44 protein-coding genes are annotated in these 57,248 nt (G+C 65.1%); 11 read left to right on the top strand and 33 right to left on the bottom strand.

Features of this window, described 5'->3' with window-relative positions:
• Nucleotides 1-1,303: MFS transporter (locus C1876_RS13720; protein WP_244910157.1), on the top strand; the 1,303-nt coding region annotated here is incomplete at its 5' end.
• Nucleotides 1,304-1,396: 93 nt separating this feature from the next.
• A complete protein-coding gene (locus C1876_RS13715; RefSeq protein WP_114547290.1) occupies nt 1,397-2,299 on the top strand; it encodes an NAD(P)/FAD-dependent oxidoreductase in 903 nt (300 codons plus the stop codon).
• A 59-nt stretch (nt 2,300-2,358) separates the two neighbouring features.
• Here C1876_RS13715 and C1876_RS13710 read toward each other — a convergent pair whose 3' ends face one another.
• From C1876_RS13710 to C1876_RS13695, 4 genes are all read right to left on the bottom strand, one after another.
• Nucleotides 2,359-2,772: a type II toxin-antitoxin system MqsA family antitoxin gene (locus tag C1876_RS13710; protein ID WP_114547289.1), complete on the bottom strand. Its 414-nt coding sequence runs from the start codon at nt 2,770-2,772 to the stop codon at nt 2,359-2,361.
• A gap of 1 nt (nt 2,773) precedes the next feature.
• The gene (locus C1876_RS13705; protein WP_114547288.1) at nt 2,774-3,109 is read right to left on the bottom strand and encodes a type II toxin-antitoxin system MqsR family toxin; all 336 of its coding nucleotides are present in this window, start codon (nt 3,107-3,109) and stop codon (nt 2,774-2,776) included.
• A gap of 194 nt (nt 3,110-3,303) precedes the next feature.
• The gene (gene feoB / locus C1876_RS13700; protein WP_114547287.1) at nt 3,304-5,847 is read right to left on the bottom strand and encodes a ferrous iron transport protein B; all 2,544 of its coding nucleotides are present in this window, start codon (nt 5,845-5,847) and stop codon (nt 3,304-3,306) included.
• 123 nt (nt 5,848-5,970) lie between these two features.
• Nucleotides 5,971-7,491: a helix-turn-helix transcriptional regulator gene (locus C1876_RS13695; protein WP_158544697.1), complete on the bottom strand. Its 1,521-nt coding sequence runs from the start codon at nt 7,489-7,491 to the stop codon at nt 5,971-5,973.
• A gap of 208 nt (nt 7,492-7,699) precedes the next feature.
• On the opposite strand from C1876_RS13695, the gene C1876_RS13690 reads away from it, so the two are divergent.
• Nucleotides 7,700-9,994, top strand: a complete 2,295-nt coding sequence (locus C1876_RS13690) for an FAD-dependent oxidoreductase (protein ID WP_114547285.1) — start codon at nt 7,700-7,702, stop codon at nt 9,992-9,994.
• Between the two features lie 450 nt (nt 9,995-10,444).
• The gene (locus C1876_RS13685) at nt 10,445-10,672 is read left to right on the top strand and encodes a hypothetical protein (protein WP_114547284.1); all 228 of its coding nucleotides are present in this window, start codon (nt 10,445-10,447) and stop codon (nt 10,670-10,672) included.
• 10 nt (nt 10,673-10,682) lie between these two features.
• Here C1876_RS13685 and C1876_RS13680 read toward each other — a convergent pair whose 3' ends face one another.
• The 19 genes from C1876_RS13680 to C1876_RS13590 form a co-directional block, all read right to left on the bottom strand.
• Entirely contained in the window at nt 10,683-12,089 is a 1,407-nt protein-coding gene (locus tag C1876_RS13680; RefSeq protein ID WP_114547283.1) for a uracil-xanthine permease family protein, read from the bottom strand.
• A gap of 106 nt (nt 12,090-12,195) precedes the next feature.
• The gene (locus tag C1876_RS13675; protein WP_114547282.1) at nt 12,196-14,223 is read right to left on the bottom strand and encodes a YgiQ family radical SAM protein; all 2,028 of its coding nucleotides are present in this window, start codon (nt 14,221-14,223) and stop codon (nt 12,196-12,198) included.
• Between the two features lie 116 nt (nt 14,224-14,339).
• On the bottom strand, nt 14,340-15,248 hold the full coding sequence (locus tag C1876_RS13670) for a DUF4013 domain-containing protein (RefSeq protein WP_114547281.1): 909 nt from the start codon (nt 15,246-15,248) through the stop codon (nt 14,340-14,342).
• A gap of 178 nt (nt 15,249-15,426) precedes the next feature.
• Nucleotides 15,427-15,801 (bottom strand): 50S ribosomal protein L7/L12, encoded by a 375-nt coding sequence (gene rplL / locus C1876_RS13665; protein WP_114547280.1) that lies wholly within the window; start codon nt 15,799-15,801, stop codon nt 15,427-15,429.
• Nucleotides 15,802-15,889: 88 nt separating this feature from the next.
• Nucleotides 15,890-16,411, bottom strand: a complete 522-nt coding sequence (gene rplJ / locus C1876_RS13660; protein ID WP_114547279.1) for a 50S ribosomal protein L10 — start codon at nt 16,409-16,411, stop codon at nt 15,890-15,892.
• A 518-nt stretch (nt 16,412-16,929) separates the two neighbouring features.
• The gene (locus tag C1876_RS13655) at nt 16,930-18,870 is read right to left on the bottom strand and encodes a Tat pathway signal sequence (RefSeq protein ID WP_114547278.1); all 1,941 of its coding nucleotides are present in this window, start codon (nt 18,868-18,870) and stop codon (nt 16,930-16,932) included.
• A gap of 162 nt (nt 18,871-19,032) precedes the next feature.
• Nucleotides 19,033-21,696, bottom strand: coding sequence for an aconitate hydratase AcnA (acnA, locus tag C1876_RS13650; protein ID WP_114547277.1), 2,664 nt, complete (start codon nt 21,694-21,696; stop codon nt 19,033-19,035).
• 9 nt (nt 21,697-21,705) lie between these two features.
• The gene (locus tag C1876_RS13645) at nt 21,706-22,803 is read right to left on the bottom strand and encodes an isocitrate/isopropylmalate dehydrogenase family protein (protein ID WP_114547276.1); all 1,098 of its coding nucleotides are present in this window, start codon (nt 22,801-22,803) and stop codon (nt 21,706-21,708) included.
• A 4-nt stretch (nt 22,804-22,807) separates the two neighbouring features.
• Nucleotides 22,808-23,413 carry a hypothetical protein gene (locus C1876_RS13640; protein ID WP_114547275.1) on the bottom strand — a complete coding sequence of 202 codons (606 nt, stop codon included), beginning with the start codon at nt 23,411-23,413 and terminating at the stop codon, nt 22,808-22,810.
• Between the two features lie 202 nt (nt 23,414-23,615).
• On the bottom strand, nt 23,616-24,122 hold the full coding sequence (locus tag C1876_RS13635; RefSeq protein ID WP_114547274.1) for a hypothetical protein: 507 nt from the start codon (nt 24,120-24,122) through the stop codon (nt 23,616-23,618).
• Nucleotides 24,123-24,182: 60 nt separating this feature from the next.
• Complete coding sequence (locus tag C1876_RS13630; protein WP_244910156.1) at nt 24,183-26,429, bottom strand: transglycosylase domain-containing protein; 2,247 nt, start codon at nt 26,427-26,429, stop codon at nt 24,183-24,185.
• A gap of 259 nt (nt 26,430-26,688) precedes the next feature.
• On the bottom strand, nt 26,689-28,083 hold the full coding sequence (gene argH, locus C1876_RS13625; protein WP_114547272.1) for an argininosuccinate lyase: 1,395 nt from the start codon (nt 28,081-28,083) through the stop codon (nt 26,689-26,691).
• A 12-nt stretch (nt 28,084-28,095) separates the two neighbouring features.
• The gene (locus C1876_RS13620) at nt 28,096-29,445 is read right to left on the bottom strand and encodes an argininosuccinate synthase (RefSeq protein ID WP_114547271.1); all 1,350 of its coding nucleotides are present in this window, start codon (nt 29,443-29,445) and stop codon (nt 28,096-28,098) included.
• Between the two features lie 259 nt (nt 29,446-29,704).
• Nucleotides 29,705-30,133 (bottom strand): arginine repressor, encoded by a 429-nt coding sequence (locus C1876_RS13615; RefSeq protein ID WP_009305040.1) that lies wholly within the window; start codon nt 30,131-30,133, stop codon nt 29,705-29,707.
• 254 nt (nt 30,134-30,387) lie between these two features.
• Nucleotides 30,388-31,662: an aminotransferase class III-fold pyridoxal phosphate-dependent enzyme gene (locus C1876_RS13610; protein ID WP_114547270.1), complete on the bottom strand. Its 1,275-nt coding sequence runs from the start codon at nt 31,660-31,662 to the stop codon at nt 30,388-30,390.
• Between the two features lie 16 nt (nt 31,663-31,678).
• Entirely contained in the window at nt 31,679-32,671 is a 993-nt protein-coding gene (gene argB / locus C1876_RS13605) for an acetylglutamate kinase (RefSeq protein ID WP_114547269.1), read from the bottom strand.
• The gene (gene argJ / locus C1876_RS13600) at nt 32,668-33,930 is read right to left on the bottom strand and encodes a bifunctional glutamate N-acetyltransferase/amino-acid acetyltransferase ArgJ (RefSeq protein WP_114547268.1); all 1,263 of its coding nucleotides are present in this window, start codon (nt 33,928-33,930) and stop codon (nt 32,668-32,670) included. The genes argB and argJ overlap by 4 nt, the downstream gene beginning before the upstream one ends.
• Nucleotides 33,931-33,968: 38 nt before the next feature.
• The gene (gene argC / locus C1876_RS13595) at nt 33,969-35,033 is read right to left on the bottom strand and encodes an N-acetyl-gamma-glutamyl-phosphate reductase (RefSeq protein ID WP_114547267.1); all 1,065 of its coding nucleotides are present in this window, start codon (nt 35,031-35,033) and stop codon (nt 33,969-33,971) included.
• A gap of 198 nt (nt 35,034-35,231) precedes the next feature.
• Nucleotides 35,232-37,079, bottom strand: coding sequence for a polysaccharide biosynthesis protein (locus C1876_RS13590; RefSeq protein WP_114547266.1), 1,848 nt, complete (start codon nt 37,077-37,079; stop codon nt 35,232-35,234).
• A 128-nt stretch (nt 37,080-37,207) separates the two neighbouring features.
• Here C1876_RS13590 and C1876_RS13585 point away from each other — a divergent pair, with 128 nt between their 5' ends.
• The 3 genes from C1876_RS13585 (at nt 37,208) to C1876_RS13575 (ending at nt 39,543) form a co-directional block, all read left to right on the top strand.
• Entirely contained in the window at nt 37,208-38,515 is a 1,308-nt protein-coding gene (locus C1876_RS13585) for a glutamate-cysteine ligase family protein (RefSeq protein ID WP_114547265.1), read from the top strand.
• Complete coding sequence (locus C1876_RS13580) at nt 38,512-38,946, top strand: FKBP-type peptidyl-prolyl cis-trans isomerase (RefSeq protein ID WP_114547264.1); 435 nt, start codon at nt 38,512-38,514, stop codon at nt 38,944-38,946. The genes C1876_RS13585 and C1876_RS13580 overlap by 4 nt, the downstream gene beginning before the upstream one ends.
• Before the next feature lie 168 nt (nt 38,947-39,114).
• Nucleotides 39,115-39,543, top strand: coding sequence for an FKBP-type peptidyl-prolyl cis-trans isomerase (locus tag C1876_RS13575; RefSeq protein ID WP_114547263.1), 429 nt, complete (start codon nt 39,115-39,117; stop codon nt 39,541-39,543).
• Between the two features lie 109 nt (nt 39,544-39,652).
• Here C1876_RS13575 and C1876_RS13570 read toward each other — a convergent pair whose 3' ends face one another.
• The 3 genes from C1876_RS13570 to C1876_RS13560 form a co-directional block, all read right to left on the bottom strand.
• On the bottom strand, nt 39,653-40,507 hold the full coding sequence (locus C1876_RS13570) for a hypothetical protein (RefSeq protein WP_114547262.1): 855 nt from the start codon (nt 40,505-40,507) through the stop codon (nt 39,653-39,655).
• On the bottom strand, nt 40,494-40,739 hold the full coding sequence (locus tag C1876_RS13565) for a hypothetical protein (RefSeq protein ID WP_114547261.1): 246 nt from the start codon (nt 40,737-40,739) through the stop codon (nt 40,494-40,496). Before C1876_RS13565 ends, C1876_RS13570 begins: the two co-directional genes overlap by 14 nt.
• Before the next feature lie 192 nt (nt 40,740-40,931).
• Complete coding sequence (locus tag C1876_RS13560; RefSeq protein ID WP_244910155.1) at nt 40,932-42,458, bottom strand: helix-turn-helix transcriptional regulator; 1,527 nt, start codon at nt 42,456-42,458, stop codon at nt 40,932-40,934.
• Nucleotides 42,459-42,752: 294 nt separating this feature from the next.
• On the opposite strand from C1876_RS13560, the gene C1876_RS13555 reads away from it, so the two are divergent.
• The 3 genes from C1876_RS13555 to C1876_RS13550 all read left to right on the top strand — a co-directional run bounded on the left by C1876_RS13555 (nt 42,753) and on the right by C1876_RS13550 (nt 46,119).
• Entirely contained in the window at nt 42,753-44,411 is a 1,659-nt protein-coding gene (locus tag C1876_RS13555; protein WP_114547259.1) for an FAD-dependent oxidoreductase, read from the top strand.
• A gap of 101 nt (nt 44,412-44,512) precedes the next feature.
• Nucleotides 44,513-44,962: an SIR2 family protein gene (locus tag C1876_RS18015; RefSeq protein WP_244910154.1), complete on the top strand. Its 450-nt coding sequence runs from the start codon at nt 44,513-44,515 to the stop codon at nt 44,960-44,962.
• A gap of 23 nt (nt 44,963-44,985) precedes the next feature.
• Nucleotides 44,986-46,119 carry an SIR2 family protein gene (locus C1876_RS13550; protein ID WP_244910153.1) on the top strand — a complete coding sequence of 378 codons (1,134 nt, stop codon included), beginning with the start codon at nt 44,986-44,988 and terminating at the stop codon, nt 46,117-46,119.
• Nucleotides 46,120-46,291: 172 nt separating this feature from the next.
• Here the strand turns inward: C1876_RS13550 and C1876_RS13545 are convergent, their stop codons facing one another.
• From C1876_RS13545 to C1876_RS13520, 5 genes are all read right to left on the bottom strand, one after another.
• Nucleotides 46,292-47,176 (bottom strand): methionyl aminopeptidase, encoded by an 885-nt coding sequence (locus C1876_RS13545; RefSeq protein ID WP_114547258.1) that lies wholly within the window; start codon nt 47,174-47,176, stop codon nt 46,292-46,294.
• Between the two features lie 63 nt (nt 47,177-47,239).
• Nucleotides 47,240-47,938, bottom strand: coding sequence for a TVP38/TMEM64 family protein (locus C1876_RS13540; protein WP_114547257.1), 699 nt, complete (start codon nt 47,936-47,938; stop codon nt 47,240-47,242).
• A 186-nt stretch (nt 47,939-48,124) separates the two neighbouring features.
• Nucleotides 48,125-50,563: a phenylalanine--tRNA ligase subunit beta gene (gene pheT, locus C1876_RS13535; protein ID WP_114547256.1), complete on the bottom strand. Its 2,439-nt coding sequence runs from the start codon at nt 50,561-50,563 to the stop codon at nt 48,125-48,127.
• Nucleotides 50,564-50,771: 208 nt separating this feature from the next.
• Nucleotides 50,772-51,833: a phenylalanine--tRNA ligase subunit alpha gene (gene pheS, locus C1876_RS13525; RefSeq protein WP_114547255.1), complete on the bottom strand. Its 1,062-nt coding sequence runs from the start codon at nt 51,831-51,833 to the stop codon at nt 50,772-50,774.
• Between the two features lie 520 nt (nt 51,834-52,353).
• Entirely contained in the window at nt 52,354-54,207 is a 1,854-nt protein-coding gene (locus tag C1876_RS13520) for an FAD-binding protein (protein WP_114547254.1), read from the bottom strand.
• Between the two features lie 222 nt (nt 54,208-54,429).
• On the opposite strand from C1876_RS13520, the gene C1876_RS13515 reads away from it, so the two are divergent.
• Entirely contained in the window at nt 54,430-55,872 is a 1,443-nt protein-coding gene (locus C1876_RS13515; protein ID WP_114547253.1) for a helix-turn-helix transcriptional regulator, read from the top strand.
• 68 nt (nt 55,873-55,940) lie between these two features.
• Here the strand turns inward: C1876_RS13515 and C1876_RS13510 are convergent, their stop codons facing one another.
• Nucleotides 55,941-56,669, bottom strand: a complete 729-nt coding sequence (locus C1876_RS13510; protein ID WP_114547252.1) for an SH3 domain-containing protein — start codon at nt 56,667-56,669, stop codon at nt 55,941-55,943.
• A gap of 188 nt (nt 56,670-56,857) precedes the next feature.
• Nucleotides 56,858-57,248: septal ring lytic transglycosylase RlpA family protein (locus C1876_RS13505; protein WP_244910152.1), on the bottom strand; the 391-nt coding region annotated here is incomplete at its 5' end.

Raw genomic sequence — 57,248 nt, 5'->3', positions numbered from 1 at the left:
CCCCCGTACCCGCCCCCGTCTCGCACGAAGGATCGCCCGTCCCATGAAGAAAAGCCTCATCGCCCTCGCCACCGGATCGTTCGCGCTCGGATTCGCCGAGTTCGTGATGATGGGCATCCTGCCCGTCACGGCCGCGGGCCTGCACGTGAGCGTGCCCGACGCGGGCACCTTCATCTCCGCGTACGCCCTCGGCGTGTGCGTGGGCACGCTGTTCCTCGTGTTCGGACGCCGCGTACCGCCGAAGCGGCTGCTGCTCGGATTCGTGGCGCTCATCGTGGCGGGCAACGCCGCGGCGTCCCTCGCGCCGAACGCCGACGTGCTTGTGGCCGCGCGCTTCGTGTCGGGCCTGCCGCACGGCGCGTTCTTCGGCACCGCCACCATCGTGGCGAAGGAGTTGGCCGACCCCGGCCGCGAGGGTCGGGCCGTCTCCATCATGGTGCTGGGGCAGACCGTGGCGAACATGCTGGGCGTGCCCGGCGGCACGCTGCTCGCAAGCCTCGTGTCGTGGCGCGCGGCGTTCTTGTTCGTGGCGGTATGGGCCGTCGCGTCGTTTCTGCTCATCGTGCGCTTCGTGCCGCGCATCGCACCCATCCCCGACGCCGGGCTGGCCGGGCAGTTTCGCTTCCTGAAGAAGCCGGGGCCTTGGTTCGTCATCGGCGCCGTGCTGCTGGGCAACACGGGCGTGTTCTGCTGGTGGAGCTACGTGTCGCCCTGGCTCACGAGCGTCGGCGGCTTTTCCGCCGCAAGTCTGCCGCTGCTGCTCGTGCTGGCGGGCTTCGGCATGGTGGCCGGTTCGCTCGTGGGCGGGCGCCTGTCCGACCGCACCACGCCGGGCCGCATGTCCGCCGCCGGCCAGGCCATCGGCTGCGTCACCCTCACGCTCATCTTCTGGTTCTCGGGCTCGCAGGCAACGGCGGCGGGGCTCATGCTGCTGTGCTCGTTCGGCATGTTCTTCGTAGCCAGCCCGCAGCAGCTGCTCATGGTGAAGGTGGGGCGCGGCGGCGGTGAGATGATCGGATCGGCCTGCGTGCAGGTGGCGTTCAATCTGGGCAACGCCTTCGGCGCGATGATCGGCCAGGCCGTGCTCAACACGGGCGCGTCCTACGCCTGGCCGAGCCTCGCAGGCGTGCCCTTCTCGCTGGCGGCCGTCATGCTGCTCGTCGTGTTCGCCGTGCGCTACGAGCGCGCCTACCGCGCCGCGCCGGCCGGATGCGAAGCCGCGAGCGACCCCGATGTCGCCTACGCTGCGGGCTCGTCACTTCCCGCCCCCGCTTCCCTTCCCGAGCCTGCCCTCCAGCAATAAACCCTCCTTATGGATCAATAACAAACCGTTATTTTCTCTTTGCCGCGTAACGGGACTACAATACCCAGAAAGCCGCAAGCGAAAAGGAGCGTCATGTACGACATCATCATCGTAGGGGCCGGTCCCGCCGGCATCAGCGCGGGCATCTACGCCGTCAGCCGCGGGTGCCGCACGCTCGTGCTCGAGCAGAAGGCCGTCGGCGGCATCATCGGCGGCGTGTCCACCGTCACGCACTACGCCGGCATCATCGAGGGCGAAACCGGCGCCACGTTCGCCCAGCGCATGAAGGACCAGGCGCTCGAGGCCGGCGTCGACATCGTGTTCGAGCAGGTGACCAGCGCCTCGCTGAGCGGCGCGGTCAAAACCATCGTCACCGACCAGGGCACCTACGAGGCGGCGAACGTCATCCTCGCGAACGGCAGCACGCCGCGCACGCTCGGCATCCCCGGCGAAGCGGAGCTTGCCGGCAAGGGCTGCGGGCTCAACGCCGCGCGCGACGGCGAAGCCTATCGCGGCAAGAACCTCTACGTCATCGGCGGCGCGGACGGTGCGGTGAAGGAAGCGCTGCACCTCGCCCCGCTCGCGAACCGCCTCACCCTCGTGTGCGTGGAAGACGAGCTTGCCTGCATCGACGAATTCCGATGCAAGGTGGCGCACACGCCCACCATCGAGGTGCGCCCCGCTGCGCGTCTTGGCGCACTGCGCGGCACCGACCAGGTGGAGGAGCTCGACCTCGTCTCGCTCAAGGACGGCAGCGTGGAAACCATCGTCGATCCCGGCTGCGGCGTGTTCATCTACGCGGGCGCCACGCCGAACACGGCACTGTACGCCGACGAGCTCGCGCTGGAAAACGGCTACATCCCCGTCAACGAGCGCATGGAAACCGCCCTGCCCGGCGTGTACGCCGCGGGCGACATCCGCGTGAAGCAGGTGCGCCAGGTGGCCACCGCCGTCTCCGACGGCGCCATAGCCGCCATCAACGCCGCCGCCCGATAGGCACGCGCGCAGGTGCGCACGCATTGACGAGCGCGTGTAGCGCGCATCACCGATTCACGCTACACGCGCTCCACCCCATCCATGAGCTCAACGGCGATATCGGGATGGGCGCGCAACACGCGCATGAGCGTATCGGCCGTTCGATTCTGGAACACGCTGCCGTTCTCCCACCTGACCACCGTTTTCGGTCCAGCGCCGATCAGCTGCTCGAACTTCGCTTGCGATAATCCGAGCGACGTCCTGATCTCTCGCACTTCTTGGCCTGAAAGCAGACCGTGTTTGCTTTTGTACGCATCAACCGCCCAGCGATGAACCGAACGCGACGCCCCATCGGCGAAATACACCTCGCCACACGCTTCGCACATGCCGTGTTCGACATCGGGCACCGTGATGGACTCGCCCTTGACATCCCATTCGACCGGACCGCGCATATGCTCGATCGGCCCTCCGCATTCAACACATGTGCTCAGCATGTCACCACCCGTATCCCCATTCTTTACACGACAGCAGTACCAGTACGGCCGATTCTTCCTCCAACACGAACTTAAGGTAAAAGTCGCCCGAAAGCTCAGCGTCCTCATATGAGCAGCAGTACACGTCGGCCCACGAGCCTCCGGGCTTCAAGGGCGGCAGCGATTCTGCGAACTCTCCCGCTTCGAGCGAAAGGAGCATGTCCTTCGCTTTGCCAGGATCAAACCCATGACTGCGCAGCCAGCTCGTGCTTTTTTTCGTCTCGAAATAGCGGCCCTGCCCGACAAGGAGCTTCGCTATGGCAAGATCGTACGTCGGCGCGTTCTTCTTCATCATCATGGTAGCATCACGCTACCATTTACAGTGTAGGGGATTTTCATGGCTTCGTAAAGACCTAAGCCCACAACAGTCACCTCCGTACAGGATCGCGGCTGTCCTCCTCTAGGAGTTAGGGCTTCCAACCATATATAATAGAACTTTTGTTCGTCTAGTATAGCAAGGAAAAGGCCCTTGGGCAAGGGCCTTTCCAACGATTATCGTCCGCGCCTTGACAGCTCTTCGCGCGCGACGGCTTCTTCCAGGTCGGGGAGCGAACAGCCCTCGCATCCCTCGCACGACGAGCCGCATCCCGCCGGCTGCCCCCGGCGTCTCCGCATGCGCCGCAGCGCCAACACCACGAGCACGACCACCGCCGCACCCACCGCGAGCGTCCACGCATCGGCCGCGCCGCCTTCCAGCGCCAAGCCCACGCCGCGCACGACGAACGCCGCCACCCACGCCACGCCCAGCTGCCCGAACACCATGCCCAGCGCCCAGCGGCCGCCCAGCTCGCGCTTCACCGACGCGATGGCCGCCACGCACGGCGTGTACAGCAGGCAGAACACCAGCAGGCCGAGCGCCGCGAGCGGCGTGATGGCCGCCACGAGCGTCGCCGTCGACCCGAACAGCACCGACAGCGTGCTCACCACGCTCTCCTTCGCCATGAAACCCGTAACGAGCGCCGTCGAAATGCGCCAATCGCCGAACCCGAGCGGCGCGAACACCGGCGCGATCCACCCCGCCACCACGGCCAGGATGCTGTCATGCGAGTCGGCCACCACGTTCAGCCCGAAGTCGAACGTCTGCAAGAACCAGATGACGATGGTGGCGATGAAGATGATGGTGAACGCGCGCTCGAGGAAGTCCTTCGCCTTCTCCCACAGCATCTGCGCCACGTTGCGCGCGCTCGGCATGCGGTAGTTCGGCAGCTCCATGACGAACGGAACGGCCTCGCCCGAGAACATCGTCGAACGCATGAGCAGGGCCACGAGCACGCCCACCGCAATGCCACCGAAGTACAGCCCCACCATGACCGCGGCGCCGTTCGTCGGGAAGAAGGCGGCCGTGAAGAACGCGTAGATGGGCAGCTTCGCCGAACAGCTCATGAACGGCGTGAGCATGATGGTCATCTTGCGGTCGCGCTCGGACGGCAGCGTACGGCTGGCCATGACGGCCGGCACCGTGCAGCCGAAGCCCACGAGCATCGGCACGATGGACCGCCCCGACAGCCCGATGCGCCGCAGCAGCTTGTCCATGACGAACGCCACGCGCGCCATGTAGCCCGAGTCCTCCAACAGCGACAGGAAGAAGAACAGCGTGACGATGGTGGGCAGGAAGCTGAGCACGCTGCCCACGCCGTTGAACACGCCGTCGATGACGAGCGATTGCAACACCTCGTTCACCTGCGCGGCCGCAAGCCCCGACGCCACCACGTCGGTGAGCGCGGAGATGCCCGCGTCGAGCATCTCCGACAGCCACGCCCCCACCACGTTGAAGGTGAGCCAGAACACGAGCGCCATGATGGCGATGAACGCCGGGATGGCCGTGAACGGCCCGGTGAGCAGCTTGTCGATGCGCATGCTGCGCGCATGCTCGCGGCTCTCCTGCGGCTTCACCACCGTGGCTTCGCACACGCGGCCGATGAAGCTGAACCGCATGTCGGCGATGGCCGCCGAGCGGTCGAGCCCGCGTTCGGCCTCCATCTGCGCGATGATGTGCTCGAGCGCGTCCTTCTCGTTCTGATCGAGCTCGAGGCGCTCGAGCACCAGCTCGTCGCCCTCGGCCAGCTTGCTCGCGGCGAAGCGCGGCGGGATGCCCGCGCGCTCGGCATGATCTTCGATGAGCGCCATGATGCTGTGCAGGCACCGGTGCACGGCACCGCCGTGCTCGTCGGGCGCGCAGAAGTCCTGGCGCACGGGCGGTTCCTGGAAGCGCGCGACGTGCAGCGCGTGGTCCACCAGCTCGCCGATGCCCTCGTTTTTCGATGCCGAGATGGGCACGACGGGGATGCCCAGCAGCTTCTCCATCTCGTTCACGTGGATGGTGCCGCCGTTGCCTTCCACCTCGTCCATCATATTGAGGGCCAGCACCATGGGCATGCCCAGCTCCATGAGCTGCATCGTGAGGTACAGGTTGCGCTGGACGTTCGTGGCATCCACGATGTTGATGATGCCGCGCGGCTGCTCGTCGAGCAGGAAGCGGCGCGTCACCACCTCCTCGCTCGAGTACGGCGACATGGAGTAGATGCCCGGCAGGTCGGTGACCAGCGCCTCGGAATGCCCCTTGATGCAGCCGTCCTTGCGGTCCACCGTGACGCCGGGGAAGTTGCCCACGTGCTGGTTCGAGCCCGTCAGCTGGTTGAACAGCGTCGTCTTGCCGCAGTTCTGGTTGCCCACGAGCGCGAACGTGAGCGGCGTGCCGTCGGGCAGCGGATGCTCGCCGGTGCGGTCGTGGAACTTGCCGCCCTCGCCGAGGCCCGGGTGCGGCACGGGCTTGCTCACCGCAGGGACCTCGGGGGCGTCCGACGCGTTGCGCACGTCGGTGATGTCGATTTTCCGGGCGTCGTCGCGCCGCAGCGTCAGCTCGTAGCCGTGAATGCGCACCTCAAGCGGGTCGCCCATCGGCGCATGCTTCACCATGGTCACGTCGGCCAGCGGAATGATGCCCATATCCAGAAAGTGCTGCCGAAGCGACCCCTCGCCGCCCACGGCAGCCACCGTGGCCGTGCTGCCGATCGGCAGATCGTTTAGCGTTGTCAACGCGTCTCTCCTCGCGCCGGCAGGACGACCCCTTCGCCCCACCGCAGTTGCTCGTCTAGTGTTCGAGAACCATGGTACCGCGAAACGCCCCGTTCCGCACGCAAAAGTTTTCCATGGTGAACGTCAGGAGCGATCCCCGTCCACGAGGTCGATGAGATCTTGACGGCTGTGCACGTCCATCTTCTTGTACACGCTGCGCAGATGGCTCTGCGTCGTGTTGAGCGACACGTAATGGAGCTCGGCGATGCGCTTGGCGCTGTAACCCTTGAAAAACAGGTACGCCGTCTCGCGCTCGCGCTTCGTCAAGTCGAAGCGCGCCGCGATCTCGTCGAAACGAAGCTCGTCGTCCGTCTCATCGGCCTCGCCTTCGGTACCCTCCGCCACTTCGTCGCGCACGCCCTCGTTCAGTCCCTTCAACGCAAGCGAGCTCATGATCAAAAACGTCGACACGGCGATGGTGGCACCGGCAGCAAGCGCAAGCACGCCGATCCAGCTTTCGGCAGAAGCGCTCACCGCGAGAAACGCCGCGGGCAGCACACCGTATCCCACCAGGTAGGAAACCGTTTCGGGCACCACGAGCAACAGCAGGATGGCCCGCCCCGCATCGTCGCGGCGCGTGCAGGCCACCACGATGAACATGAACAGCTCGAGACACGTTTTCGCCGCGGCAATCGTGCCCAGCCCGAACTGAAACGCCGAGGGAGAATCGGGGAACAGGAACAGGATGACGAGCCCCGACACCACGCCGCCCACCAACACCGCCCAGCCCAGGAACGCGAAGCGGCTCATACCCGCGGCGAACAGGCACACCGACATGATGACCGCCAACTCGGCAACCGTGATGAAGTGCTTGACGTACAGCGTGGAGCCGTCGCTTCCCACGTACAGCAGATCGCTCACGCCCTTGATGCATACGATAAGGGCAAGCAGCAGCACAAGCACGGCCACCACGCTTCTCGGCACCTGCGCTGCGACGCTCCCCTGCTCGTTCGCGGGTGCGCCCGGCACGGACGACGCAGCCTCAGGGTCAGCCTCGCGCACGCGCGGTGCGAACAGCAGGCAGAGCGCCGAGCACGCCGGCGAGATGACCACGAGCGCTTCGAACCGGGGGATCTGCAGGGAAAACGCCAGCGACACGACGAAGCTCGCCAGCGAGGAAAGGCACAGCACGTACACGAGCCGCTTCGGGTCCTGTCGGGCCACGAGGCGGCACACGCGCACCCAGGCAACGCTTTGCAGCACGAAAGCGAACGACAGCACCACCAGCGTCAGGCCGTCGAGACCGATATGAACCGGCGTGAGGGGCGCATCCGCGCCCTTGAGAACCACCATCGCACACGACAGCAACGACGAGAGCAAACCAACGCCCACCACGAACGGCGTCCGCGCCGCACGTGCACCGCGGGCTCCCGCAATCAGCAAGAGCAATCCGAACACAAGCGTCACCGCGTAGAACAGCGTGACGGGAGACACCGTCGACGCGGCGTCGAACGGCACGAGCGCCGAAGCGTACGAGGGCAGCATGTTCGCAAGGTTGGTGTAGCGAAACAGCTGCCAGAAAAACGCCATACCCAAGCCCACCGCGACGAGCGCGCGACGATCCTGCGCCGTCGGCCGCGCGGCGCCTTGATGCTCCCCTGCCATCGTCCGCCCCCTTTCGCATCCTCCGTCTTGCAGTATAGCGAAAGTCCCTCCGCACGGCAGCACGCATGCGGCACCGAAACGGCCCGTCACACCCGAATTCATCACTCAGTGATGAGGCCCCGCACGCGATCCATCACTCAGCGAGGAAGACGAGCGGAGCCTCGGCAACGACAATCGTCTCAGAGTTCAACACCCGAAGGAGGAAACCATGAACGATCAAGAAGCCATCCCGAGCGAGGGGAACGCATTCAGCAGGAGGAGCTTCGTGCAGGGCGTCGCCAGCATCGCCGGGCTCGGCATCCTGGGAGCGGGCGGCGTCTTCTCGCTCGCCGGCTGCACGCCGGGCAAGGCCGAGGCCAAGGGCGCGGTCAGCTTCACGCCGGGCACCTACACCGCCGCAGGCGCGGGCAAGCACGGCGACGTGACCATCGAGGCCACGTTCAGCGAAACGAGGATCGAAGCCATCAAGGTGGTCTCCCATGCCGAGACCGACGACATCAGCTACGTTCCGCTCAATGTTTTACCGCAGGTCATCATCGAATCCCAAAGCGTTTCGGTGGATACGGTATCGGGCGCAACCCTCTCGTCGCAGGCAATCATCACCGCCGTGTCGGACGCCGTCAAGCAGGCGGGCGCTTCGCCGAAAGACCTTCCCGATTTCGACGCTTCCGCATTCGAGCAGCACATGACAGCGGGCACCTACACCGGCGAAGCGTACGGCAAGTGGAAAGCGGGCAGCATCGAGGGCGAGCGCTTCGGCTGCCCGGCCGTCATCGAGCCGCTGACCGTGGACGTGACCGTCGACGAAACCAGCATCAAGAGCGTCGAGGTAACCTCGTGCTCCGATACCCCGGGCTTCTTCGAGCCGGCGGTGGAACGTATGCCGCACGACATCGTGGAACGCCAATCGCTGCTCGTCGACACCGTCACCGGCGCCACGCTCACCGCCGCGGCCATTTCCGCCGCATGTGCGAAAGCGCTCGAGCAAGCCGGCGCCACCATGGCGGGCTTCGCGAAAGCCACGCCCCGCGTCGAGAACGAGGAGGCGTACGATGCCGACCTCTGCATCGTCGGCGCCGGTGCAGCCGGATCGACGGCCGCGCTCAAGGCCGTCGAAGAAGGACTCTCGGTCGTCATCCTGGAAAAGACCGCGCGCATCTCAGGCGAGGGCTCGTGCGCCACGGGCGCGCTCGCCGTGGGAAGCAAGCTCGACGAGGCCGTAGGCAACCACGTGACGGTGGACGAGGTGTTCACGTCCATGATGGACTACTATTATTGGCGCACCGACGCGAGCCTCACGTACAACGTGTTGTCCCACTCCGGCGAGATGATCGACTGGCTGCAAGACCATTGGGAGCAAACCGGCCAGAAGGGTTTCTCGGCGCCGAAGGCCACCAGCGGCACGAGCATCGCGCACGACTACGGGAAGGGTCGCGAGAAGTTCCAGGTGCTCTGGGACACGTTCATCACTCCCGCCGGGGCCACCCTGCTCATGAGCACGAAAGCCGAGGAGCTCATCGTCGAGGACGGCGCCGTCGCCGGCGTGAGAGCCACCAAGCAGGACGGCACTGCCGTGACCGTGCATGCTCGCAGCGTTCTCGTATGCACCGGAGGGTTCGGCGGCAACCCCAGCATGCAGCGCGAGATACTGGGGACGTCCGACTTCTACCTGAACGGCGTTGCCAGCAACACCGGCGACGGCATTGCCATGTGCCGCCAGGAAGGCGCCGTGCTGTCCAACGACGTCTCGCCGCACCTTGCGGAGTTCTGCAGCAACGACGTGCTCGACTTCTACGCCGGCTACATGAAGTTCCTCAACCAAGCCGGGTTCCTCATGCTCGACCCCTCGGGCAACCGCTACATGAACGAGACGTTCTGCATCACGCACGCGCTGGCACGCGGCGCCTCGGGCATGCGACGCGTCGGGTCGAGCTACATCATCTTCACCCAAGCCGATTTCGACAAGCTGCTCACGAGCGGCGTGCACGACGTGCTCGGCGAGGATATCATCGCCGAGTACAAGATGCGCGAACGCATCCTCGTGCCGTCGTACTACACGCTGCAAGACGAGATGGACGCCGCCATCGCGCACGGGCAGGCGTGGAAGGCCGACACGCTCGAGGAGCTTGGCGAACAGGCCGGGTTCGATCCCACGACGTACGAGCGTACCCTGTCCGACTACCAGGCGGTCATCGCTTCGGGAACCGACACCCTGTTCGGCAAGCGATCCGAGCTGCTGCACCCGCTCGACGAGGGCCCCTTCTACGCCGTGCGCGTGGTCTCGCCCATCGACGGCACGTACAACGGCATCAAGGTGAACGACCATCTGCAAGCCATCGGCAAGGACAACGTGCCGTCCCCGGCCGGCCTGTTCGTGGCCGGACAGGACAGCGGCGGATACTTCTCCTACCCCTATACCGACTACGTGGGAGCCACGTGCGGCTACGCCTTGACCAGCGGCATGATGGCGATCGAGTACATCAAGGAATATTTGGGAAAGTAGCGCATGGCTCCCCTCATCGCGAACAAATGTTTCACGTGAAACATCGTGCGGAAGGCGCCCGGGCATAGAAAAAGCGGAGGGAATAGGGGGGATTCCCTCCGCTTGCAAGCGCGACGGATAGCCAGACGAGAGGAGCTTCCGCCGCCGGGTAAGCATTTCGGCAGTCGATCGCGGTGCGCGCTGCGCTTCGTGGTCCGCGCTTGGTGCGTGGAACCTGGTGCTTGCGTCGCGCCCATCGCCCGGTTCGGTTGCCCTCCCCGTCCGCTTTGCGTTTCGCTCGCTCCGCTTTCGATGAAAGTTATACTAAGCTAACACCTCACGGCATGCAACCGAAGTTAACCTAGGCATACAATTTCTTCACAATCGGCATCGTACACGTGCCGAGCCTTTAAGGAATCTTTGAAAACGCTCCGTATTCTGTATCCATCGACCAGAACAGGAGCTCCCCCCATGACCATCATCACCCGCACGCTCGCCACCCTGCTCGCTACCGTCGTCATCGCCTTCGGCAGCCTGGCCGGCTGCACGGCGCAGGGCGACAACCTGATGCCCTGCGCCCTCGATCCCTCAAACGCCGCACGCTTCTACGGAGAAGTCCGCGCCCTCGCGGACACGGACTTCTCTCAAGCCATCGCCGTCGAAGTGGACGGCGTATTCTATCAAGCGTTTGCCCGCTAGGCCGCCGGCCCTACCCGTTCTGGGCGCGCAGCCCCTCGAGGTCGCCTTCGAGCGGCAGGGGGCCGTCGAGCTCCACCTCGTCCGCGTCGTCGGCGCCGAAGGCGTCCTCATGCCCCGGCAGGATCATGTTCAGCACGATGCCCACGATGGAGCCCACCGCCAAGCCGGACAGCGAGATGGTGACCTCGCCCACGGGCACGACGATGGCACCGGCGGTGCTGTACGCAATGCCGAGCGACAGCACGAGGATGAGCGCCGCGATCAACACGTTGCGGCTCTTCATGAAGTCGACGTGGTTCTCCACGAGGTTGCGGATGCCCACGGCGGAAATCATACCGTACAGCACGAGCGACACGCCGCCGATGACGCAAGCCGGCATGGCCGCGATGACCGCCGCGAACTTCGGGCAGAACGAGAACGCGATGGCGAACAGCGCCGCAATGCGGATGACGCGCGGGTCGAACACCTTCGTGAGCGCGAGCACGCCCGTGTTCTCGCCGTACGTGGTGTTCGCCGGCGCGCCGAACAGCGACGCGAAGATGGTGGCCAGGCCGTCGCCGAGCAGCGTGCGGTGCAGGCCGGGCTCGGCGATGTAGTTGCGGTTGCAGGTGGAGCTGATGGCGGACACGTCGCCGATGTGCTCGATCATCGTGGCGAACGCGAGCGGCATGATGGTGATGATGGCCGTGATGGCCAGACCGGTGTCGAAGTTCGCCCCGAAAATGGAGAACACCGTATCGTTCCACGTGAACGGCATGCCGATCCAGGCGGCCTCGGCAACGCCCGTGAAGTCGACGGCGCCCGCGGCGGAGGCCACGACGTAGGAGCCCACCACGCCCAGCAGGATGGGGATGATCTTGATCATGCCCTTGCCCCAGATGTTCGCGATGACGATGATGGCGATGGCCACAAGCGCGATGGGCCAGTTCGTCGACGCGTTCGTGATGGCCGAGCTGGCCAGGATGAGGCCGATGGAGATGACGATGGGCCCGGTGACCACGGGCGGGAAGAAGCGCATGACGCGCGTCGGGCCGAACACCTTGAACAGCGCCGACAGCACGAGGTACAGCAGGCCCGCGCAGGCCACGCCCAGGCAGGCGTAGGGCAGCAGGTCGGCCTCGCCGTTCGGCGCGATGGCCGCGTAGCCCGCGATGAACGCGAACGACGAGCCGAGGAACGCGGGCACCTTCCCCTTCGAGATGAAGTGGAACAGCAGCGTGCCCAGGCCGGCGAACAGCAGCGTTGCCGAAACGGACAGGCCGGTCAGCGTCGGCACCAGGATGGTGGCGCCGAACATGGCGAACATGTGCTGCAGCCCGAACAACGCCATTTTCGGCTTGCCGAGCGTGCGTGCATCGTAGATTGCTTCCGGGCTGTCTTGAGCCCCCATCGTCGGCGTCGCTTTGCTCTCGCTCACGTGATACCCCTTGTCTTGTCGAGCCTTCGCCTGATCGGCCGCCCGACCCCAGGAGCACCCGGGCTAACCGGTAGTATTTTGCCACAAGACGGGGCGCCGTGCGGCATCAATGCCGACGAGACGCCTTACTTTTCGCCCGGGAACCCCCGCCGGACGGCCCGCCCGCCGTCGGGCGCCCCTTCCCCGCCGGCTTCGAGCCCGGCTTGCCCGCGGGTTTGCCCGGCTTCGCACCCGGCTTCCCCGCCTTCGGCGCGGGCTTGCTCGGACGGGCGTTCTTCCCGCTCGACGCGGGCTTCCGCCCACCGGCTCCCTTGCCGCCGGGAGCGCCCTGCCCCTGCGGGCGCAGCAGGCACTTCGGGCCGAATCCCACCAGATCCATGCGTCCCGCACGCCGCAGCGCCTCCAACACGAGCTCGCGGTTCTTCGGATCGCGGTACTGGATGAGCGCGCGCTGCAGCGCCTTCTCGTGCGGGCTCTTCGGCACGTACACGGGTTGCATGGTGCGCGGATCGACGCCCGTGAAGTACATAGCTGTGGACATGGTGGAGGGCGTGGGGTAGAAGTCCTGCACCTGCTCGGGCATGTAGCCCAAGTCGCGGCAGTATTCCGCCAGCTCGATGGCCTCGTCGAGGGTCGAACCCGGGTGCGACGACATAAGGTACGGCACGAGGTACTGCTTCATATCCAGCTGCTCGTTGATGCGCGCGTAGCGCTCGGAGAAGCGCTGGTACACGAGGTTGCGCGGCTTGCCCATCACCGACAACACGGCGTCGGACACGTGCTCGGGCGCCACTTTCAGCTGGCCGCTCACGTGGTGGGCACACAGCTCCCGCAGAAACGTCTCGCCGTTCTCGCGATCGGCCAGCGCGTAATCGAAGCGGATGCCCGAACGCACGAACACCTTCTTCACGCCCGGCAGCTTGCGCAACCGACGCAGCAAGCCCAGGTAGTCGCTGTGATCGGCGTTCATCTGCTTGCAGGGCTCGGGGTACAGGCAGCGCTTGTTCGGGCACGCGCCGTGGGTGAGCTGCTTGGCGCAGGCGGGCGCGCGGAAGTTCGCGGTCGGGCCGCCCACGTCGTGGATGTAGCCCTTGAAATCGGGCTCGTCGATGATGAGCCGCGCCTCGTCCACGAGCGAGTCGTGGCTGCGCGTCTGCACGATGCGCCCCTGATGGAAGGTGAGCGCGCAGAACGAGCATTCGCCGAAACACCCGCGGTTGCTCGTCAGGCTGAACTTCACTTCCTTGATAGCCGGAATGCCGCCGGCGGCCTCGTACATCGGGTGGTAGGTGCGCGCGTACGGCAGGCGGTACACCGCGTCCATCTCGGCCTGCGTGAGCGGCGCGGCCGGCGGGTTCTGCACGACGAACTCGTGGTCGGAGTACGGCTCGACCAGGCGCTTGCCGGTGAACGGATCGCTGTTGCGATACTGCACGGCGAAGCTGCGCGCGTACTCCAGCTTGTCGTCCTGCATGGCGGCGAACGACGGCAGCGTCTCGGCGTCGTAGACGTGCTCGAGCGACGCGGCACGAAACACCGTGCCGTCGATGAACGTGAGGTCTTCAACCGCGAGCCCGGCGTTGAGCGCATCGGCGATCTCGACGACGGAATGCTCGCCCATGCCGTACGACACGAGGTCGGCGCCCGCATCCAACAGGATGGAGCGCTTGAGCTTGTCGGACCAGTAGTCGTAATGCGCGAGGCGCCGCAGGCTCGCCTCGATGCCGCCCAGGATGATGGGGGTCTTCTTGTACGTGCGCCTGATGAGGTTGCCGTACACGACGGCCGCATGGTTCGGGCGCTTCCCCGCCTCGCCGCCGGGCGAGTACGCGTCCGTGCGGCGGCGCTTCTTCGCCACCGAGTAGTGGTTCACCATGGAGTCCATGTTGCCGCTCGACACGAAGAACCCCAGCCGGGGCTCGCCGAACACGGTGACCGACGCAGTGTCGTTCCAGTCGGGTTGCGCGATGACGCCCACCTTGTAGCCGTTCGCCTCGAGCAACCGCGTGATGATGGCCATGCCGAAGGACGGATGATCGACGTACGCGTCGCCCGACACGAACACGAAATCGACCTGCTCCCAGCCGCGCTCAAGCATCTCCTCGCGCGTCACCGGCAAAAACGCCGCGTCCATGGCACCCACCTTCCCGTCTTGGTTGTCGCTTCGAGTCTACCTTAACGCAGCAAGGCCTCCGCAGCACAATGCCGCGGAGGCCCAAAATCGCACAACAACCAGCGGTACGAACGCGCTCAGCCCTGCATCGGCGGCTGCCCGTACGGCGGCTGCTGCGTGGGCGGTTGCGCGAACTCGAACGGCATCGGGTCGTCCTGCCCGCGCCACGACGGCACGTCGAACTGACGCGTCCAGTAGCCGAGCGCACGCACGAGCATCATCTCGACGAACACGCTCATGACCATAGCAAGCACGCAGTAGAGCGCCACCAGCACCAGCACCACGCCGCTCGTTGCGGCAATGACGCCCCACACGGCGGCGTCGGGATGCGACGCCTGTAGGTTCATGTTGCCGCCCGTCATCATAAAGCCCACGAACAGCCCGATCAGGATGATGAAGAACATGAGGATGGACGCGATGATGCCGATGCCGATGCTCAGCAGGATCACCATGCCCAAGATGCGCACGAGCCCGCCGAAGTCGTGGCGCATCATGGCCCAGATCTTGTTGAACTGGAAACCGGCGCCCAAGCGGCCGTACACGCTCATGCGCATGGAACCCACCCACGAGAACAGCGTCGCGAAGAACGCGGCCGCCATGATGACGAGGGAGAAGATCGTGGTCGACAATCCCACGGCCAGGAAGATGCCCCCATGGGAGCGCCCCGACCAGGCCGTGCCCACGCCCGTGACGACGCCCCACACCACTTCGAGCACCCACGGTGCCAGCATGCAGACGAAGCCGATGACCAGCACGAAGAACCCGCGGCTGTACAGCTTGCCGTCTTCGTTGCCGAAGATGTGCTTCGGCAGGGGCGAATGCACGTTCCAGGCGATGTCGCGCGCCCACCCGTACAGGTAGCCCGCGACCACGATCCATCCGAAGATGGGAATAAGGCTGATCAGCGACAACAGGACAAGTTTGCCGAACCAACCGGGAGAATTCTTGATGTCGTGCCAAGCGGCGCTGAAGTAACCGGTTTGCATAGTGACCTTCTTCTCGTTCGTGTTTGGCACTTACTATAAGCGCGGCCCTGCGCCAGCGTACGTTTCGTTGCCATTCCGTCAGTAAGGTGCAATAGACCTGAACAGAGAGAGACCCCCAGCATCTGGGGGTCTCTCGGAATCAAGCAGATTCGATAGTCGTCAGACCAGCGAAACCAAGTTACTTGATGGTGACGGCAGCGCCGGCTTCCTCGAGCTTGGCCTTGACTTCCTCGGCCTTGTCCTTGTTCACGCCCTCCTGGATGGCCTTCGGAGCGCTCTCGACCAGTTCCTTGGCCTCCTTCAGGCCCAGGCTCGTGATCTCGCGGACAACCTTGATGACAGCGATCTTGTTGTCGCCAAAGCCCTCGAGCACGACGTCGAACTCGGTCTGCTCTTCAGCAGCAGCGGCCTCGCCGGCCGGAGCGGCAGCCATCGCCACGGGGGCGGCGGCGGAAACGCCAAACGTCTCCTCGATGTCCTTCACCAGTTCAGAAGCCTCGAGCAGGGACATCTCCTTGAGGGCCTCAATGATCTCTTCGCGAGTAACAGCCATGTTCGTTTCCTTTCAAAGTGGTCGGGCCTTCCCGACCGGTATATTCATTCGTTATGCGGCAGCGCTCGTCACGCCGCCGTTGCTGCATTTACGCAGCGTCCTTCTGATCGGCCACAGCCTTCGTGACCTGTGCCAGACCGCGCGGCACGCCGTTGAGCGCGACAGCGAGGCCACGGGCGACACCGGAAATAGCGCCGGCGATCTGAGCAAGCAGCTCTTCGCGAGACGGCAGCGAAGCGATAGCCTCCACCTGTGCGGCAGAAACCTCTTCACCTTCCATCAAGCCACCCTTGATCTCCAGGTTCTGGTTGGTCTTGGCGAACGTCTTCACGGCCTTCGCGGCAGCAGCCACGTCGGTACCGGCGAACACGAATGCGCTCGGACCCTCCAGCATCGTGTCGAGCGTGGGCAGGTTCGACTCTTCCAGTGCGATGTGCATGAGGGTGTTCTTGTACACCTTCAAGGTCGCGCCAGATTCGCGGACGGCCGCGCGCAACGCCTGGATGTCTTTCACCGTCAGGCCGCAGTAGTCCACGACCCACACAGCGGAAACGCCCTCCAGATCTTCCTTGATCTTGGTAAGCATCTCTTGATTCTTTGCGTTGGGCATGTAGTACACCTCCTTCTTCTCAAACTCGGGTTCCGCCCCTTGCGGGTGGGATCGTCGCTTGAGAACAAGAAACGACCCCCGCCGTCTCTCAACAGCAGGGGTCGTCAAAGCGCGAAACTTATCAGAACCACCTCGGCGGGCCGCATTCCTGCGATTAAACCTCACGGTACCAACTGTCTTGGGCAGCGGAACAATCTAATGTCCATGCTTCCGAAGAAGCAACTGTCTTATTGTATCCCTTCAGCGATGGGTGTCAAGCGTTTCGAGCGCTCTTTTTGCCCCCCCCTTATGGCGCGGCAGGGGCGCTTCCTCCCCCTTATGGCGCGGCAGGGGCGCACGGGTCCGCACGTCAAAGGCCGCGCCGATCGCACGCCACAAGCGTAACGAATCGGCGCGGCCCTCTCTCACAAACCGCCTATCACTCCCCGCGCCAAAGAGCGGGGATCACCCATCGTTCCCCCGCCAAAGGGCGGAGGGAGCGTCCATCACCCCCGCGCCAAAGGGCGGGGGCGTCGAACCTATACGGTGTTGCCCTTGGCGTCGGCGGTGGCTTCGGCTTCTTTCTCGGTTTCCTTGGCGGAGCTTTCGGCTTCACCGGTGTTCTTGCCGGTCGTGCTCGGCTTTGCGCTGAGGATCTCTTCGACGGGGCTCGTCGGCTCGGCCTCGACGTACTTGAACGAGATGGTGTCGCCTTCCTTGTACCCGACGATCTCGATGAGGCCCGGCAGCGCGAAGTCGTAGATGCCATCGCCCTCGGCAAGCGTCACGTAGAAGTGCGAGTTGCCCTCCACCACCGCTTGCGCGATGTGGTCGATGGTGCCCTGCATCTCAAGCGAGCCGATATCGCCGGCGTCGCCTGCGGCCACGCCGTTCGTGGCAAGCAGCGCCTGGTAGGCCTTCTGGCACTCGGCCACGGTGTTGCCCACGGCCACGTTCTGGTAGCGCTGGATGTCGAGCATGGCGAACTGCTTCACCAACCCCGCATCGTCCTTCAACGCCATGAAGTACGTCGGCTGTCCGGACACGTTGATGAGCAGCGGGAACGTTGCCTGATAGCGCAGGTTCTGCACCTGGCCCTCGGCCGACTGCATGGCCGATTCCTCGGTGGCGCCCGCCACCGAGTAGAAGTGCGACTCGGCCGTGCGCTGGTTGATCAGCACGAAGCCCACGATGGAGTTGTCCGCCGTGGCCGAGGTCACGCCCGTGTACACCCACACGTCGTCGTCCTTGGCGATGTAGTTGTAGCCCAGGTTGCCATCGGTGCCCGGCGTGGTCTGCACGACGCCCTGCTGACCGAGGAACGAGTTCAGCCAGCCGTCCTTGTACTTGCCGGACCAGTTGTACTGCTCAAGCAGCAGATCGGTGGGATACGCATGGTCCACCCACTGCGGCACGTCCTCGATGGCCAGGTCCTGCGTCTCGCCCGTGGTGGCATCCACCATGACCACGCGCTGGATGGTGGTGCCGCCGAACAGGCCGATGGTGCGCGACTGCACGGGGCAGATCCACCACGGATGGCCGTCGTCGTCGATCTCGAACGACTTCTGGTCGAACATGTAGAACGGGTAGCTCAGCTGCACGTGACGGTCGATGTTGCGCGCGAGCGGCTCGGACTCCGAGTAGTGGATGGGGTTGTCGTCGAGGCGCACGATTTCCGCATCCTGAGTGGTCATGTTCACGAGCGCGTACGCCGGGATGCCGCCGTCGCGGTTCGTGAACCACTTGAACAGGTCGGCGTAGCTCAGCGGGCTCACGCGCACCGGCGCACCCTGGTAGTTGATCTGGCTGTACAGCGGCGATATCTCGAACTGGCTGACGAAGTCGGGGATGGAGCCCATCTCGCGGTTGCCCAACAGCACGGCCGAAGCGCGGTCGATGACGGGGATCTCCGAGTAGTTCACCTCTTTGATGTCGTCGGCGAACGTCTCGGTTTCCGTCTGCAGCACGTTGGCGTACTTCTCGGCGTTGCCCGGGAACACGGACAGCGACGCCACCGCGCCCAGCACGCCGATCACGGCAACGAGCACCGGCAAGAACGACGCCCACTTGAACGCCTTGGCCTTGCCCGCGTTCGGCTCCACCTTGCCCGAGCCCGTGCGGTAGCTGTGCGACTTGCTCCAGAACAGCAGGAACAGCGGCAACAGGATGAACACCGCGACGAACATCCAGGTGTCGGTGCTGTGGATGTTGATAGGCGGATGGAACCACCAATAGGCTGCGAGCCCGATGACGATGATGACGATGGCGGCCACGATGAGGGCGCGCTTGCCCCACGACGCCATGCGGTCGGCGAACGGGATTTCCACGTTCACGTGCGGCGGCTGGGAACCTCCCCCGTTGCCCGAACGTCCCGCGCCTTCATGCGGAGCCTCGCTGTCGGCATCGAACCGACCGTCGACGTTGACCCCTGATTGCTTGAGCGCTTCGATCAGCGCATCGAAACCGGATGTCTGTTTCACGGCATCCCTTCCAATCTCTCCCACCAATAAAAGTACTACTATACACCAAAGCGCCCGATTGCTCAGAGCAACCGGGCGCCGCCGTTACCTTCTCTTTACACAACAATCCCGCCGCGATTCGCGCAAAGCGCGAAAACAACCTCGCCGGCTGGCGCTCGTGCGTCAGCCGATCAGCTGACGCAACACAAAGGGCAAAATGCCGCCGTGCTCGTAGTAGCGTCCTTCGGTGGGCGTGTCCACGCGCACGGTTGCCTTGAACGACACCGTCGTGCCGTCGGCGCGCTCGGCCACCACGTCGGCTACGCGCGGCGCGGGCAGGCCTTCCGAGAAGTCGATGGGCGCCACGGTATAGCGCTCCGACCCGTCGAGACCCAAGGTCTCGGCGCTCTCCCCTTCTTGGAACTGCAGCGGCAGGATGCCCATGCCGATGAGGTTCGACCGATGGATGCGCTCGAAGCTCTCGGCGAACGCGGCGCGGATGCCCAGCAGCGCCGGGCCCTTCGCCGCCCAGTCGCGCGACGAGCCGCTGCCGTACATCTTGCCCGCCACCACCACGAGCGGCACGCCGGCAGCCTCGTAGTCCATGGCCGCGTCGAACAGCGGCAGCACTTCGCCCGTGGCGAAGTCGCGCGTCCAGCCGCCCTTCTTCCCCTCGGCCAGCTTGTTCTGCAGCTTCACGTTGGCGAATGTGCCGCGCATCATCACCTCGTGGTTGCCGCGACGCGCGCCGTACGTGTTGAAGTCGGCCGGCGTCACGCCGCGCTCCTCGAGGTAGCGCGCCGCCGGGGAATCGGCCGCGATGGAGCCGGCGGGCGAGATGTGGTCGGTGGTGATGAAATCGCCCAGCAGCGCGAGCGCGCGGGCCGCTTCGATGGGCACGGGCGCGGAAGGCTCGCGGCCCATGCCGTCGAAGTAGGGCGCACGGCGCACGTAGGTGGATGCGTCGTCCCAGGTGAACGTGTCGCTCGCCTCGCTGCCGAGCGCCTGCCAGGCGGCGTCGCCGTCGTAGAGGCCGCGCGTGCCCTCCTCGTAGAGCGCACGGTCGACATGCGCCGCAACGAGCGCGGCGATCTCCTCGTCGGTCGGCCAGATGTCGGCCAGGTAGACGGGCGTCCCGTCGGCACGCGTGCCCAGCGCGTCGTGCTCGAGATCCACGTCCATGGTGCCCGCCAAAGAGTAGGCGATCACCGTCGCCGGGGCGGCCAGGTAGTTCTGCGACACGTCGGGCGAGATGCGGCCCTCGAAGTTGCGGTTGCCCGACAGCACGCTGGCCAGCTCGATATCCTCCGCAACAGCGTGCATCTCGTCGCGGATGGGGCCCGAGTTGCCGATGCAGCTCATGCAGCCGAAACCGCACGTGTAGAAGCCCAGGGCGCGCAGGCCGTCCAGCAGCCCGGCGCGCTCGAGCAAGAGCTCGGTTGCCTTGCTGCCGGGCGCGAGCACGCACTTCACCCACGGCGCGGGCGTCAAGCCGGCATCCGCGGCCTTCTTCGCCACGAGGCCCGCCGCCAGCATCATGGACGGGTCGGTGGCCGTCGTGCAGCTGGTGACCGCCGCGATGGCCAGCGCGCCATGGGTGAGCTCGGCAGCTTCGCCGCCCAGGTCGACGGTCACGTGCTGCTGCAGGTCGAGCCCGCGCTCGGCGCACACGGCGCGGAAACGCTCCTGAGCTTCGGCGAGCGGGATGCGGTCGTGCGGGCGCGACGGGCCGGCGATGGAGCGCTGCACCGCGCCCAGGTCGAACTCGATGACCTCGGCGTACGTGCGCGCGGGAGCGGCGGGGTCGTTCCAGAAGCCCTGCGCCTTCGCGTAGGCTTCCACGAGCGCCACCTGCTCCTCCGAGCGGCCGGTGAGGCGCAGGTACGCGAGCGTCCGATCGTCCACCGGGAACAGCGTGCAGGTGCTGCCGTACTCGGGCGTCATGTTGGAGATGCACGTGCGCTGCGTGGCGCTCAAGCTCGCAAGGCCGGGGCCGAAGCATTCCACGAAGCAGCCGACGACGCCCTTCGAGCGCAGGATCTGCGCGAACGTCAGCGCCACGTCCATGGCGCACACGCCTTCGCCCAGCTCGCCGGTCAGGCGCACGCCCACCACCTTCGGCACGAGCGTCGTGATGGGCTGGCCGAGCGCCGCGGCCTCGGCCTCGATGCCTCCCACGCCCCACCCGAGCACGCCGATGCCGTTGGCCGTGGGCGTGTGGCTGTCGGTGCCCACGAGCGTGTCGAAGTACGCCGTGCGCCCATCGCCGTCGGTCTCGGAGGTCATCGCCACGTGTGCGAACTGCTCGATGTTGAGCTGATGGCAGATGCCCGCTCCTGGCGGCACGATGCGCACGTTCTCGAAGGACTCCTGCGACCACTTCAAGAAGTCGTAGCGCTCCTTGTTGCGCGAGAATTCCAGGTCCATGTTCTGCTGCAGCGCGCCCGCGCAGCCGGCCACGTCGGCAATCACCGAGTGGTCGATCACGAGGTCGCACGGAATCTGCGGGTTGATCTTCGTCGGATCGCCGCCCAGCTCGGCGCAGGCCTCGCGCATGACCGCGAAGTCCACGAACACGGGCACGCCCGTGAAGTCCTGAAACAGCACGCGCGCCGGCGAGAACTCGATCTCGCTGCCCACCGCGCCCGCACGGCCCGCTTCCACGATGCGCGCGGCCAGCTCTTCGGCCAACGCAGGGTCCTCGACGTTGCGCAGCACGTTCTCGAGCAGCACCGTCAGCGAGTACGGCAGCTCTCCGGAGCCGGGAACGGTCGAAACCGGGTAGTAGGTGTACGATGCGCCGTCGACGTCGAGCGTCGAAGCGAACCTGCTGTTCTCTTGCGTCATTACCTCTCCTTAGTCCAACGTTACGATAGCCGCGATGAGGGCATCGGTGAATTCCGTACAGCTTGCCGCCGGCCGATCCGAGCGGGTTGTTCTGCGAATGTCGCCCGTGAGGTGCGCTCCCTCGGCGTACACGAGGCGCACCGCACGGCGGATGCGCTCCGCCGCGTCGCATGCGCCCAGATGGTCGAGCATCATGGCGGCCGAGAGAATCTCGGCGGTGGGGTTGGCCTTGTTCTGGCCGGCGATGTCGGGGGCCGAGCCGTGCACGGCCTCGAACACGGCGTACTCGTCGCCGATGTTCGCGCCCGGCGCGATGCCGAGCCCGCCCACGAGGCCCGCGGCCAAGTCGCTCGCGATGTCGCCGTACAGGTTCGGGAACACCACCACGTCGAACGGGGTGGGGTCCACCACGAGGTTCATGCAGCACGCGTCGATGATGCGGTCCTCGAACGCCACCTCGCCCGCATACTCCGCCGCCACCTCGCGCGCGACACGCAGGAACAGGCCGTCGGAGTGCTTCATGATGTTGGCCTTGTGCACCGCCGTCACGAGCGAGCGCCCGTGCTTCCGCGCGTACTCGAACGCGTAACGCACGATGCGATCGGACCCCGTCACCGAGACGGGCTTGATGGAAATGCCGGAGTCGGGGCGGATGGAGCCCGCACCCTCCTCCTCGCAGAACGCGATGAGCTTGCGCGCGGCTTCCGACCCCTCTTCGAATTCGATGCCCGCGTACAGGTCCTCGGAGTTCTCGCGCACGATGACGAGGTCCACGCCGTCGTAGCGTCCGCCCGCTCCGGGGATGGACAGCACGGGGCGCAGGCACACGTACAGGTCGAGCGCCTTGCGCAGGGCCACGTTCACGCTGCGGAACCCTGTTCCCACCGGCGTGGTGATAGGGCCCTTGATGGCCACCTTCGTGCGCTTGACCGCTTCGATGGTGGCCTCGGGCAACGGCGTGCCGTACTCGTCCATGAGATGCGCGCCGGCTTCGGCCACTTCCCATGCGATGTCGGCCCCGCTCGCTTCCACCACGCGCTGCATGGCCGCCGACGTCTCCGGCCCGATGCCGTCACCGGGTATGAGGGTCACGGTATGGCGGGTCATGGCGCTACTTCTGCACGTTGTCGACGATTTGCTGCGCGCGGCGCTTGAGCGCGCCCTTGCCGTTCGAGGCGTCGAACGCCATGCGCGCGCCCAGCTCGTCCTTCACGGACGGCGCCAGCTTGCCCGCCGAGAAGTCGATGACCGCCGTCAGCATGTCCTGGAACTCAAGGTCGCCGTGGTAGCACTGGATGGCCTCGTCGATGAGGGGCCAGACGCGCTCCGAGCGATTCTCCGTCGTGGAGCCCAGCTTGCAGATGAAGCGCATGGCCGCGAGGCGCACCGGGCCGCTTTCCTCGTCGAACAGGGCCGTCTCGGCACCCGGCACCGCCTTGTCGCAGGCGCGGGAATCGTGATCGACCAGCGTCGTGAGAATGTCGAGGCACTCCCAGCGCGTTTGCGCTTCGGGTCGATTGAGGGCGTCCACCACGGAGGCGCCGAACGGCACCATGAGATCAGGGTGATCCTTGGCGAAGAAGGACAGCGCCGCGGCGGCGTTTTGGCGATCTCGCCTCGACGGCCCCGACAACGCATCCACCAGTTGCTTGAATTTGCGCTCATTGCCGAACGCTTCCTCGGCAATACCCCGTGCGCCCTGAGTCTTTTCGCTCACCAGACCGTTCCTCCGTCCTCATGTGGGAAAACAGATACTCTGCTCCATTGATATTATACCCTTCGCCGCATAAGCCCCCGATTGCAAGCGCAGAATTAACACGACCGACCCAATCGGCCGGACGCGAGGTCGCGCCCACGAAAAAGCGGCAGCCCGAGGGCCGCCGCTTCGAAAGACGATCGTGAGACGCGTGCGCGCGAGGCTACTTCGGCAGCTCGGTGGCCTTGTTGTCGCCCGACTGCAGCTTGCCGATGCCTTCGTCGTACTGCTTCTTGATGTCCTGGATGCGCTGGTCGTACGTGGAATAATCGAACGGCTGGTCCTCGGTGGCGCTGTCGATTTCCGTGTACAGCTCGATATAGGAGTTGAGCGCGTCCTTGAGGTCGTTCGAGCCGTCGACGTACTCCGCCTGGATGTCCTTGAGCGCGTCGGGCACGTCGATGTTGTTCAGGTCGTCGATGGCCTTGAAGGCGTTGTCGGCCTGCGTGCGCATGCCCACCACGTCGCCGCGGGACACCGCGTCGGTGAAGCTCTCGAGACGCGTTTTCAGGTCGTCCATCGACTGGTTGACCTGGGTCATGTACTGGCGATTCTCGGACTGCTGCTGCGTCGCGGCCGTGTCCTGCTGCGCGCACCCGCCCAAAGCGGCAACCATCAAGACGCCCGCGCACACCGCGACCACAGCCTTGACGAATCTCGTATGTTTCATTCCTAACCTGCTCTCTAGCATCTGATATTCGTTGAAGAAGTATAGTACCGGCGCGCGGCCTTATGCTGCAAAGGTGCCGCGGGTGTACCAAAACGGTTGCCTAGTCCACAAATCTAGCGACAAGGAAGCGGTTGAGGGCGTCGGCGTCGGGGTTGGATCAGGGTCAGGATCCGGCTTGGGGTCCGGCGTCGGCGTGGGATCCGGATCCGGCTCAGGATCGGGCGTCGGTGTGGGATCGGGCGTCGGCGTTGGCGTGGGCGAAGGCGTGGGATCGGTTTTGCCTTCGTCCTTCTTGGTGGTGTTGTCGGTGCTCTTCTCGTCGTCCTTGTCGGCATCGTCCTTCGTGTTCGTGTTCTTGTCGGTCGAGCTCGAGGAGTAACCGCCGATCTTGTACGTGGAATCGGAGAAGGTCTTGTACGCCGGATCGGAGGCCGTCGGGAAGTCCTCGGTCGGCTGCCCCTCCAATACGTCCGTCATGAAGTTGCGGAACACGTCGCCCGCACCCACGTGCGCAGGCAGCGTTTCGGCATTGGTGGGATCGCCCAGCCAAATTGCCACCGACATCTGCGGGGTGATGCCGCAGAACGTGATGTCTTTATACAGGGTGGAGGTACCCGTCTTGGCGGCCACCGCCTGGCCGTTCGGCAGCGCGGCTTCCGTGCCGGTGCCGTCGGCGGAGTTCACGACGGTCTTCATGACCTCGGTGGCCGCGTAGGCAACCTCGGGCGAGATGACCTGCTCGCTCTTCGTCTTCGATAGCTCGGTATCGGGCGTGCTGTTGTCCACCACGACCTCGCCCCTCGAGTTCGTGATCGTCTCGATAGGCGTGGGGGTGACGCGTACGCCGCCGTTCGCGATGACCGCGTAGGCGCTGGCCATGTCGAGCATTGTCACGTTCGATTGGCCGAGCGTGAGCGACGGGTTCGCTTCAAGCGTCGAGGTGATGCCCATCTTCTTGGCGGTGGCAATCACCTTGTCGATGCCGAGTGCCATCTCGAGCCGCACGAAGCCCGTGTTCGACGACTTCGCGAACGCGCGCTGGATGCTGATGGTGCCGTAGTTGTTGTTGTCGATGTTCTGCAGCGCATTCGCGCCGGTGTATTCCGTGTTCGGAATGTTCGACGGCGACGAGCAGTCCACCATCGTCTGCGGGTTGATGCCCGCCTCGAGCGCCGCGACGAGCGTGAACACCTTGAAGGACGAACCGCACGGGCGGCCCGGATTCGCCACGCCCACCTCGCCGGTCGCAAGGTTGAGCTTGTTGTTCTCCCAGTCGTCGCCGCCCACCATGGCGCGGATGAAGCCCGTCTCGGGATCGATGGCAACCAACGAACCGTTGATGGCGGGATCGAGCGAATCGCGCTTCTCGCGAATGGCGGCTTCGGCCTCCTCCTGCGTGCTCACGTCGAGCGTCGTCTTGATGGTGAGACCGCCCTTGAAGATTTCGTCCTCGGAGTAGCGGTAGTCGCCGTTCTCGTCCGTGAGGATGGTCTTCACGTAGCTGGCGAAGTACGGGTACTGCTCCATGCCGTCAACCGTGGTTTCGGTCGGATTGGTCTCGAGCGGGGCCGCCTGCGCTTCATCGTGCTCCGCCTGGGTGATGACGCCGTTCGACAGCATGCGGTCGAGCACGACGTTGCGGCGCGCGATGCAGTTCTCGCCGTTGTTGTAGAAGGGGTTGTTGTACGTCGGCGACTGCGGGATGCCGATGAGCGTGGCGGCCTCGACGAGCGTGAGCTCGGAGGCGCTCTTCGAGAAGTAGCGCTGCGCCGCGGCCTCGATGCCGTAGGCGCCCGAGCCGTAGTTGATGGTGTTGAGGTACATGAGCAGGATCTCGTCCTTGGAGTACTGCTCCTCCATCTTCACGGAGAGGTACATTTCGCGCACCTTGCGCTTGAACGAGATGTCGGTCATCTCGTCGGCGAGGATGGTGTTGCGCACGTACTGCTGCGTGATGGTGGACGCGCCCTCTTTGCCCGAACCGGTGAGGTTCACGTACACGGCGCGCGCGATGCCGGCGAGGTCGAAACCGCCGTGCTCGTAGAAGCGCTCGTCCTCGGTGGCAACGGTGCCCTGCTTGACGTAGTCGCTGATCTCGTCGAGTTCGACGGGGTCGCGGTACTCAACCTGGAAGCGCGCGAGCACCGTCGTTCCATCGGAGGCGTATACCACCGACGGCAGCGACGAGTTGAGTTGCCCCGCATCGGAGACGTCGAAGTCGTCGAGGTCGCCGATCCATGACTGCCCGAGGGCGTAGACGCCCGCGCAGCCTGCTGCGATAACGGCCACAATGACCGTGATAACCATGAGAACGCCGATGGACGGATGCTTTTTTTTGATCCCCGGCCGATTCTTTATCGAACGTGAAGCCACGTGTCACCTCCAAAAAAACTTCGCTCATTGTATCATCGGGACGTTGTCCCCCATGAAACAACACAAGTTTGTTGGAAAAAGGTCACAACGAGAAATGCCCGGTCGGAGGCTCAAAACACCGTTGAAACAAGCGGGGTGCGCGCCGTTCGGCCCGCACCCCGCTCCCCCGCGCTCCCCTCCGTATGCGCGGTTGCTACCCCTCGAGCGCCGCCGCGTCGGCCGCGAGCGCTTCCTGCGCAAGCGCCAGCTGCGCCCGCACGGCCGCATGCCCCGTGCCGCCCTCCGTCGTGCGCGCCGCCACGATGCTCTCCAGGTCGAGCGACGCGGTGATGTCGGCTTCGAACAGGTCGCTCTCGGCCTTGAAATCCGCCAGCGTCAGATCGTCGAGGTCGCAGCCGCGCTGCTCGCACACGAGCACGAGATGCCCCACCACCTCGTGGGCGCGCCTGAACGGCATGCCCTTCTTAGCCAGGTAGTCGGCCACGTCGGTGGCGGCGAGGTAGCCCTTCTTCGCCTGCTCGAGCATGGCCTCGGGCACCACGCGCATCGTCTCGATCATGCCGGCGGCGCAAACGAGGCAGTCCTCGAGCGTCTTGGCGGCGTCGATGGCACCCTCCTTGTCCTCCTGCAAGTCCTTGTTGTAGGCAAGCGGCAGCGCCTTCATGGTGACGAGCAGCGCCACCAAATCGCCCACGACGCGGCCCGTCTTGCCGCGGATGAGCTCGGCGAAGTCCGGGTTCTTCTTCTGCGGCATGATGGACGAGCCTGTGGAGAACGCGTCGGACAGCTCGATGAACGCGAACTCGGAGCTCGACCACAGCACGATCTCCTCGCACAGGCGCGACAGGTGCATGCACGAAACGCTGCACGCATACGACAAGTCCAGCAGGAAGTCGCGATCGGACACGGCGTCGAGCGAGTTCGGGATGACCTTCGAGAAGCCGAGCTCCGCCGCCGTCATCTGCCGGTCGAGCGGGTACGTGGTGCCCGCGAGCGCCGCCGAGCCGAGCGGGCTCGCATCCGCCGCCGCGCGGGCGGCGGCCAAGCGCTCGAAGTCGCGCGTGAGCATCCACACGTAGGCCAGCAGGTGGTGCGAGAACAGCACCGGCTGCGCGTGCTGCATATGCGTGTAGCCGGGCAGGATGACGTCGAAGTGCGCCTCGGCCTGCGCGACGAGCGCCTGGCGCAGCGCGACGTTCGCCGCCATGAGGTCCTCGCAGCGCTGCTTGGCGAACAGGCGCGTGTCGGTGGCCACCTGATCGTTGCGGCTGCGTCCCGTGTGCAGGCGCGCCCCCGCGTCCCCGATATCGGCGATAAGCGCGCGCTCCACGGACATGTGGATGTCCTCGTCGTTGATGTCGAACGTGAAATCGCCCGCCTCGATGCGCGCCTTCACGCGATCCAAGCCGCCCACGATGGCCGCGGCGTCGTCGGCGGCGATGACGCCCGCCGACCCCAGCATGCGCGCGTGCGCCTGCGACCCGGCGATATCCTGCGCGTACAGCGCCTTATCAACCGGCAACGACGCGCCGAAGCGCTGCGTGAACTCGCTCACGTTCTCCGTGAATCTACCCGACCACAAAGCCATGGTGCTCTCCCCTTACGCCTTCTCGGACACGGCTTGCAAAGCCGCCTCCGCCTCTTCGACGATCGACGACCCGACCGGCGTGACGTCCTCGTACTTGCCCTTCGTCAGCGGGCCGACCTTCTTCTGAGCGTCGAACAGCTCGGCCGGCGCGCCTTCCTGACGACGATTCGAGGCCCACGTCTTCGCCGACAGCGTCTGCAGCTGGATGAAGCCCTTGGCCGCGGCGTGGTCGAACGAGTCGTCCTTGTCGTAGGTGGCCAGCGCGTAGTCGTACAGCGAGTAGGCACTCTTCCGGCCCACCACGGTGCAGGAGCCCTTGTAGAACTTCAGCTTCACCGTGCCGGCCAGGCAGCGCTGCGTGGAGGCGAGGAAGGCGTCGAGCGCTTCCTTGAGCGGCGAGAACCACTGGCCGTTGTACACGCACTTCGCCCACTCCTGCTCCATGCCCAGCTTGAAGTGCAGCACTTCCCGCTCGAGCACGAGGTCCTCGAGCGCCTTGTGCGCCTGGATGAGCGACAGCGCGCCGGGCACTTCGTAGCACTCGCGGCTCTTCACGCCCACGAGCCGGTTCTCAATCATGTCGATGCGGCCGTAGCCGTGCTTGCCGGCAATCTCGTTGAGCGCGTAGATGATGCCGAGGAAGCTCTTTTGGTTGCCGTCGATAGCGTAGGGCAGGCCGCGCGCGAACTCGAGCTCGACGTACTGCGGCTCGTCGGGAGCCTCGGTGGGATCGGCGGTCATCGTGTAGATGTCCGAAGGCGGCTCCATCCAAGGATCTTCGAGCACGCCGCACTCGATGGCCCGGCCCCACAGGTTGTCGTCGATGGAGTACGGCGACTTCTTCGTGGCGGGCACGTCGATGCCGTGGGCGATGGCCCAGTCGATCTCCTCAGGACGCGTGTGCAAATCCCATTCGCGCACCGGGGCGATAATCTCGATGTCCGGATCGAGCATGAGGATGCTCGCCTCGAAGCGCACCTGGTCGTTGCCCTTGCCCGTGCAGCCGTGCGCGATGTACTTCGCGCCGAACTTGTGCGCGGCGTCCACGAGGTGCTTGGAGATGAGCGGCCGCGACAGCGCCGACACGAGCGGGTACTTGTTCTCGTACATGGCGTTCGCCGCAAGCGCCTTGGCCAGGTAGTCGTCGGCGAACGTCGAGCGCATGTCCACGACGAGGCACTCCACCGCGCCGGTTTTCAGCGCCTTCTGCTTGATCTTCTCGAGACCCTCGTGCTCCTGCCCCACATCGCCCACCACGGCGATGACGTCGAGGTTCTTCTCTTCTTGAAGCCATTTGATGCACACGGACGTGTCCAGTCCGCCGGAGTATGCCAGTACTGCCTTGTCTTTCTGCTGAGCCATGATAGGGTCCTTCCCTGGGTTTCGTTTGGTTGGATTGCCCGGTCACGGTGCGGCTCCGATGGCGCGTCTCCTGCCCTCGCCAGGCGGTCGGGATATGCGCGGGCCCAACGCGGATGTCTGCGTGGGGTTGCAATCGTGCGCACCACGGCTTTTCGTGGTGACATGCGTCAGAGCCGGGCGGCTCGGACGCTGCTGCTTGGTACAAGCGTGGGGTGAGTGCAGGGAGAAAAGCGTCCCCGCAAAGAAATATAGTCGACGACTAGCGTCGTCGCAGTCGGTCGATGGCGCGCTCAACTTCGACGGCAGCCTCAGGGCTCTCCGCCGCGATCATGATCGTGTTGTCGCCGGCCACCGTGCCCAATGCACCGCGCAGGCTGGCCTTATCGAGCGCAGCAGAGACGCCGGCAGCTCCGCCGGAGAACGTCTTCACTACGACCATATTGCCTGCCACGTGCACCTCTTCAACCAATTCGGAAACCATCCGTTGGAGCCGCATTTCCTCGGGGAGGACGTAATAGCCTTCGCGGGACTTCACCAGGCCCATGTCCATGATGTCGCGAGAGATCGTGGCCTGAGTGCATTCGTAGCCAGCGGCCTGCAGCTGATTGGCGAGATCGCGCTGCGTCTTGACATTATGTTCGCGAATGATGTCGCGAATGATGTCGTGCCGTTGTTGACGTTTCCTCATGCCCTCGATACTCTCTGTTCCCGTCCGAGAACGATCACATACGGTTCCGATCACATCCACCTTCGCGAGGTATGCAGAATTGCGGAATACCTGGCGAAAATATGCATTAAATAGTACCTCATGAATCGGGTTTCCGGCGCCAGAATTTCAAAAAGTGCGGAAAAGTTTCGACGACCCGACACCCTCTTGAGGGGAACGGCCTGTTCCGGGTTTCGTGCGAAACCGACCGTTCCCGTACACGGCTCCGGGCGAAGCTACGCCCCGAGCAATCGCCCGAGCTTCTGAGCAAGCACGTCGACGTCCGCCTCCGAGCACACGAGCGGCGGCAGGAAGCGGAGCGTGCGCGGGCCGGTGTAGTTGAGCAGCAGGCCCGCGTCGAGGCCCGCAAGCACCACGTCGGGCGCGCTCACGCCCTCGGCGAGATCGACGGCCACCATGAGCCCGAGGCCGCGCACCTCCTCCACGTTCGGCAGCTGCGCGAGCGCCTCGCGCAGGTAGGCGCCCACGCGCTCGGCGTTCTCGGCCAGGCCCTCGGCTGCAAGCGTGCGCACGGTGGCCTCGGCGGCGGCGACAGCCAGGCAGCTGCCGCCGAACGTGGAGCCGTGATCGCCGGCGTCGAACGAGGCGGCCACGTCGGCGCGCGCGGCGCACATGCCCATGGGGAAGCCCGAGGCGATGCCCTTCGCGATGGTCACCACGTCGGGCGTCACGCCGAAGTGCTGGAAGCCAAAGGGGTACGTGCCGCAGCGGTACATGCCGCACTGGATTTCGTCGCACATGAACAGCGCGCCGCGCTCGCCGGTGAGACGGCGCACCGCCTGGAGGAATTCGGCCGTGCACGGATGTACGCCGCCCTCGCCCTGCACGCACTCCACCATGACGGCGCAGATGGCGTCGCCCTGACTGGCGAACAGCCGCTCGAGCGCTTCCACGTCGTTCAAGGGCGTGCGGATGAACCCGTCGGGCAGCGGCTGGAACGCCTCCTGCTTGGCGGGCTGTGCCGTGGCGGCCAACGTGGCCAGGGTGCGGCCGTGGAAGCTGCGGTCGAGCGTGACGATGAGGCGCGGGGCGTTCGCCGCGGCGGCGCGCACGGCGTCCTCGTCGGCTCCGGCCCGCTCGGCGGCGGCGACGGCGCGCTTCTTGGCATGCAGGCGCGCCAGCTTGAACGCGCACTCGTTCGCCTCGGCGCCCGAGTTGGAGAAGAAGCTCTGCCACGGCATGGGCTCGTCGTCGGCGACGCATGCGTTGAGCAGGTCCGACACGAGGCGCGCCACCTCGCCGCGATGCTCGATGTAGTAGTAGTTGCTCACGTGGATGAGCGTGCGGGCCTGCTCCTCGAGCGCGGAGACGAGCGCCGGATGGCAGTGGCCCAGGCTCACCGCGCCCACGCCCGAGACGAAGTCGAGGTAGGTGCGGCCGTCGGCGTCCTCCACTTCCATGCCGCGCCCGCGCACGAGCTCGACGGGCTTGCGCGCGTACGTGCCCATGACGTATTCGGATTCGAGCAGCCGTTCCTCGTTGAAGCTCATGTCTTCCTTCTTTCGGTTAGAAAGTCTTGCCGTTCAGCCCCGTGCCGGCGGCGATGGAGTGCTGGCGGTTCTCGAGCAACTTCGAGGCGAAGTTGCCCAGCGGATGGGTGTCGAACGCGCAGGACTCCTCCGTCGAATGCATCGTCGTGCCAACGCCGGTGCTGGTCAGAAGCTCGAGCAGCAGCGAATGCGGCGTGATGCCGTTGATGATGTGCGCGCGGAACACGCCGGCGTCGAGCGCATGGATGCACGACTTGAGCTTCGGGATCATGCCCGTGGACACGATGTTGTTCTCCACCATGTACTGCGCCTCGAACAGCGTGAGGTTCGAGATGAGCGAATCTTTGTTCTCGAAGTTCTCGTACAGGCCGTCCACGTCGGTGAGGAACACCACCTTGTGCGCGCCGATGGCGGCCGCGATATGGCCCGCCACCATGTCGGCGTTGACGTTGTAGAAGCCGCCGTCCTCGCCGAGCGCCACCGAGGCGATGACGGGGATGTAGTCGCCGGCCACGAGGTCGTTGATGAGCGGGCTGTTGATGCGCGTGATGCGGCCGACGCGGCCGAGGTCGGGGCTGGCCTGCTCGGCCACGATGACGCCCGCATCGGCGCCCGACACGCCCACGGCGAAGTTGCCGTGCTCGTTGAGCGCTTCGACGAGCTCCTGGTTCACCTTGCCCATGAGCACGGTGCGCACGAGGTCCATGGCCTCGGGCGTGGTGACGCGCTGGCCGTCGCGGAACTCCACGGGCAGCTGCACGAAGTCCATCGCCTCGGTGATGGCCTTGCCGCCGCCGTGCACGATGACGGGGTTCACGCCGACGATCTTCAAGAGCACGATGTCGGCCATGACGTCGGCGCGCAGCTGCTCGTCCACCATGGCGGAGCCGCCGTACTTGATGACGACGGTCTTGCCGGTGATGTTCTTGATCCACGGCAGGGCCTCGACGAGCACTTCCGCCGCTTTGTGCGATGCGCCTTTCGGACGCGTGTCCTTCGCGTATTTCATGATCGATAGTCTCCGTTGATCGTAATGTACTCGTGCGTGAAATCGCACGTCCAAACCGTGGTTTCGGCGTCGCCCGCGCCCAGGTCGATGTCGATGGCGATTTCGGGCTGCTCGAAGCGGCGCAGGGCCTCGTCCTCGTCGAAGGCGACGGTCAGCCCGCCGCGGCACACGGGCAGACCCATGATGTCGATGGCGGCGTCTTCCTGGCGGAACGCCGCGCCCGACTTGCCGATGGCCATGGCGATGCGGCCCCAGTTCGCGTCGTGGCCGCAGATGGCGGTTTTGACGAGCGGCGAGTTCGCCACGGCGCGGGCCGCGAGGTCGGCGTCGGCGTCGTTCGCGGCGCCGGTCACCTTCACGGTGACGAGGCGCGAGGCCCCTTCCCCATCGGCGGCCATGAGGCGCGCGAGCGTTTCGCACACCGCGACGAGCGCGGCCTCGAAGCGCGCGAACGCGGCACCGTCCGGGTCGAAGGGCGCGCTGCCCGCGGGCGCGGCTTCGCCGCTTGCCAGCAGGAAGCAGGAGTCGTTCGTGGAGGTGTCGGAATCCACCGTCACCTTGTTGAAGCTGCGGTTCACCGCGCGCACGAGCGCCGCATGGAGCGCGGGTGCGGCAACGGGCGCGTCGGTGGTGATGACGGAGATCATGGTGGCCATGTTCGGCATGATCATGCCCGAACCCTTCGCCATGCCGCCCACCGTGAACGTGCAGCCGTCGTAGCCGACGCCGTCGCCCGAGAACGACACCGCGGCCTCCTTCGGGTACGTGTCGGTGGTCATGATGGCGCGCGCCGCGTCGGCGCCGCCCTCGGCGGAGAGCGCCGCGGTGGCGACCGGCAGGCCGGTGCCGAAGGGAGCCATGGGAAGGTGCACGCCGATGACGCCGGTGGACGCCACGAGCACTTCGGAGGCGGGGCAGCCCACCGCGTCGCCGGCGATCACGGCCGTCTCGCGCGCGGCCTCGAGACCCGGCTCGCCCGTCGCCGCGTTCGCGTTGCCCGAGTTCACCACCACCGCGCGCGCCGTGCCGTAGCCGACGCCTTCGAGGTGCTCGCGCGACACGGTGACGGGCGCGGAGCAGAACACGTTTTGGGTGAACACCGCCGCGCACGCGCACGGCTCGTCGGCGGCCACGAGCGCGAGGTCGAAGCGCTCGGGGTCCTTGCGGAAACCCGCGTGCACGCCGGATGCCCGGAACCCGCGCGCCGCCGTCACGCCGCCCTCGACGGGGCGCATCTCGGCATTCTGCTGATCGGTCATAGCAGCTTCTTTCTGGTCGCAGCCTGAAGGCGACCTGATCACACCGGAACGGACATTGCTTCGAGCCCGCGGGTCTGAGGCAGCCCCAGCACCGCGTTCGCACACTGCACGGCCTGGCTGGCCGCGCCCTTGCCCAGGTTGTCGATGGCGCCCACGGCCACGAGCATGCCCGCGCGCTCGTTCACGGCGAGGCCCACGTGCGCGTAGTTCGTGCCCACCACCGACGAGGTTTTCGGCATGGTGGGGGCAGGCAGCACGTGCACGAACGGGTCGTCGGCGTAGAACGCCTGGTAGAGCTCGACGATGGCCGCCGTGTCGCGGGGCGCATCGGATGCAAGCGGGAGGTTCACGGTGGACAGCAGGCCGCGATTGAGCGGCGCGAGGTGCGGGGTGAACACGAGCCGCCCTTCGATGCCGAGGATCTGCTCGATCTCGGGCGTGTGGCGATGCGTGGCCACGCCGTAGGCCTCGAGGTTCTCGTCGGCGAAGCAGAAGTGCGTGCGGGCCGACGCCTTCTTGCCCGCGCCCGTCACGCCCGAGATGGCGTCCACCACCACGGCGGCGTCGGGCGAGACGAGCCCGGAGCGGATGGCCGGCGCGCCCGCAAGCGAGGTGGCCGTGGGGTAGCAGCCCGCGCAGGCCACGAGCACGCCCTCGCCCGCCGCGCGGGCGGCGGCAACGCGCGCCAGGTCGTCGGGGAACAGCTCGGGCAGGCCGAAGGCGGCGCGCGCGAGGAGGTCGGTGGCCGTATGCGGCGTGGCGTACCAGCGCTCGTAGACGGCGGGGTCCTTGAGGCGGAAGTCGGCCGAGAGGTCGATCACCGCCACCCCGCGTTCGACGAGCTTCGGCGCCATGGCGAGCGCCGCCGTGTGCGGCACCGCGAGGAACACGAGGTCGCATGCGTCGAGCGCCGGGTCGTCGTGGGTGGTGAACGCCAGGTCGGTGATGCCGACGAAGCCGGGGTACTCGGTGGAAACGGGGGTTCCGGCCAGCTCGTTGGAGGTGACGACACGCAAGTCGAGGTCGGGATGGCGCAGCGCGAGCCTGGTCAGCTCGATGCCGGCGAATCCGGCCGCTCCAACGATGCCTGTCGTGATCGCCATGTCGATCCCCTCCGTCTTCCGTCGTCCGCCGTGCGGACGCGACGTCTCAAGCCGTTGCGTACCCCTCGATTTGTGCGAATGCACAAAAATAAGGCGTTTTCAGTGCTGCGAACCATCCTATGAAAGAACGGCGCGTTTGACAAGATTCGTAGGCAAAATGGTATGCGAGGAACAAAGACGCGCTGTCGCCCGCCTGCCCTATGCGTGGTTCGGGGTGTGGCGGTAGGTGCACACGGTTTTCTCCAGCACGCGCACGGCTTCTTCGTCGGTGAGCATGAGTGCGGCTTCCAGCTCGTCGAGCTTCGCCGCCACCTCGTCGTAGCTGATTTCCTGACCGGTGGAAATGAGGATGGAGTGGTTGTCCGTGGGCTGGGTGCTCTCTTCGTCCATGAGCAGCTCTTCGTACATCTTCTCGCCCTCGCGCAGGCCGGTGAACACGATCTTGACGTCCACGTCGGGCGTGAGGCCCTGCAGCTGGATGAGGCCCTTCGCCAAATCGACGATCTTCACGGGCTCGCCCATGTCGAGGATGAAGATCTCGCCGCCCTTCGCCATGCCGCCGGCCTGGATGACGAGGCGCGACGCCTCGGGGATGGTCATGAAGAAGCGCTCGATCTCGGGATGCGTGACGGTGAGCGGGCCGCCCGCGGCAATCTGGCGTTGGAACACGGGGATGACGCTGCCGTTCGAACCCAGAACGTTGCCGAACCGCACGGCCGAGAAGATGGTCTTCGACGTGCGGGCGTAGTACTGCATCACCATCTCGCCCATGCGCTTCGTGGCGCCCATGACGCTCGTGGGGTTCACGGCCTTGTCGGTGGAGATGAAGATGAAGCGGGCCGCGCCGTACGCGTCGGCGGCGCGCACCGCGTTGAGCGTGCCGAACACGTTGTTGTGCAGCGCCTCGCGCGGGCACTGCTCCATGAGGGGCACGTGCTTGTGGGCCGCTGCGTGGAACACGGCGCCGGGGCGGTACTTCGCGAACACCTCGTTGATGCGCGCTTCGTCGCACACGTTGCCGATTTCGATGACCACGTCGATGTCGTCGTACTCGGCCAGCACCTCGTTGCGCAGCATGTAGGCGTCGTTCTCGTACATGTCGAAGATGACGATGCGGGCCGGGGCCACCTTGCACAGCTGACGGCACAGCTCGCTGCCGATGGAGCCGCCGCCGCCCGTGACCAGCACCGTTTCGCCGGCGATGTAGCCCGACACGGCGCGCGTGTTGAGGATGATCTCCTCGCGTCCCAGCAGGTCGGCCACGTCGACGTCGCGCAGGCGCACGTCGCCGATCTCGTCGAGCGACAGCTCGCGCACGTTCGGCAGCGTGCGCAGCTTGCAGTCGGTCTTGGTGCATTCGCCGTAGATGCGCTTGCGCTCTTCGGGCGTCGAGGACGGGATGGCCACGACGATCTGGTCGATGTTGTAGCGATCCACGAGCTCGACGATGTCGTTCGTGGAACCGGCCACCTTCACGCCGTGGATACGCGAGCCGCACTTCGCGGGATCGTCGTCGGTGGCTACGATGGGAATGCCCGGCATGAGCGGGTCCTTCGAGGCCATGCGGCCGATGGCCAGCGAGCCCGTCTCCCCCGCGCCCACCACGAGGGTGCGCGGGCGGTCGCAGGTGCGTTGCGTGGAGGCGAGCACGCGCTTCTTCTGGCGCATGACGCGGAATACGAGGCGGATGCCGCCCATGAAGAAGATGAGCAGGAAGCACGAGACGAAGAACACGCGGATGGGCAGGCGCACGTCGATGATCCAGAGGAACACGGCGCCCACCAGGGTGGACAGCACCACGGCCAGCACGATTTGGATGGCCTCATCGACGCTGGCGTACTCCCACAGGTTGTTGTACAGGTGGAACAGGCCGAGCACGGCCACGTTGATGAGCGCGAGGATGCCCAGCATGAAGTAGATTTCGTTGTTGACGAACACCTCACCCTCGACATCGGTGAGCAAGGATGCAAGCCAGTAGGCGGCATACGTCGCTACGATGTCGAGCAGCAGCAGAAGCGCTGTTCTTTTTGTGATATGAGCGTCCAAACCGGGCCTCGTCTTCGAATGGAAATGCGAAACGATATGGTTTTCCGACATGGTCGGCGACCAAAGCGGTATTGTATACAAAGTATCGTACGCTTGCATAGATTACATCAAGTTCAGGAGCTTGCTACATGAATAAAACAGCCGCAACCGGACAGCCGTCCCCGTCTTCCCCGACGGCGGCGCAGCCCGCTCGCGAAAGCAATATCGATGCCATCGTCAGCTTCTTCGAAAGCGGCATCAAGCCCTTCGGAGGCCCCGGTGAGCTGGGCATCGAGCTGGAGCAGATCATCGTCCACGACGATTTGAGCCCCGTGTCGTACAGCGACGAGCACGGCGTGGCGTGGGTGCTGCGCCAGCTGCAGCAGGACTACCCGCGCACCACCACCGACGAGCACGGCGACCTCCTGGGCGTCTCCCGCCCGAGCGAGGCCGTCACCATCGAGCCCGCCGCGCAAATCGAGCTGTCGGCCGGCCCCTTCGCCGACCTCGCCACCGCATCCGACGCTTTCGTTGGGTTCGTGCAGCGCCTCGCCGCCATCCTCGAGCCCGTCGGCGAGAAAGCGCTGCCGATGGGCTACCACCCCACGGCCACCGCGCGCTCGCTCGAGCTCATCCCGAAGCGCCGCTACCAGTTCATGAACCTGTATTTGGGCGAGCGCGACACGTACGGCCCCTGCATGATGCGCGGCAGCGCCTCGACGCAGGTGTCCATCGACTACACGAGCACGGCCGACTGCCTGCGCAAGCTGCGCCTGGCGTTCGCGCTCGTGCCGGTGCTGTCGCTCATCTGCGACAACACGCCCGTGTTCGAGGGCAAGCCGCGCGAGCATCAGCTGGTGCGCACCGACATCTGGCAGCACGTGGACAACGACCGCTGCGGCCTCGTGCCCGACGTGCTGGACCCGGCCTTCGACCTGCGCCGCTACGCCGAGTACATCCTCGACACCGTGGCCATCCTCATCCCCTGCCACAAAGAGCAGTGGTGCTACTCCGACCGCACGTTCGGCGACATCTACGCCACGCGCACGATGACGCGCGCCGAGGTGGAGCACGCCGTGTCCATGTTCTTCACCGACGTGCGCCTCAAGACCTACATCGAGATTCGCCCGGCCGACGCCATGCCCATCCCCTACGTCATCGCCTACGCCGCGCTCATCAAGGGGCTGTTCTACGCGCCGGCGAGCCTCGACGCGCTCGACGAGCTGTTCGCCGAGGTGCGGCGCGCCGATTACCTGGCGGCGCAGGGCGCGCTCATGGAGCGCGGCTACGAGGCCGAGGTGTACGGGATGCCGGTGGCCGAGCTGTGCGATCGCGTGATGGCCATCGGGAAGGACGGCCTGGCCGAGGACGAGCAGCTTTTCCTCGAGCCCCTCGCCGATCTCGTCGCGCGGCGGGTGACGCTGGCCGACCTCGCGGAGCGAGGCGAAGAAGCATGAGCAACGAGAACCGCATGGTGAAGGTGGCGTACCGCGGGTTCTTCGACGACGGAGCCACGTTCATCGAGCAGATCGAACAGCCCATCGAGTTTCCCTGCGTGGAGGGATGGATGCCACCGGTGTTCATCGAGACGGTGCGCGACATGGTGGTCGGCGAGACGCGGCAGGCGCGCGTCGGGGCGAGCGAGGCGTGGGAAGAGCGCACCGAGGAGCGGGTGATCCGCGTTGAGCGCGCGAAGATACCCGCCACCGTCAAGCTCACCGTGGGCGAGATGATGAACCTCGAGCAGCCGGACGGGCAGACGTTTCCCGCACGCCTCGTCGAGCTTGACGACGAGCTTGCCGTGTTCGACATGAACGACGAAGCCATCGCGAAGGCGCTCAACTTCGAGATCACGCTGCTCGACGTGTACGACCTGCCGAACCGGTAGGAGACGGGCACGCCGGAAGAGTCTCGGGCTCCTCGGCCGGGCTCGCTCGCTGGATGACGCCGCGTTACGGACTTGTGGCGACTTGGAGCAAGTTTGCACCGCAATCGGGAAAGCGGGAGGCGCTCGGGTAGACTGTGGAACATTGCATTCTTTTGAAAGGAGCTCTTCATGAGCAACGAAGGCAAGAAGGTCAAGGTCCACTACACGGGCACGCTCGATGATGGCTCGAAATTCGACTCTTCGGTCGACCGCGGCGAACCCATCGAGTTCACCTGCATGGCCGGCCAGATGATCCCCGGATTCGACACCGCCGTGAAGGACATGGCGCAGGGCGACACGAAGACCGTGCACATCCCCGCCGCCGAGGCGTACGGCGAGCGCGACGAGAACATGGTGCAGCAGGTGCCCGTCGACCAGATTCCGAACGGCGACCAGCTCCCCGTCGGCCAGACCGTGTACATGATGGGCCCGGGTGGCCAGCCCTTCCCCGTGTTCGTGCGCTCCATCGAAGACGGCGTGGCCACCTTCGACATGAACCACGAGCTGGCGGGCAAGGACCTCAACTTCGAGATCACCCTCGTCGAGGTTGCCGATTAGCTTCGCATTCGTTATCGTTTTTTGGAGAAGGGCCGCCCGAGGGCGGCTCTTCTCATATTCGTTGGCCGCAAGAGCCCTCGCCGCGCGCCGCCGGCCGCCGCTCAGGAGCTCACGATGCCTCCAATCGATCGGCCACGTCGATCAGCAGGCTTCCGAGAGCCTGGCGGCGTTCGCGATTGAGGCGCGCAACGCAGGCGATGAGGTTATCCCGATAGGCGCGCTCGAACGGGTCGGGCTCCACCAATCCGAACGACGCGGCCTGCCGACGGCGCTCCGCGGACACGGTTGTCGGCGCGCTCGGCGGGCACGACGCCCCGTTGCCGTCGCTCGACCCCTCGGCGGGCCCTGCACCCCGCTGCTCGCCCACCCCTTCGCCCGCCGCCGCGCCTTCAAGCAGGCGCGCAGCCTTCACCTCGGCCCGTCGAGCGCAGACGCGGTCGTACTCGAACCCGAGATACGTCATCTCCCAGAAGGCACTTGCCAGCACGAGGTACCGCTCGCGGCAACACCAGGGGCCGCCGAGCCATACGCGATGCGCAAGCGTGTCTTCCCAGGGATCGAGCGTGTAGCCGTGCGGCTGCACACCCCCTTCGTCCTCGCCGCTCTCCGCGCGGCGAGCGAGCGGCGCCTCGTCGAGGAACACGAGCGACGCCCCCACCCGCCGCTCGATCAACCCATCGCCCGCGCGCAGCACGAACGATTCGTCCGGCAGCAGCAATCCGGGGCGCTTCGGCTTTTTGCGCACGGGAAGGCGGCGCATCGTCGCAAGCGTTGCGGCAAGCCGCTTCTCGATGCCACGACGGCGCTTCGACGGCAGCGCATCCCAGTCGACGGCGCGCACCGCATGCTCCTCGATGATCACGCGGATGAGCAGCCCTTCGTCGCAGCACTGCAACAACGTGCGCAGCGGGGGTATCTGCTTGAGCGTGAGCGTTTCCCGCTGCCAGGCGCTACCATACGACATGGCCCACCTCCTGCAGGAGCGTGAATGCATCGTCGCAGGTCATCAGTGCTGCGCAGTGCAAGGGTCGATCGGGGGACGAGGCATCGTCCACCTCGTTTTCGAACAGCGGAACGTCGTCGGGAACCTCCTCCCACGGACGGTTCGACGTGAGCACGCGGCACAGCGGCAGCGCCTCGATGAGCACGAGCGATTCAGGATGGACACACAACGACGATTGCGCGACGGCAGACATGGCATGACACCTCGTTAACCGTTCCAGGGCGAGAGAAGATCCGTTCGATCTTGCAAGCGTGGTACGAGCAGCGTGGAACACCGCTGCCATCTATGGGCTTGTCCGGCATGGTTGAGGCGTCGGTTTCAGCGCTTGCACTGGCTCTGTTGGTAGCAACCAGTATACCATATAGTACGAACATTTGTTTGTGATTTATTCGAACAATCCCAGTAAATCAGTCAGATCGTCGCGCGAGTGAATATCGAGCTTGCGATAGATATGCCGGATGTGCGTCTTCGCCGTGCCGTTCGCGATGAACAGCTCGCGCTCGATCGAACCCACCGTCTTACGCTGTGCCAGCAACAGCAGCACCTCCTCCTCGCGCGGCGACAAGCCGTACGTGCGCGCGAGTTCCTGGCATCGGTTCGCCAGCTCCTGCTTCTTCACGATGGCGCGGTCGCCGACGGCGCCCTCTTCGCCCAAGAACGACACGCCCCAGCGGCTCGACAGCTCCTTCTCGGAGAACAGGATCATGGTTGCAGCCACCACGAGGATGATCACCAGCCCGCTGATGACGGTCTGCGACCCGTCGAACGCCAGGCCGGGCCCGTTCAGCACCTGCTCAACCTGCCGTCCGAACAGCGAGAACAACGCGCGCACGCCGCGCTCGATGCCGAACAGCCACACGGCCGACATGCCGTAGCGATAGCACAGGTTCGCCATGATGAGCATGATGAGGATGGAGAACGCGGTGTAGGAGGCGCTCGTGCAGAAGTCGGACACCGCCTGCCCGAACACGCCCACATTCGGGATGATGAGGAAGGCCGCCACCATGAGCGGCAGCGCGATGCGGTAGATCACGCCGAAGTCGAACTTGCCGCCGCGCGCGATGACGCCCACGAACACGACGGCCGCCACCGCCAGCGTGCCGAACGCCGAGTGCGGCCCGAACGTCGACTGGTACATCGACGATTCCTTGAGGCCGTACGCGAAGGCGTAGATGGCCATGAGCAGGACGATTTTCCACGGAAACGAGAACTTCGACGGATTCGGCTGGGGAAGTTCCCCCGTCGGCAGCGAACGGAAGCCGGCCGCGCACGTGGCGAGCGACAGCAGGGGAAGCACGAGCACGATGCCCGCAAGCCACGGCAGCAGCATGCCGCGGCACACATAGATGATCACGGCCGCCACCAGCATGGAGGCCGAATAGTACAGCGCGACGCGGAAGGGGTTGAGGCAGCCGTACAGCTCCGACCACAGCAGGATGACGAGGGCGATGCCGAATCCGCCCAGCGCCACGGCGGGCGCGGCCAGCAGGGGCGCCGCACCCGGCAGCCACACCGACGCGAACATGCACGCAGTGGATACGGTGAGGGCGAGCCCCGCCACCCCGTACACGGCGCGCTTGCCGAACAGCGGGCCGATGCGCTTGGCAAGGGCGGCGCACGTGAACATCGTCACGATCATGACGAGGTCGAACGCGTCGTGACCCGCGATGCCGGCCGCCGGGAACTCCACGAACGACCCCACGAACACGATTTCGATCCACGCGCGATACACGCCCAACCCGAGGAAGAACAGCGGGATGGACGGCAGCCAGGGGAACAGCGGGCCGGGCGGGCGCATGCCATCGGAGGACGCGGCGCTTGCGCGCTCCCCCGCGCTTTCGAGGTTGCTCGCCTCCGCTTCGTCCTGCCACGAATCGTCGACGGCGTGCTTGTTCGTTTCGTCGTGCGCCATAGCATGAAGCCAACGCATGAAGCCGCGTCGGCACCCCCTCCCCCGCTTTTTCCGTTGTCCCCATTGTACCGAAAGCGACGTCCGCTGCCCAGCGCGCGCGGACGACCCGCGGAGATTCGCTCGTCATCGTACCTGATGAACGATGGGATGATGCCAATGGATGATGAAAATAATCCCCCTTTCCCGGCGCGTGGACGAACGACAAGCACGCCGAGCCCCGCTATGGTGCGAAACGAGGGGTTCGCCGCCGAGGGACGCGGCGAACGCGAAGAACCGAAACGCTAGGAGGGCATCATGAGCACGCACACCAACGGTATCAGCAGGCGCGATCTGTTCAAGTTCGGAGGCCTCGCGGCCGCCGGCGTCGTGGGAGCGGGAGCGTTGGCTTCCTGCGCGCCGCAGGCTTCGAACGGCACCGCGAGCGCTGCCGGAACCGCGACCGCATCCGGCGAGACCACGACGGCCGCCGGCCATCTGCGCACCGGCATGCCGAGCTTCCTGACCGCACCCGACCCTATCACCGACATCAAGGAGACGAAGGACTACGACGTCGTGGTCATCGGCGCTGGCGCTTCGGGCGTGCCCGCCGCGCTTTCGGCCCTCGAAGCGGGCGCGAAGGTGGCGCTGCTGCAGAAGGAGTCGCAGGCCATCGCCCAGGGCAACTCGGGCAGCGGCATCGACCTCGCCACGAGCGACCCCGCCGACGTCGCGAACCTCGTCACGCAGCTCATCGCCGACAGCCAGCATCGCCCCAACCGCGAGCTCGTGGAGCTGTGGGCGCAGAACTCCGGCGAAGCGGTGAAATGGGTCATCGAGAAGGCGGCCGAGGGCGGCGCGCAGGTGATCGACCAGGGCAACGTGCAGCACATGCCCCTCATCAACAAGAAGGGCTACACCATCAACTTCATCACCTCGTTCTTCGGCCCGAAGCCCTATAACACGGGCGACGGCATGCGCGCCTTGGCCGCCACCGCCGAGAAGGAGGGCGTCGAGATCTTCTACTCCACCCCCGCCGAGCAGCTGGTCACCGGCGACGGCGGCAAGGTGACCGGCGTCATCGCGAAGGGCAAGGACGGCTACGTCCAGTTCAACGCGGCGAAGGGCGTCATCGTGGCGTGCGGCGACTACCAGAACGACGAGGAGATGCTGCACTACTACCAGCCCGACATGACGAACTTCGAGCCCAAGCAGACAAACAAGACGGGCGACGGCCACAAGATGGTGGTGTGGGCCGGCGGCAAGATCGAGGACCTCGCGCACACGAAGATGCTCCACGACTTCGATGCGGGCCCGGCTTCCATGTGCGACATGCCGTTTTTTGCCGTGAAGATGAACGGCAAGCGCTTCGCGAGCGAGACCGTGGAGATGTCGCTCATGAACTGCTACCTGCGAAGCAAGGAGGATTCCGGCCATTACTGCCAGGTGTTCGACAGCAATTACATGACGGCCGCTGCCGAATGGCCCGGCAAGCTCGTCGATCCCGAGGCGCTCAAGGCGTACATGCCCGAGGAGGACGTGGAGCGCGAAGGCGTGTTCGAAGGCCAGATCAACACGTTCAAGGCCGACACGCTCGAGGAGCTGGCCGACAAGCTGGAGATCACCGACAAGGCCGCGTTCGTGGCAAGCGTCAAGCGCTACAACGAGCTGGTGGCAGCCGGCAAGGACGAGGACTTCGGCAAGCCGGCACAGTATATGGTGCCGGTCGACACCCCGCCGTTCTACGGCATCCATCGCCATGTGCGCATGAGCGCCATCTGCTCGGGCGTGGACGTGAACGCCAACCATGAGTGCCTCACGCCGGACGGCGCGGTCATCGAAAACCTGTACGCCATCGGCAACTGCTCGGGCAACTTCTACGGCGGCATCGACTACCCGCTCACCGTGTTCGGCCTGTCGCTGGGCCGCTGCTACACCGAAGGCTACGTCATCGGCCGCATGGTGGCCGAGAAGTAAGCCCCATGTGTGGGAGAGCTGGGAGAGCAGCCCTCTCTCAGCTCTCCCACACATTAGCTTCGTGGTACCATGGATCGAAGCTCAATCGAGAAAGGGGCCTCATGGAAGATCGAACCAGGTACGATGAGATACGGGTGAAGTTAGGTTCTCGCCTGCGTAAAACCGGCCGTCACCCCTTTCTGTTCGTCGGCTCCGGCATTCCAATCAGGTACGCAGGACTCCCCAATTGGGAGTCGCTATTGCGAGGATTGTGCGCAAAAATATCCGACAAACCTTTCGCACTTGAGGGATATAACAATGAGGTTTCCGGCACAGGCAAGTTCGAACGATATCCAGCAATCGCCACGTTGATGGAAAGGGACTTCAATCGCACCGCCCTCGCCGACCCGTCTTTCGAGGAGTTCAGAAATTCGAATTTCAATAAGTTGAAGGCGGGGGTTTCCGCGTTTAAACTCTTTATCGCTCATTATATCTTGATCGATGCGAGCCGACTTTATTACTCGAAGAACTCTCGGTCCTTCGAGCCGCATCGAACAAAATTTCAGGAGTGATCACCACTAACTACGACTGCTTTATGGAGGAACTATTCCCGGGCTTTAAAACATACTCAGGTCAGAGCGAGCTCCTCTTATCGGAAATCTACGAAGTAGGCGAAATATATAAGATTCACGGATCTATCGACGATCCATCGAGCATTGTTATTACCTCATCGGACTACGAGTCATTCAATACGAAAAAGGCCTACTTGGTCGCTAAAATTCTCACCGTTTTCGTTGAATACCCCATAGTTTTCATGGGCTACTCAATGAATGATAAAAACATCCTTAACATTCTCGAATCACTTGCCGAATGCCTCGGACCCGAAGGACTCGACAAGCTACGCGACCGCATGATCTTTGTGCAACACGGCAGCGATGTTGGTATTACGTACACTCGTCAATCGTTCGGCTCTGAGGCGACGATCGAAATGACAACGATCACTACAGATGATTTTACCCCCATTTATCAAGCCATCGCTAAATCAGAAACGCTCTACCCACCTCGACTCATGAGAACGCTTAAAAAGAAGATATTCCAGATGGATCTGTCAACACACGGTACCGTAATTACGGTAGGATTCGACGGAGTCTCATCATTACCCGAAGATGCCAAAATCATCATAGGAATCGGAGCCGACACCACATCTAAAGGAAGCCCCGTTAAAGCCAACGATATCTACCTAGACGCGGTGTTTGACAACATGAACCTTAACCCGAGGCTGGTAGTTGAGCAGTATCTACCCGACCTGCTCAAACACAATTCCGGAGGTTTGCCCATCTACAAGTATCTGGAAGTTTACGAAGGTGACCTTTACGATAAGGTTTCGGAATTCGCGAAAAGCCACACCACCATCGATTCATACCTGAACAACGGATATCGTGCTCAAAAGAAAAGCTTCCGCAAACAGCTCAGTATCAAAACGGTTGATTCAATTATCGAAATGGAGCATATGAGTGAAAACAAGCCTGACAGCCTTTACAGAAAGCTCTGTTTTCTAGAAGCTGAAGAGTACGATATCGGTAGTTTGGAAACGCTTCTCAAAGCAGATATCAAAGACAACCCCCAGGTTCTCAATGATTGTCCCGAGATCAAAAGGCTGATTCGAATATACGACTTCCTTAAACATGGAAGCGCCCCAGACACCTTCACCACTAGTGCGAACACCTAGATCGAGTGCCGGGACGTTTCCCACAAAGCCACCTTCACCACTAGTGCGAACACCTAGATCCGGTGGGCCTTTTACAAGAAAAAGTATACCATGCTCCCTAAAGCATCCACAAGAACCATGCGCGTCTTTTACGTAAACGAAACCTCACGCGGTTTGGCGGCAATTTCGAAGACTACCAGCTGAGGAGTTCGTAGCCGTCCTCGGTGACGGCCAGCTGCACTTCCCATTGGGCCGTGTCGCTGCCGTCGGCGGTGCGGACGGTCCAACCGTTCGGGTCGCTCATGTCGATGGGCTGCTCGCCGGCGTTCACCATCGGCTCGATGGTGAACACGAGGCCGGGCGCGAGCACCATGCCGGTGCCAGCTTCGGCCACATGGCTCACGAACGGGTCCTCGTGGAAGTCGAGGCCGATGCCGTGGCCGCCGAATTCGCGCACCACCGTGAACCCGCACGACTGCGCGTAGGCGTTCACCGCCGCGCCCACGTCGCCCAGCAGGCCCCACGGGCGCACCGCGGCGAGGCCCGCTTCGAGCGCTTTCTTCGTCTCGTCGACGAGGCGCTGACGCTCGGGGCTCACGTCGCCGATGCAGAACATGCGCGACGAATCGGAGTAGTAGCCGTCGAGGATGGTGGAGCAGTCCACGTTCACGATGTCGCCCTCCACCAGCACGTGATCGTCGGAGGGGATGCCGTGGCACACCACTTCGTTCACCGACGTGCACACGCTGTTGGGGAAACCCTCGTAGCCGAGGTCGGCGGGGATGCCGCCGTGCTCCACCGTGTAGTCGTGCACCCAGCGGTCAACCTCGCCGGTGGTCACGCCGGGCCCGATGTGCTCGGCCACGTAGTCGAGCACGCCGATGTTGATGGCCGCGCTCTTCTTGATGCCCTCGATGTCCGCCGCCGTTTTCAGCAGGCCGCGCTCGGGCACTTCGAAGCCCTGCTCGTAGAGGCTCTGCAGGCGCTCGTCGATGGCGAGGTGGCACTTCTTGTACTTCTTGCCGCTGCCGCACCAGCATTCGTCGTTGCGACCGGGCTGTTCTTTACCGTCATACATGGGCGTTGTCCTTTCGTTCGCGGCTATTGTACCGCTGTTAGACGCCGCGAACATCGTGAAAGCCTAGGGTTTGGCATGATGACGCTTGAAGCGGTGGTACAGCAGCACGCCGACGACCACCGCCACCGCGGTGACGCCGAACACGAGGGCCGTGGCGCGCCAGTCGCCCGCTGCGGCGAACGACGAGGCCAGCGTGACCGCCAGCACCGAGGGCAGACGGCCCGCCGTGGTGATGGCCACGAGGTGAACGGGGCGCATGCCCGCGAAGGCGGCGAGGTAGGCCATGAGGTCCTTCGGCACGCCGGGGATGAAGAAGCACACGAGAATGGCCAGGTCGAACTTCTGCGCCTCGCGCAGGCGGGCGAGCTGGGCGCGGCGCTTGCTCGTGAGGATGAGCTCGAGCACGCGGTCGCCGCCGAAGCGCACCACCGCGATGATGGCGATGCAGCCCACCACGCTGGCGGCCAGGTAGATGAGCGAGCCCTTCCAGAAGCCGAACGCGTAACCGGCGGCCAGCTCAAGCGGCTCGCTGGGCACGAGCACCGTCACTTCCTGGATGACGACGAGCGCGCCGAACACCACCGGCGCAAGCGGTCCCATGCGATCCACCTGCTCCTGCACGCGACGGCCGTCGGTGAGAAACGCCAGCACGTCGCGTCCGAACAGCAGCGCGAGCACGCCCACGATGCCGACGAACACGAGCAGCGCAACGAGCACGGCCACGCGCCGGTTGCGCAAGCTGGTATTGTTGGTCTTCGCCATAGGGTCCTTTCCCGCCGTCCAGCACGATTGTCGTACGGACGCGCCGCACACGGGTGCGTATCGGGAACCAATCAGGCAACGGTTCGGTCATGTTGTAGCAGCAAACGGCTTGGGAGCGCAAAAGCGCCCGCGCGGGGAGCGCGGGCGCTGGAGGAATTGCGGTTTGCGAGAACGCGGAGGGGCTTGCTACCCGCGCACTTCGGCGCCGGTGGCGGCGCTTACCTTCTTGATGAGGCGCTCGTGGGCCTTGTCCACCTCTTCGCTGGTCAGCGTGCGGTCGGCGGCGCGGTAGGTGAGGGCGTAGGCCATGGACTTCTTGCCGGCGCCGACGCGTGCTTCGTCGCGGTACACGTCGAACAGGCGCACGTCCTCAAGCAGCTTGCCGCCGGCCGAGGTCATGCACTGCACGAGGCGCTCGTGGGTCACGCCTTCGTCGACCACGAAGGCCACGTCCATGGACACGGCCGGGAACGTGGGCACGTCCACGTAGTCGCGCGCCGGGCGGGCGGCACGCGCGAGGGCCTCCACGTCCAGCTCGAACGCCACGACGGGTGCATCGGCATCGAACGCGTCGACGGCGAGCGGGTGCAGCTCGCCCACCCATCCCAGTTCCACGCCGCCGGACAGCACCGCCGCCGCGCGGCCGGGCTGCAGGTGCGGGGCCTCATCGGCCGCGAGCGCCTTGAAGCGCAGCTTCGGCAAGGCCAGCTCGCGCGCGAGGTTCTCCACCGCGCCCTTGCCGTCGAAGAAGTCGAACGGGGCCGGCGCGGCGTTCCACCCAGCATCGCCCATGGCGCCGGCCAGCACGCCCGCGAGACGGCGGCGCTCCTTCGGCTCCTTCTTGCCCTCATGCGCGAAGAACACGGCGCCCGCTTCGTAGAGCTGCACGTTCTTCACGCCGCGGCTCTGGTTGTAGGCGACGCTGCGCAGCAGCCCGGGGACGATGCTCTGGCGCATGACCGACTGGTCGGCGTTCAGCGGGTTGATGAGCTCCACCGGCTGGCCGAGGCCTTCGGCGGACATGCGCAGGCGATCGAGGTCGCCCGGCTCGGCGAACGAGTAGGTCATCGTCTCGTTGAGGCCGCTCGCGCACATCGTCTTGTTGATGGTGTCCATCACGTGCTCGAGCTCCGAGCGCACGCCGAAGCGGCCGCGGCCGCCCGGCAGCGTGGCCGGCACGCGGTCCATGCCCCACAGGCGCAGCACTTCCTCGTAGAGATCGATCTCGCGCTCGAGGTCGGGACGGAAGGTGGGGGCCACCACGTCGAGCACGTCGGCGTCGGCGGTGTCGGACACCTGGCAGCCCAGGCGCTCGAGGATGTCCACCACGTCTGCACGCGGGATGTCGGCGCCCATCATGGCGCAGAAGCGCGGCACGCGGAACGCCAGGTCGACGGGCTCGGTCTTCTCCAGCCACACGTCCACCATGCCGGGGCACACGGTGCCGCCCGCCACCTCGGCGATGAGCGCGGCCGCCATGTCGGCGTTGAGCGCCACGGGGTTGTCGTCCACGCCGCGCTCGTAGCGCATGGACGCCTCGCTGATGAGGCCCAGGTTGCGGCTCGTGCGGCTCGTATGCGCGCGGTTGAACGCGGCGGCTTCCAGCAGCACGGTGGTGGTGCCGTCGGTGACCTCGGAGTCGAGGCCGCCCATGACGCCGGCCAGCGCCACCGCGCGATCGGGCGTGGCGATGACGGTCATGTCGGGCGTGAGCTCGCGCGCCTCGCCGTCGAGCGTCGTGAGCTTCTCGCCCTCGGCCGCCGGACGCACGATGATGTGCGCCATGCCGTCCGCGCCCGCCAGCTTGTCGAAGTCGAACGTGTGCAACGGCTGCCCCAGCAGGAACAGGATGTAATTCGTCACGTCCACGATGTTGTTGATGGAGCGGGCGCCCGCGGCCGTCACGCGCTCGGCCAGCCAGTCGGGGCTCGGCCCCACCTGCACGTCGCGGATGACGCGCGCCGTGTAGCGGCAGCAGCGGGACGCGTCGGCAATCTCGATGCTCACCTGGCCGGACGTCGGCGTCGCCGTCGCGTCCTCCACGAGTTCGCCTTGCGGGTACGCCACGTCGGTGCGATACATCGCACCCACTTCGCGCGCCATGCCCGCCATGCTCAGGCAGTCGGGACGGTTCGGCGTGATTTCCAGGTCGAGCACCGTGTCGGACAGCTTGAGGTACTCGGCGATGGGCGTGCCCACCACGGCGTCCTCGGGCAGGACCCAGATGCCGTCGTGGTTGTTCCCCATGCCCAGCTCGCGCTGCGAGCAGCACATGCCGCAGCTCGCGACGCCGCGCAGCTTCGACTTCTTGATCTTGAGATCGCCCGGCAGCACGGCGCCCACGGTGGCCACCGGCACCTTGATGCCCGCTGCGATGTTCGGCGCGCCGCACACGATTTGCACGGGCTCGTCCGCGCCCACGTTCACCGACACGACATGCATGTGGTCGCTGTCGGGGTGCTGCTCGCACGTCTCCACATAGCCCACGACCACGCCGTCGAAGGCTTCGCCCGTCTTCTCAACCGCTTCCACGCCCGTGCCCGTCAGATCGAGTCGGTCGCAGAACGCCTTGAGATCGGAGGGCACGTCCACGTATTCAGACAACCATTTCAGAGATACTTTCATACTGGTTTCTTTCTCTTCTCAAACCTTCATAGGTCCAGCAAAGTCAGCGAGGGTTTCCGTGGTGCCCGATATCGTGGGGAGGGCGAGGGCGAAGCGTACTTCGGTACGCGAGCCCTCGACCTCGCCGCGAGATCGGGTGCCACGGGAAGCCGCCCCTAAAGGGACTAGCTTCGCGTCGCAGCGTCGACGGCAAATCCTGATCGTCAGATCAGAATTGCCTCAAGAACCGCATGTCGCCTTCGACGAGCATGCGCAGGTCGGGCACGTTGTACTTCAGGCAGGCGATGCGCTCGACGCCCATGCCGAACGCGAAGCCGGAGTACACCTCGGGGTCGAGGCCGGCGTAGCCCAGCACGTTCGGGTCGACCATGCCGCACCCGAGGATTTCCAGCCAGCCGGTGCCCTTGCAGAAGCGGCAGCCCTCGCCGTGGCAGATGCCGCAGCTCACGTCCACCTCGGCCGACGGCTCCGTGAACGGGAAGTAGTGCGCGCGGAAGCGGGTCTTGCGCTCCTCGCCGAACAGCTGCTTGCACAGGTAGTCGAGCGTGCCCTTCAGGTCGCCGAACGTGATGCCCTTGTCCACCACGAGGCCCTCGATCTGCGTGAACTGCGGCAGGTGGCTCGGGTCGGCCACGTCGCGGCGGTACACCTTGCCCGGCGCGATGATGTAGATGGGAGGCTCCTGCTGCTCCATGACGCGCGCCTGCACCGGCGAGGTCTGCGTGCGCAGCAGCACGTCGGACTCGCCGCGCACGGCGGCCTGGTCGCCGGAGAGGTCGCGCACGTAGAACGTGTCGGCCAGGCTGCGGCTCGGGTGGTCGGCGGGGGCGTTGAGCGCCTCGAAGTTGTAGTAGTCGAGCTCCACCTCGGGACCGGTGGCCACCGTGTAGCCCAGGCCGAGGAAGATCTCGGAGATCTCGTCGCTGATGCGGTTGATGAGGTGGCGCGTGCCCATCTGCTGCGCGCGGCCCGGCAGCGTCACGTCCACGGCGGCCGCGTCGATGGCGGCGGCCAGCTCGGAGGAGGCCAGCTCGTCCTTGCGCGCGGCGAGCGCGCCCTCCACGGCGGCGCGCACCTCGTTCGCCGTCTTGCCCACGGCGGCGCGCTCCTCCTTGGCGATCTGCCCCATCTGCCGCAGGTAGCCCGTCAGCGTGCCCGCCTTGCCCAGCACGGCGATGCGCACCTGCTCGAGCGCGGCGGTGTCGGCCGCCTCCGCGATCTGCGCCAACGTCTGCTCGCGCAGCGACGCCAGTTCCTCCACAATTGCCATAATGCCCGTCCCTTTCCGTCTATCGCCCTTGCGCACGGCCGCCCCACGCGCAATAAAAAAGAGCCTTCTCGCGTCCATGTTCCCAGGGATTGCTCCCCAAAATCCAAGGACGAGAGAAGGCTCTCGCGGTACCACCTCGGTTGACGGCTGCGCCTGCGCGCTGCCGCCCGCTCGTTCGCTCTGTGACGGGAGCTCCCGGCGCATCCTACTTGACGTCTCGCACCGGGCCGTTCGGCCCCGGGCGTCCGCGTTCAAACGCACTGCTCGGAAGGGAATCGTCGCACTCGCCGCCCGGGTTCCTCGCAGCCGATGGGAGCCCGTCTCTGATGGCGGCGCCGTCGCGCGGCGCTGTCTTCGTCATCGCATGTAACGATGCAGTATAGCGCAAATGCACAGCCGTGCGCGTCTTTTCCGCCGCAATCCCCAACCATTTTTCACCTGCGCGGAGGAAAGGGCCTCGCACGAGGCCCTTTCGAGGAGGGAGGGTGCCGCCGACAAACGCCGCGGCGAATGGAAAACGCTACAACGACGCGACGTGCTTGCCCAGCACGCGGCCGTGCGTCATGGCCATGCCCATCGATGCCCCGGCCGACGGCGTGGAATAGCCGGGACCGAATCGGTGGCCCAGGCAGTTGCCGGCAGCGTACAGGCCGGGAATGGGCGTCGTGTAGTCGGAGGTGAGCACGTTCATATGCTCGTCCGTCACGAGTCCCGCAAGCGTCACGAGACCGGCCGTCATCGCGCCTTCGTTCTGAGCAACCGCACCGAAGAACGGAGGCGTGTCGATAGGCTTGAGAAGCAGTGCGTCCTTGCCATAGTCGCTGTCGACACCGGTCGCGCACAGTGCGTTGTACGCTTCGATGGTAGAAAGCGCCTGCTTCTTCGCATCGCCCTCGTACCCGAGATAGCCTAGCAGTTCATCGAGCGTCTGAGCTGCGAATACCTGGCTGCCCATGGTCATGGTGACGTTGATGATGCCCACGCCGCCCACCTCGGCGCCCGCCGCACCCGCATCCACGGCCGCATCCATGCCTTCCTTGAGCTTGTCCATGACGCCGTACCGCTCGACGCCCGCCGCACCCCAGTTGGGAGCCCCGTGATCGAGGCCCGCGTTCTGCACCGACTCGAGGTAGTTCGCGTCGCAGATAGCCGCCACCAACCCATGAGGCTGCCGCGTGATGAGCGGTTTGGCGAATCCGGCCATGCACTCGTTCATGAAGCGCTTGCCCTCGGCATTGATCCACAGGAAGGGCGTCGTGCCCCACGGTCCCGGGCTGCCGCCGTTCGTGTTCATCGAGGGACGAGGGTGGCACTCCACCAGGCCTCCGGCCCAACAGCCCATCTTTTGGCCCTGGCCGTCGCGGCCGCGGCCGATCATCTCTGAGCGGTCGGCGCCCGATCGCATGGCGATCTCGTTCACGTCGTCAAGCAGGTTGTACACCATGTCGGCATTGCTCGAGAAGTCGCCCGTGCACAGGCATACCGCCTTCGCAGCTCGGTAGCGTACGTACCCGTCGGGGCCCTTCGCGATGACGCCCGTCACCTCGCCGGACGAACTCTGCTCAAGCACGGTAGCCGACGTGTTGAAATACCAGGCGGCGCCCAGGTTACGTGCAGCGTCCATGCAGTACAGCTCCACCTCGGTGAGGCGCGACACGCCTTCGCGCCCCAGGACGGGCTGTTCATTGACGGTGCCGATCGTCTGAATGGTGGTCGCCCAAGCTTTGAATCCGCCGCGCTCGAGCGGGTAAAAGCTCGCATCGGGCATGTCGTAGGCGATCTGGACCTGACATTGGCCGTTGTCGAAGTCGAACACCGTGCTCGTGTCGGGCACGACGGACACCATGTTGTCCAGCATCTCCCCGGATTGCTCGACGAACACGCGAATGAGCTCGGGGCTCACGCGCCCCGCACCGCGGCGCACGTATTCGGCACATATCTCGCCCACATCGTAGCCGCCGAACCCGCGCTCCGTGAGAAACGCCGAGTTGTAGCTACAGATATCGTCGCCGAAGAACGAGTACGTTTCTTCCGGCTGAACCTCCAACACCGCGACGCTTGCACCTTCCTGAGCTGCCGCAAGCGCCGCCTGCACGCCGGCATGGCCACCGCCGCAAACGACGACGTCCACCTCCACCGTGTCAACGATCTCCGCATCATCGATGACGGGCGCCTGCCCCAGCCAATCCTCGCGGCATTGATAACTGTCGGGCAGCTGTCCCGACTCCGGCAGGTCGCTCGCCGAAGCTGTCGCGCTCTCGACGCTCTGCTGCGGCGCGCAGCCCACCAGCGCCGCACCGGCCGCAGCCACCGCGCCGGACGCAAGCGCCCCCTTGAGGAAACCGCGCCTATCGAGCAGATTTTTCTCGTTCATGCAAACCATCCCTTCCTGGTATCGCAACCTCCGTTCCGCTATGCGAAACGCTGCCTGCAGCATGCCCCACCCCCTCGGCAGCCGCCATGACCGTTGTGCGTGAAAGCCCTCGTCAGACCCTCACCACATTGGGTGATTAGGTCGAACGAGCGGCATATTGGAACGGGTCGGATACTCGCGGACGCTTCGCGTTTGCTATGATGGACGCAGGAGGGAGCCATCATGACCGAGCACACCGCACATCGCGAAGGCGGCTCTGCGCGCCGCGTCGACATACGACCGCTTTTCGTCTGCTTTGGCTTGTTCAACGCAGGCTGTTTCCTGCAGCTCGATCCGAGCGCGCCGCTTGCATTCGCTGCGGGAGAACGTGACGAGACCGTCATGCTGCTGCTCGTCATGGGCGGCTGCCTCATCGGAGCACTCAGCCTCCTGGTCGCGTTTCGAAGCGCACGCATGTCGGATGCGGCAATTCGCCGCCTCACCGTCGCCTCGCTCGTCGGTATCGTCTGCGTCGCCCTCTGTTGCTTTGCGCGTGCCGCTTTCCCCGAGGCCTCCGTGCCGGCCGCGTACGTTGCCAGCGCCCTTCTGGCGCTCTGCTACCCCGTCGCCCTCGCCCTGTGGGCACTCGCGTTCAAAACGCTCGACCTACGCGGCACGCTCCTCAACGCATCCCTTGCGCTGCTTATGTTCGCCCTGGTTATCGGTTGGGGAAACGCGAGCGATCCCGCACCGGCTTCCGTCCTTGCGGGCGCATGTCTGGTGGCAAGCACGCTCGCGTTCGTACCGCTCGCACGCGCCGGGCTCACCGACGAGCCCGTGGCCGACGCGGCCGACGCCGATCCGAAGAAGCCCTCCGCCCTACAGCTCGCAACGTCCATACCTGTGCTGGCCGTGTGCGTTTCGTCCTTCACCACCGGAGCAACGCAAGCGGGCAGCGCCTCGCCGTCCGTCGATCCCGCGCTGGCCTGTTTCGCCGTTGCGCTTGCAGGAATCGGGTTCTCGCTTTCGGCCTTCGCGTCGTGGCAGGAGCGGAAGCTCTCGTTCGCGCTATTCCGCATCGGGCTTCCCGCTCTGGCCGCCTGCGCGCTCATCATCAAGATGATACCGCTCGAGGCGTTCTCCACCATCCTGTTTCGCGACTACATGTTCGTGCTATTCCAGCTGGCAGCCCTCGTGTCATGGGTGTACCTGACCAGCCTTTTGCGCACCGCGCATCGATCGGCGGCGTTCGTGTGCGGATGCGCGCTCGTCGCATGCGCGTGCGCGCTGGGCACGGGACTTGCGTCGAGCCTCATCGGTTACGTGGTCAACCGAACCGCGCTTGGATTGATCACCGCATTTCTGCTCATCTTCTCGGCCACCACCCTGGGCCGCAGTCTCATCCTGTATTCGAAAGGAACCGAGTCGGAAATCGAGCTCACCGAAAAGCCTCTCGACATTGAAAGCACCTGCGCGCTCATCGGCGAGCAGTACCGGCTCTCGCCGCGCGAAACCGAGGTGCTTGTGGAGCTAGCGTACGGCCACGCTTCGAGTTACGTGGCGAAGGTGCTGTTCATCTCGAATAACACGGCGCGCACGCATATGAAGAACATCTACCGCAAGCTCGATGTGAATTCACGCGAGGACCTGCTTGAGATCATCCGCAAAACGCAGAAGGGGTGCTGAACGCACGCGTCCCGCACCCCTTCCCTCAGAATGTGCGGCCGCTTGCGACCTGCGCATCCCCTTGCTTCCTACCGCAAATACTCGCTGCTTACGTAGGCGGTGGTGTCGTTGTACTTTACCTGGTACCAGTCGCCTTCTACGGAGAGGACGTTCACGGCGGTGCCCGCCGGGAAGGAGCCGATGATGGTGCCGTCCATGCTGGGCGCGGTGCGCACGTTGAGCGGCGCGGTGGTGGTGAGCTGGTTCATGGTGCTGTTGCCCGTCGTGTTCTCGGGGTCGGGCGCGTAGCCGCCCTGGCCGAAGCCGAGGTAGGCGCCGTAGCAGTAGCGGTCGGCGCCGTCGATGCTCACGGTGAACCATCCGTCGTGCTTGGCCACCACGTTCACGCCCTCGTCGACGGCGAGCGAGCTCACGATGCGGCTGTCGGTGCTGGGCTGCTCGCGCACGTTGAGCGGCGCGGTGGCGTACATCGTGGTGGTCTTGCCGTCCTTCACGGTACCGTCCTCGGAGCCCTCGAAATTGAGGTACTGGTAGTAGCAGAAGCCCTCGCGGTCGTTGTACTTCACGTGATACCAGCCGTCGTCGGTCATGCCGTACACGGGCACCGACGTGCCTTCGGGCATCACGTCCATCACGTTCGCATTGATGTTGGACGCGTCGCGCAGGTTGAGCGGCGCGGTGGTTGCCATGGTGGTGACCGCTTCGGATGCGAGGGCCGTGGTGGCCATGCCAGCGGTGAGCAGCAGCGCGGCACCGAAGCCGCCCAGCGCCGTCTTGCAGAATCGTGCGGTGTTCATAGATCCTCCTGCGCATTCGAGTGATGAAGCGCGCGACCCTTCTCGCAGGTCGGCGCGCGTTCATCCTACCATCGGCACGCGCGCGAACGCGGCGCATGCGCGCGCTTCAAACACCCGTTGAATCCGAGCGCGCGAGGATCGCGAAGGAGGAAGCGCCTGAGAGCACTCGAAAGCGCCCGGCTGGCCGCCTACAGGAAGCGGTAGCTGACGGTGCGCAGGCCCCAATCGAGGCACGACGTGAAGCCGAACTGCTTCCACACGCCGGGCTGCAGGTCGAGCACCCGGCTGCCGCCGCCCATGCTGCCGCAGTCGTTCACCGTGGCGAGCACGGTCTGCCCGTTATAGGAAATCTCGACGGTGCGACCGTAATACTGCCAGAAATTCGGCAACGACATGGGAACGGCCACGCCCATCGAGTTGTCGTCGCACACCGACCCGTTGGCGGTCGTGCCGGGGTTCGGCGTGTAAGGATCGGTCGATCCGCCGTAGGCGGACGCCACGCCGGTGGACCAGCTGATGCCGGGATCGGGCGTCGGGTCGGGCGTGGGGTCGGGCGACGGCGAAGGGGCAGGTGCGGGA

The organism is Eggerthella sinensis, from assembly GCF_003339815.1.
In the GTDB taxonomy this organism is placed as follows: domain Bacteria; phylum Actinomycetota; class Coriobacteriia; order Coriobacteriales; family Eggerthellaceae; genus Eggerthella; species Eggerthella sinensis.
Note: the sequence above shows the minus strand (reverse complement) of the source record. Positions and strands in the feature narration are given on the sequence as shown.

Coding starts and splice junctions, on each gene's coding strand:
- C1876_RS13715 (WP_114547290.1), top strand. CDS start 1,397: ATGTACGACATCATCATCGTAGGGGCCGGTCCCGCCGGCATCAGCGCG.
- C1876_RS13710 (WP_114547289.1), bottom strand. CDS start 2,772: ATGCTGAGCACATGTGTTGAATGCGGAGGGCCGATCGAGCATATGCGC.
- C1876_RS13705 (WP_114547288.1), bottom strand. CDS start 3,109: ATGATGATGAAGAAGAACGCGCCGACGTACGATCTTGCCATAGCGAAG.
- C1876_RS13695 (WP_158544697.1), bottom strand. CDS start 7,491: ATGGCAGGGGAGCATCAAGGCGCCGCGCGGCCGACGGCGCAGGATCGT.
- C1876_RS13690 (WP_114547285.1), top strand. CDS start 7,700: ATGAACGATCAAGAAGCCATCCCGAGCGAGGGGAACGCATTCAGCAGG.
- C1876_RS13685 (WP_114547284.1), top strand. CDS start 10,445: ATGACCATCATCACCCGCACGCTCGCCACCCTGCTCGCTACCGTCGTC.
- C1876_RS13675 (WP_114547282.1), bottom strand. CDS start 14,223: ATGGACGCGGCGTTTTTGCCGGTGACGCGCGAGGAGATGCTTGAGCGC.
- C1876_RS13670 (WP_114547281.1), bottom strand. CDS start 15,248: ATGCAAACCGGTTACTTCAGCGCCGCTTGGCACGACATCAAGAATTCT.
- rplL (WP_114547280.1), bottom strand. CDS start 15,801: ATGGCTGTTACTCGCGAAGAGATCATTGAGGCCCTCAAGGAGATGTCC.
- rplJ (WP_114547279.1), bottom strand. CDS start 16,411: ATGCCCAACGCAAAGAATCAAGAGATGCTTACCAAGATCAAGGAAGAT.
- acnA (WP_114547277.1), bottom strand. CDS start 21,696: ATGACGCAAGAGAACAGCAGGTTCGCTTCGACGCTCGACGTCGACGGC.
- C1876_RS13645 (WP_114547276.1), bottom strand. CDS start 22,803: ATGACCCGCCATACCGTGACCCTCATACCCGGTGACGGCATCGGGCCG.
- C1876_RS13635 (WP_114547274.1), bottom strand. CDS start 24,122: ATGAAACATACGAGATTCGTCAAGGCTGTGGTCGCGGTGTGCGCGGGC.
- C1876_RS13630 (WP_244910156.1), bottom strand. CDS start 26,429: ATGGTTATCACGGTCATTGTGGCCGTTATCGCAGCAGGCTGCGCGGGC.
- argH (WP_114547272.1), bottom strand. CDS start 28,083: ATGGCTTTGTGGTCGGGTAGATTCACGGAGAACGTGAGCGAGTTCACG.
- C1876_RS13620 (WP_114547271.1), bottom strand. CDS start 29,445: ATGGCTCAGCAGAAAGACAAGGCAGTACTGGCATACTCCGGCGGACTG.
- C1876_RS13615 (WP_009305040.1), bottom strand. CDS start 30,133: ATGAGGAAACGTCAACAACGGCACGACATCATTCGCGACATCATTCGC.
- C1876_RS13610 (WP_114547270.1), bottom strand. CDS start 31,662: ATGAGCTTCAACGAGGAACGGCTGCTCGAATCCGAATACGTCATGGGC.
- argB (WP_114547269.1), bottom strand. CDS start 32,671: ATGAAATACGCGAAGGACACGCGTCCGAAAGGCGCATCGCACAAAGCG.
- argJ (WP_114547268.1), bottom strand. CDS start 33,930: ATGACCGATCAGCAGAATGCCGAGATGCGCCCCGTCGAGGGCGGCGTG.
- argC (WP_114547267.1), bottom strand. CDS start 35,033: ATGGCGATCACGACAGGCATCGTTGGAGCGGCCGGATTCGCCGGCATC.
- C1876_RS13585 (WP_114547265.1), top strand. CDS start 37,208: ATGAATAAAACAGCCGCAACCGGACAGCCGTCCCCGTCTTCCCCGACG.
- C1876_RS13580 (WP_114547264.1), top strand. CDS start 38,512: ATGAGCAACGAGAACCGCATGGTGAAGGTGGCGTACCGCGGGTTCTTC.
- C1876_RS13575 (WP_114547263.1), top strand. CDS start 39,115: ATGAGCAACGAAGGCAAGAAGGTCAAGGTCCACTACACGGGCACGCTC.
- C1876_RS13570 (WP_114547262.1), bottom strand. CDS start 40,507: ATGTCGTATGGTAGCGCCTGGCAGCGGGAAACGCTCACGCTCAAGCAG.
- C1876_RS13565 (WP_114547261.1), bottom strand. CDS start 40,739: ATGTCTGCCGTCGCGCAATCGTCGTTGTGTGTCCATCCTGAATCGCTC.
- C1876_RS13560 (WP_244910155.1), bottom strand. CDS start 42,458: ATGGCGCACGACGAAACGAACAAGCACGCCGTCGACGATTCGTGGCAG.
- C1876_RS13555 (WP_114547259.1), top strand. CDS start 42,753: ATGAGCACGCACACCAACGGTATCAGCAGGCGCGATCTGTTCAAGTTC.
- C1876_RS18015 (WP_244910154.1), top strand. CDS start 44,513: ATGGAAGATCGAACCAGGTACGATGAGATACGGGTGAAGTTAGGTTCT.
- C1876_RS13550 (WP_244910153.1), top strand. CDS start 44,986: ATGGAGGAACTATTCCCGGGCTTTAAAACATACTCAGGTCAGAGCGAG.
- C1876_RS13545 (WP_114547258.1), bottom strand. CDS start 47,176: ATGTATGACGGTAAAGAACAGCCCGGTCGCAACGACGAATGCTGGTGC.
- C1876_RS13540 (WP_114547257.1), bottom strand. CDS start 47,938: ATGGCGAAGACCAACAATACCAGCTTGCGCAACCGGCGCGTGGCCGTG.
- pheT (WP_114547256.1), bottom strand. CDS start 50,563: ATGAAAGTATCTCTGAAATGGTTGTCTGAATACGTGGACGTGCCCTCC.
- pheS (WP_114547255.1), bottom strand. CDS start 51,833: ATGGCAATTGTGGAGGAACTGGCGTCGCTGCGCGAGCAGACGTTGGCG.
- C1876_RS13520 (WP_114547254.1), bottom strand. CDS start 54,207: ATGAACGAGAAAAATCTGCTCGATAGGCGCGGTTTCCTCAAGGGGGCG.
- C1876_RS13515 (WP_114547253.1), top strand. CDS start 54,430: ATGACCGAGCACACCGCACATCGCGAAGGCGGCTCTGCGCGCCGCGTC.
- C1876_RS13510 (WP_114547252.1), bottom strand. CDS start 56,669: ATGAACACCGCACGATTCTGCAAGACGGCGCTGGGCGGCTTCGGTGCC.